Annotated in this window: 49 protein-coding genes and 3 tRNA genes (1 of these 52 cut by a window edge); 20 read left to right on the forward strand and 32 right to left on the reverse strand. The window is 37.1% G+C overall.

Annotated features, from left to right (window positions below):
- The first annotated feature begins 826 nt into the window (after nucleotides 1–826).
- Entirely contained in the window at nucleotides 827–1,690 is an 864-nt protein-coding gene (locus tag ACKTS5_RS15185) for an RluA family pseudouridine synthase (protein ID WP_408044745.1), read from the forward strand.
- Nucleotides 1,691–2,305: 615 nt separating this feature from the next.
- Nucleotides 2,306–2,731 (forward strand): hypothetical protein, encoded by a 426-nt coding sequence (locus tag ACKTS5_RS15190; protein WP_408044746.1) that lies wholly within the window; start codon nucleotides 2,306–2,308, stop codon nucleotides 2,729–2,731.
- Nucleotides 2,732–2,846: 115 nt separating this feature from the next.
- Here the strand turns inward: ACKTS5_RS15190 and add are convergent, their stop codons facing one another.
- Together add and ACKTS5_RS15200 are read right to left on the reverse strand one after the other, a co-directional pair.
- On the reverse strand, nucleotides 2,847–3,833 hold the full coding sequence (gene add, locus ACKTS5_RS15195) for an adenosine deaminase (RefSeq protein ID WP_408044747.1): 987 nt from the start codon (nucleotides 3,831–3,833) through the stop codon (nucleotides 2,847–2,849).
- A gap of 97 nt (nucleotides 3,834–3,930) precedes the next feature.
- A complete protein-coding gene (locus ACKTS5_RS15200) occupies nucleotides 3,931–4,191 on the reverse strand; it encodes a hypothetical protein (RefSeq protein ID WP_408044748.1) in 261 nt (86 codons plus the stop codon).
- 69 nt (nucleotides 4,192–4,260) lie between these two features.
- Between ACKTS5_RS15200 and ACKTS5_RS15205 the strand changes: the two genes are divergently transcribed.
- Nucleotides 4,261–4,908, forward strand: coding sequence for a Crp/Fnr family transcriptional regulator (locus ACKTS5_RS15205; RefSeq protein WP_408044749.1), 648 nt, complete (start codon nucleotides 4,261–4,263; stop codon nucleotides 4,906–4,908).
- Between the two features lie 354 nt (nucleotides 4,909–5,262).
- Here the strand turns inward: ACKTS5_RS15205 and ACKTS5_RS15210 are convergent, their stop codons facing one another.
- The 17 genes from ACKTS5_RS15210 to ACKTS5_RS15290 all read right to left on the reverse strand — a co-directional run bounded on the left by ACKTS5_RS15210 (nucleotide 5,263) and on the right by ACKTS5_RS15290 (nucleotide 24,661).
- On the reverse strand, nucleotides 5,263–6,228 hold the full coding sequence (locus tag ACKTS5_RS15210; protein ID WP_408044750.1) for an NmrA/HSCARG family protein: 966 nt from the start codon (nucleotides 6,226–6,228) through the stop codon (nucleotides 5,263–5,265).
- Between the two features lie 15 nt (nucleotides 6,229–6,243).
- Entirely contained in the window at nucleotides 6,244–6,654 is a 411-nt protein-coding gene (locus ACKTS5_RS15215) for a hypothetical protein (protein ID WP_408044751.1), read from the reverse strand.
- A complete protein-coding gene (locus tag ACKTS5_RS15220) occupies nucleotides 6,654–7,151 on the reverse strand; it encodes a VOC family protein (protein ID WP_408044752.1) in 498 nt (165 codons plus the stop codon). Before ACKTS5_RS15220 ends, ACKTS5_RS15215 begins: the two co-directional genes overlap by 1 nt.
- Before the next feature lie 17 nt (nucleotides 7,152–7,168).
- On the reverse strand, nucleotides 7,169–8,260 hold the full coding sequence (locus tag ACKTS5_RS15225; RefSeq protein ID WP_408044753.1) for an alkene reductase: 1,092 nt from the start codon (nucleotides 8,258–8,260) through the stop codon (nucleotides 7,169–7,171).
- Nucleotides 8,261–8,367: 107 nt separating this feature from the next.
- On the reverse strand, nucleotides 8,368–9,282 hold the full coding sequence (locus tag ACKTS5_RS15230; protein WP_408044754.1) for a helix-turn-helix domain-containing protein: 915 nt from the start codon (nucleotides 9,280–9,282) through the stop codon (nucleotides 8,368–8,370).
- A 499-nt stretch (nucleotides 9,283–9,781) separates the two neighbouring features.
- A complete protein-coding gene (locus tag ACKTS5_RS15235) occupies nucleotides 9,782–10,651 on the reverse strand; it encodes an alpha/beta fold hydrolase (RefSeq protein ID WP_408044755.1) in 870 nt (289 codons plus the stop codon).
- A 292-nt stretch (nucleotides 10,652–10,943) separates the two neighbouring features.
- On the reverse strand, nucleotides 10,944–11,648 hold the full coding sequence (locus tag ACKTS5_RS15240; protein WP_408044756.1) for an SDR family oxidoreductase: 705 nt from the start codon (nucleotides 11,646–11,648) through the stop codon (nucleotides 10,944–10,946).
- Nucleotides 11,649–11,662: 14 nt separating this feature from the next.
- Entirely contained in the window at nucleotides 11,663–11,953 is a 291-nt protein-coding gene (locus ACKTS5_RS15245) for a putative quinol monooxygenase (RefSeq protein ID WP_408044757.1), read from the reverse strand.
- A gap of 103 nt (nucleotides 11,954–12,056) precedes the next feature.
- A complete protein-coding gene (locus tag ACKTS5_RS15250) occupies nucleotides 12,057–13,715 on the reverse strand; it encodes an ankyrin repeat domain-containing protein (RefSeq protein WP_408044758.1) in 1,659 nt (552 codons plus the stop codon).
- A 381-nt stretch (nucleotides 13,716–14,096) separates the two neighbouring features.
- Entirely contained in the window at nucleotides 14,097–14,525 is a 429-nt protein-coding gene (locus ACKTS5_RS15255) for a MarR family winged helix-turn-helix transcriptional regulator (RefSeq protein ID WP_408044759.1), read from the reverse strand.
- Nucleotides 14,526–14,654: 129 nt separating this feature from the next.
- A complete protein-coding gene (locus tag ACKTS5_RS15260) occupies nucleotides 14,655–15,554 on the reverse strand; it encodes a helix-turn-helix domain-containing protein (RefSeq protein ID WP_408044760.1) in 900 nt (299 codons plus the stop codon).
- A gap of 116 nt (nucleotides 15,555–15,670) precedes the next feature.
- A complete protein-coding gene (locus ACKTS5_RS15265) occupies nucleotides 15,671–17,131 on the reverse strand; it encodes an efflux transporter outer membrane subunit (RefSeq protein WP_408044761.1) in 1,461 nt (486 codons plus the stop codon).
- Between the two features lie 78 nt (nucleotides 17,132–17,209).
- Nucleotides 17,210–20,350: an efflux RND transporter permease subunit gene (locus ACKTS5_RS15270; protein WP_408044762.1), complete on the reverse strand. Its 3,141-nt coding sequence runs from the start codon at nucleotides 20,348–20,350 to the stop codon at nucleotides 17,210–17,212.
- An 84-nt stretch (nucleotides 20,351–20,434) separates the two neighbouring features.
- Entirely contained in the window at nucleotides 20,435–21,613 is a 1,179-nt protein-coding gene (locus tag ACKTS5_RS15275; protein WP_408044763.1) for an efflux RND transporter periplasmic adaptor subunit, read from the reverse strand.
- A 487-nt stretch (nucleotides 21,614–22,100) separates the two neighbouring features.
- Nucleotides 22,101–22,613, reverse strand: a complete 513-nt coding sequence (locus ACKTS5_RS15280; protein ID WP_408044764.1) for a hypothetical protein — start codon at nucleotides 22,611–22,613, stop codon at nucleotides 22,101–22,103.
- A gap of 1,418 nt (nucleotides 22,614–24,031) precedes the next feature.
- Nucleotides 24,032–24,289 (reverse strand): DUF4145 domain-containing protein, encoded by a 258-nt coding sequence (locus tag ACKTS5_RS15285; protein ID WP_408044765.1) that lies wholly within the window; start codon nucleotides 24,287–24,289, stop codon nucleotides 24,032–24,034.
- 144 nt (nucleotides 24,290–24,433) lie between these two features.
- Nucleotides 24,434–24,661 carry a hypothetical protein gene (locus ACKTS5_RS15290; protein ID WP_408044766.1) on the reverse strand — a complete coding sequence of 76 codons (228 nt, stop codon included), beginning with the start codon at nucleotides 24,659–24,661 and terminating at the stop codon, nucleotides 24,434–24,436.
- A 190-nt stretch (nucleotides 24,662–24,851) separates the two neighbouring features.
- Here ACKTS5_RS15290 and ACKTS5_RS15295 point away from each other — a divergent pair, with 190 nt between their 5' ends.
- Together ACKTS5_RS15295 and ACKTS5_RS15300 are read left to right on the forward strand one after the other, a co-directional pair.
- Nucleotides 24,852–26,996: a hypothetical protein gene (locus tag ACKTS5_RS15295; RefSeq protein WP_408044767.1), complete on the forward strand. Its 2,145-nt coding sequence runs from the start codon at nucleotides 24,852–24,854 to the stop codon at nucleotides 26,994–26,996.
- A gap of 10 nt (nucleotides 26,997–27,006) precedes the next feature.
- A complete protein-coding gene (locus ACKTS5_RS15300) occupies nucleotides 27,007–27,348 on the forward strand; it encodes a hypothetical protein (protein WP_408044768.1) in 342 nt (113 codons plus the stop codon).
- A 799-nt stretch (nucleotides 27,349–28,147) separates the two neighbouring features.
- Here ACKTS5_RS15300 and ACKTS5_RS15305 read toward each other — a convergent pair.
- From ACKTS5_RS15305 to ACKTS5_RS15320, 4 genes are all read right to left on the reverse strand, one after another.
- A tRNA-Arg gene (locus tag ACKTS5_RS15305) sits at nucleotides 28,148–28,221 on the reverse strand.
- Between the two features lie 6 nt (nucleotides 28,222–28,227).
- Nucleotides 28,228–28,302 (reverse strand) — tRNA-Pro (locus ACKTS5_RS15310).
- Nucleotides 28,303–28,325: 23 nt separating this feature from the next.
- A tRNA-Ser gene (locus ACKTS5_RS15315) sits at nucleotides 28,326–28,408 on the reverse strand.
- A gap of 101 nt (nucleotides 28,409–28,509) precedes the next feature.
- A complete protein-coding gene (locus ACKTS5_RS15320) occupies nucleotides 28,510–30,573 on the reverse strand; it encodes an HD family phosphohydrolase (protein ID WP_408044769.1) in 2,064 nt (687 codons plus the stop codon).
- Between the two features lie 106 nt (nucleotides 30,574–30,679).
- On the opposite strand from ACKTS5_RS15320, the gene ACKTS5_RS15325 reads away from it, so the two are divergent.
- Both ACKTS5_RS15325 and ACKTS5_RS15330 read left to right on the forward strand, forming a co-directional pair.
- Entirely contained in the window at nucleotides 30,680–31,855 is a 1,176-nt protein-coding gene (locus ACKTS5_RS15325) for an acetyl-CoA C-acyltransferase (RefSeq protein WP_408044770.1), read from the forward strand.
- A 21-nt stretch (nucleotides 31,856–31,876) separates the two neighbouring features.
- Complete coding sequence (locus tag ACKTS5_RS15330; RefSeq protein WP_408044771.1) at nucleotides 31,877–32,644, forward strand: C40 family peptidase; 768 nt, start codon at nucleotides 31,877–31,879, stop codon at nucleotides 32,642–32,644.
- A gap of 73 nt (nucleotides 32,645–32,717) precedes the next feature.
- Here ACKTS5_RS15330 and ACKTS5_RS15335 read toward each other — a convergent pair whose 3' ends face one another.
- Nucleotides 32,718–35,270, reverse strand: a complete 2,553-nt coding sequence (locus ACKTS5_RS15335; RefSeq protein WP_408044772.1) for an ATP-dependent Clp protease ATP-binding subunit — start codon at nucleotides 35,268–35,270, stop codon at nucleotides 32,718–32,720.
- Between the two features lie 320 nt (nucleotides 35,271–35,590).
- On the opposite strand from ACKTS5_RS15335, the gene gyrA reads away from it, so the two are divergent.
- Together gyrA and ACKTS5_RS15345 are read left to right on the forward strand one after the other, a co-directional pair.
- Nucleotides 35,591–38,110, forward strand: a complete 2,520-nt coding sequence (gene gyrA / locus ACKTS5_RS15340) for a DNA gyrase subunit A (protein WP_408044773.1) — start codon at nucleotides 35,591–35,593, stop codon at nucleotides 38,108–38,110.
- Nucleotides 38,111–38,123: 13 nt separating this feature from the next.
- Nucleotides 38,124–39,368 carry a tetratricopeptide repeat protein gene (locus ACKTS5_RS15345; RefSeq protein WP_408044774.1) on the forward strand — a complete coding sequence of 415 codons (1,245 nt, stop codon included), beginning with the start codon at nucleotides 38,124–38,126 and terminating at the stop codon, nucleotides 39,366–39,368.
- 113 nt (nucleotides 39,369–39,481) lie between these two features.
- Here the strand turns inward: ACKTS5_RS15345 and folE are convergent, their stop codons facing one another.
- The 7 genes from folE to ACKTS5_RS15380 all read right to left on the reverse strand — a co-directional run bounded on the left by folE (nucleotide 39,482) and on the right by ACKTS5_RS15380 (nucleotide 47,696).
- Nucleotides 39,482–40,150, reverse strand: a complete 669-nt coding sequence (folE, locus tag ACKTS5_RS15350; protein ID WP_408044775.1) for a GTP cyclohydrolase I FolE — start codon at nucleotides 40,148–40,150, stop codon at nucleotides 39,482–39,484.
- A gap of 64 nt (nucleotides 40,151–40,214) precedes the next feature.
- A complete protein-coding gene (gene hisS, locus ACKTS5_RS15355; RefSeq protein WP_408044776.1) occupies nucleotides 40,215–41,579 on the reverse strand; it encodes a histidine--tRNA ligase in 1,365 nt (454 codons plus the stop codon).
- A gap of 144 nt (nucleotides 41,580–41,723) precedes the next feature.
- A complete protein-coding gene (locus ACKTS5_RS15360) occupies nucleotides 41,724–42,665 on the reverse strand; it encodes a YihY/virulence factor BrkB family protein (protein ID WP_408044777.1) in 942 nt (313 codons plus the stop codon).
- A gap of 18 nt (nucleotides 42,666–42,683) precedes the next feature.
- Nucleotides 42,684–43,253, reverse strand: a complete 570-nt coding sequence (locus ACKTS5_RS15365; protein WP_408044778.1) for a pentapeptide repeat-containing protein — start codon at nucleotides 43,251–43,253, stop codon at nucleotides 42,684–42,686.
- A gap of 9 nt (nucleotides 43,254–43,262) precedes the next feature.
- Nucleotides 43,263–45,368 carry a M3 family metallopeptidase gene (locus ACKTS5_RS15370; RefSeq protein WP_408044779.1) on the reverse strand — a complete coding sequence of 702 codons (2,106 nt, stop codon included), beginning with the start codon at nucleotides 45,366–45,368 and terminating at the stop codon, nucleotides 43,263–43,265.
- Nucleotides 45,369–45,380: 12 nt separating this feature from the next.
- A complete protein-coding gene (gene nadC, locus ACKTS5_RS15375) occupies nucleotides 45,381–46,241 on the reverse strand; it encodes a carboxylating nicotinate-nucleotide diphosphorylase (RefSeq protein ID WP_408044780.1) in 861 nt (286 codons plus the stop codon).
- 72 nt (nucleotides 46,242–46,313) lie between these two features.
- Nucleotides 46,314–47,696, reverse strand: a complete 1,383-nt coding sequence (locus ACKTS5_RS15380) for a glycoside hydrolase family 71/99-like protein (protein ID WP_408044781.1) — start codon at nucleotides 47,694–47,696, stop codon at nucleotides 46,314–46,316.
- 103 nt (nucleotides 47,697–47,799) lie between these two features.
- Between ACKTS5_RS15380 and rlmH the strand changes: the two genes are divergently transcribed.
- The 11 genes from rlmH (at nucleotide 47,800) to ACKTS5_RS15435 (ending at nucleotide 56,447) form a co-directional block, all read left to right on the forward strand.
- Nucleotides 47,800–48,273 (forward strand): 23S rRNA (pseudouridine(1915)-N(3))-methyltransferase RlmH, encoded by a 474-nt coding sequence (gene rlmH / locus ACKTS5_RS15385; RefSeq protein WP_408044782.1) that lies wholly within the window; start codon nucleotides 47,800–47,802, stop codon nucleotides 48,271–48,273.
- A gap of 17 nt (nucleotides 48,274–48,290) precedes the next feature.
- Nucleotides 48,291–48,866, forward strand: a complete 576-nt coding sequence (locus tag ACKTS5_RS15390; protein WP_408044783.1) for a non-canonical purine NTP diphosphatase — start codon at nucleotides 48,291–48,293, stop codon at nucleotides 48,864–48,866.
- A gap of 61 nt (nucleotides 48,867–48,927) precedes the next feature.
- Nucleotides 48,928–49,902, forward strand: a complete 975-nt coding sequence (locus tag ACKTS5_RS15395) for a FecCD family ABC transporter permease (protein ID WP_408045230.1) — start codon at nucleotides 48,928–48,930, stop codon at nucleotides 49,900–49,902.
- 65 nt (nucleotides 49,903–49,967) lie between these two features.
- Nucleotides 49,968–50,756: an ABC transporter ATP-binding protein gene (locus ACKTS5_RS15400; protein ID WP_408044784.1), complete on the forward strand. Its 789-nt coding sequence runs from the start codon at nucleotides 49,968–49,970 to the stop codon at nucleotides 50,754–50,756.
- 65 nt (nucleotides 50,757–50,821) lie between these two features.
- Complete coding sequence (locus ACKTS5_RS15405) at nucleotides 50,822–51,856, forward strand: M28 family metallopeptidase (protein WP_408044785.1); 1,035 nt, start codon at nucleotides 50,822–50,824, stop codon at nucleotides 51,854–51,856.
- A 192-nt stretch (nucleotides 51,857–52,048) separates the two neighbouring features.
- The gene (locus tag ACKTS5_RS15410) at nucleotides 52,049–52,702 is read left to right on the forward strand and encodes a hypothetical protein (protein ID WP_408044786.1); all 654 of its coding nucleotides are present in this window, start codon (nucleotides 52,049–52,051) and stop codon (nucleotides 52,700–52,702) included.
- A 103-nt stretch (nucleotides 52,703–52,805) separates the two neighbouring features.
- A complete protein-coding gene (locus ACKTS5_RS15415) occupies nucleotides 52,806–53,687 on the forward strand; it encodes a zinc-dependent peptidase (RefSeq protein ID WP_408044787.1) in 882 nt (293 codons plus the stop codon).
- A 74-nt stretch (nucleotides 53,688–53,761) separates the two neighbouring features.
- Nucleotides 53,762–54,406, forward strand: coding sequence for an SGNH/GDSL hydrolase family protein (locus ACKTS5_RS15420; protein ID WP_408044788.1), 645 nt, complete (start codon nucleotides 53,762–53,764; stop codon nucleotides 54,404–54,406).
- Between the two features lie 189 nt (nucleotides 54,407–54,595).
- Nucleotides 54,596–55,477, forward strand: coding sequence for a hypothetical protein (locus tag ACKTS5_RS15425; RefSeq protein WP_408044789.1), 882 nt, complete (start codon nucleotides 54,596–54,598; stop codon nucleotides 55,475–55,477).
- A gap of 157 nt (nucleotides 55,478–55,634) precedes the next feature.
- Complete coding sequence (locus ACKTS5_RS15430) at nucleotides 55,635–56,090, forward strand: hypothetical protein (RefSeq protein WP_408044790.1); 456 nt, start codon at nucleotides 55,635–55,637, stop codon at nucleotides 56,088–56,090.
- A gap of 24 nt (nucleotides 56,091–56,114) precedes the next feature.
- Nucleotides 56,115–56,447, forward strand: a complete 333-nt coding sequence (locus tag ACKTS5_RS15435; RefSeq protein WP_408044791.1) for a hypothetical protein — start codon at nucleotides 56,115–56,117, stop codon at nucleotides 56,445–56,447.
- A 32-nt stretch (nucleotides 56,448–56,479) separates the two neighbouring features.
- Here ACKTS5_RS15435 and ACKTS5_RS15440 read toward each other — a convergent pair whose 3' ends face one another.
- Nucleotides 56,480–57,671, reverse strand: the 3' portion of a protein-coding gene (locus ACKTS5_RS15440; protein WP_408044792.1) for an ABC-F family ATP-binding cassette domain-containing protein. The gene runs 440 nt beyond the window's last position; only the last 1,192 of its 1,632 coding nucleotides appear in the window; the start codon falls outside the window, past its right edge; the stop codon is at nucleotides 56,480–56,482.

Below are 57,671 nucleotides of genomic sequence, written 5' to 3' on the forward strand. Positions count from 1 at the left end.
AACCTGAGAAAAGTCAGGCATGTATATTCTTTTGATAAACTATATCTATTCTTGAAAACTACTATTACAAATTCATGGGCACCAGTACCAAGCAATTGTCATTTTTCATCTCAATAGAGTAGCTTCAACAAAAAATCGGATATGAATATTCTTTTGACAACTTGTGCCCTTGAATAAAAAGCCAACCCAAGAAAAGACAAGAATGTATATTATTATGACAGCCTATGTCCCTGAATAAAAGGCTAACCTGAGAAAAGTCAGGCATGTATATTCTTTTGATAAACTATATCTATTCTTGAAAACTACTATTACAAATTCATGGGCACCAGTACCAAGTAATTGTTATTTTTTCATCTTAATAGAGTAGTTTCAACAAAAAATTGGGAATGAATATTCTTTTGACATGTCATACCCTTTATTGAACGATTAACACGAAAAAAGATGAAATGTAAGTTCTTTTAATAAACTCTATCAAAACTTAAATCTATTATTACAAAATGACTGACATTGATAACAATCCATTATGCTCCATCATCTTAAAAAAGTAGTTTCAACAAAAAATCGGGAATGTATATTCTTTTGATATGTCTTTCCCTTTATTAAACGATTAACACATAAAGAGCCAGAAATGTATATTCTTTTGATACCTAATACTCCTAAATGTATAGCCTTTTAATAAACTGTCACAATTCAAAACTTTAGTGTCCCCAAATTAATAGTTCCCCGCTCCCCAAAAAAACGAAATACAGAATCCAACAATAAAACACTATTCTATTCCTGCGATTGCTTAATTTTGAGCACATTTTAATAATTATACAAATCGCCCTTGATACAGATTGCTTCACATACCTCGTCCACTCAAAACTCTCCTGTGCGAATTCAAGAATATGCCGTTGGAATTTTTGATACACTCCCTACTAAATCAGCTTTGAAAAAAGCTATTAAAAAAGGACTGGTATATGTCAATGGAATCAAAGCAAATACAGGAACCTATATTTATGGAAATGAAACCATCAGTTTGTACGCTTTGACGCCTACATCCAAGCCTTCAAAAACTTTCGACCTAGCATTGGAAGTTCTTTTTGAGGACGAATACTTAGCCGTTATCAACAAACCCGCAGGAATTGTAGTGAGCGGAAATTCCTTCGCAACCATCAACAATGCCTTACCGCAAAACTTAGAAAAAAGTACACTTACTGACGCCACTGTTCCCAGACCCGTGCATCGTTTAGACTATCCGACCAGTGGGGTGCTCTTAATTGGTAAAACAACCTCAAGTATCATTCAATTAAATGCTTTATTTGAAAAAAAGAACATTCAAAAAACCTATCATGCCATCGCCATTGGCAGCTTAAATAAGCAAGGAAGTTTTGAAGCCCCTATAGATTCGAAAAATGCTACTACTCAATACCAGGTACTTCAACATGTGGCCTCTCAAAAATTTAATCGATTAAACCTGGTGGAACTTCGTCCGAGTACAGGGAGAAAACATCAATTACGAAAACATCTCTTTGCCAACAAGACTCCTATTCTGGGGGATAAAACCTATTTCTTAGACGGGTTACTATTAAATGGAAATGGACTCTATTTGCATGCCTCCACGCTTGAATTCACCCATCCCTTTACCTCCAAACCAATCAAAATAACAGCAAAACTCCCTAAAAAATTTACTCGGATATTTCCACTGTAAATGAAAAACACAGAGTCTTGCTTCCTTAAAAAACAACAACCTAACATATAGAATTGAATTTAGAGAAGAACCAATGATTTTAAATGAATATCTCAGCCTCAGTGATGAAATCATTCTTCAAAAATATTTTGCGCTGTATAAAGTTACTTTTAACAGTAATTTAAAAATAATACAGCTTAAACAATTTAGTTTTTTCAATAACAAAATTGATGCAGAAATTCGAAAGGTCCTAAAAATTACTAAATTGAATAATAACGAAAAAGGGAAAAAAAAACAGGGTTCCAGAAAATACCAAAATGTTGATTGGCATATTTTACTATAAAGCCCAAGAAAATAATTCGAGTTTTATTTCCAACTTTTATCTTTAACGTCTAGGATAAACTTTAAAATGAGTTCAAATCAACAGTCAACCGCATAAGCCGAAAAAAACGAAAACAGGTATAAAAATTCAGGTAACCATGAGTGTATTAAAAATTTTAATCGTCGTAGTTACCATATCCTACTTCTCTCAAAAGAAAGCAGAATATGTCTATATTATTCTAAATCAAGAAGACGAGAATTATTTTTTATTTTGAAATGGCAAAAAAGTCAAAGACTTAAAAAAATTAAAACGGAATGAAAAACTCAGAAAAATATTTGACACAAAAAATACGATTATGTGTATTAGTAGTATCCTATTTTATATGTACTAATACATTAGTAGCCCAGGAAACAACTAAAGACCTTACAAAAGTATCCTCGATCCTTTTCAAAAAATTAAAAGAATCACCCAAAGGAATCGACTATGTACTTTACAACAAAGACAAATCATACAAACTAATTTCTTATGTTGAAAAATGCAGTATTATAACACTTCCATTGGATAAAATAGAGGCCTCATCTAATTTGATTGCAAAAGGTAAAGACCTTTATTTCATTGCTAAAACAGTAAAATTCATCAACAAAAATGATGGGTTTGCTCTAATAAAAAGGCATAAAGGCCTCTACTATTCATTCTTTTTATCTAATACGGAACCAGTTGCGCCAACACCTAAAAATTAGAACTTAAATCATGAGTGACACAACGAAAACATCGAGAATAATTTCAGTAATAATAAATTTTAATTCAGTTTTTTACAACTCCCTAAATTTAACAACTACAATTCCAATTGCTATCTTATTTTTGATAAGCCTCAATAAGTTTTGATTTTATTTCTGCCTTAATCTCATTCGAGGTAAAAGCGTGATCTATTGCTTCCATATTACATTTAAAAAAATGCATTTTGGTCCAACCAAACTTATCTTTTAAAATAGTGTATTCATTTTCAAGCGTTGTATTAGAAATTGTACGAGCATCAGTATTAACACTTATTGAAAGTCCTTCGTTGTATACTTCGTTTATTTTATGATCTTCAAGCCTATCATATACATTGGTTTGGATATTACTAGTTGGACAAACTTCTAAATGAATATTCTTCTCTTTTAAAAAATTGACTAGATTTTTATCTTCGTAACTTCTAACTCCATGTCCTATTCTTTTTGGATACAAATTGGTTAGAGTTTCCCATACACTTTCTGGGCCCTTTGCTTCTCCTGCATGTGCTGTGCAGGAAATATTTTTTCTTTTTGCTCGTTGAAATGCAGTAACATGATTAGCTATAGGAAAACCTGCTTCATCTGCTGCTATATCAAAACCTACGACATTGGTCCCTTTAAATTGCTCTACCAATTTAATTGTACGCATACTTTGTTCTTCTGAAAAATGCCTGAGTGTACAAAGGATAAGGCCTGCTTTAACTCCAGATGTTTCCATACCGATTGTCATAGCATCATTAACTGTTTCAACTACTTCTTCTGGTGTTAAACCTTTATCTAAATGAATCAATGGTGCAAATCTAATTTCTGCATAAATCACGTTATCTTTTTTTAATTGATCAAAAAGATCTAATGTTACAAGCTTTAGTTGCTCCTTAGTCTGCATTAATTTTACTCCGCTGATAGCTCTTTCAATATAATCTGCTAAATCTGTACATTTTGGAGGAGCTATAAATGAAGCTTTATAAACGTTTTCCGTAATGTTCGGGGCTATTTTTTTGACGATATCATAACTCAAAGAACAATCTAAATGCAGATGTAATTCTATTTTTGGTAGCGTATTGCTCATATTGGTTCGGTTTTTATTTGATTGACAAGACATTATTATAAAAAGAATAGCCAAAACCTTGTAATCTCTTAATAATAAACTCATTAAAACTATTACTCTAGTACAAAATAAGGTTAAGTACATTTATAAATTTCTCTCTTGATACTGATTGAATTAACGATTCACTAGGTGACTGCTGACGTAAGTTGTTGTTGTTATCAATAACTATTTGTCGGTATGTGGTTACGCTACTACTATCAATAGATCCCCTACAAGAACCCTCGCGTAAATTCTGTGCTTTTTTTTTATCTTTCCTTGCTGGTAATAATGCAACAGCTCCATCTGAAGTCGCATCAACATCAAATATAGAATTCATCATCTTATATTTTTTTAATTAATTTGTAGTCAATATAAGACACTGTCAAGGACAATTGTCCAAGTTTAAAGAATGATAAAAACGAATATTACTTTACTTAATTATATCGAGAAACTTTACACTACCGGGAAATATGGTCTTGGGATAAGAAAAGAAAAATTTTCAAGAAATGAGGTGCTACTGTACAAAGACGATTCCTTAAAAAGAATTTACGTCATTATTCAAGGGTTGACGAAATGTTTTATCACGGAAGAAAATGGAAAAGATTATCTATTAGAATTTTTAGGAAAAGGAGAACTTGTTGGCGAAATCGAATTTTTGATTAAAGAAGACAATTTATCATCTGTAGAAACACTATCTACTGTTGAAGCTTTTAGTATTGATAGCGTATTATTCGAGAAATTAATTCAAACTGATCGTGAATTCGTCAATATTATTTTAAAAGAACTGGCTACTCGAATCTTCAGAACCGCAAAGAGAGCCTCGTTTCAGCAAATTTATCCTCTCAAGTACTCAATAATAAAAATAATCCTAGCATTAAATCTTACCGATGAACGTATATCGAAGCAAGACTTAGCAAGCTATCTAGGAATCTCAATTAGGGTATTAAACAGAATTCTAAAAGAATTGATTAATGATAATTTAATAACCTTCGAGAAAGGCGTTATAAAGGTTAAAAGTCAAAATACACTCGAAAATTATATACTGTCTCTTCATTAATTATTCCGTTCGAGCAAAAAAATTAGTTCAAAATTCATCCCTTTTAAAGTTTGATTATTAATTTCATTAAACAATTACTATTCCTGGAAACGTTCCCGGTTTACACCTGAAGTCCTACAAAGCTCACGGTGGTTTTTTATCTTCTTTTCTTATTAGAGATAGATGGATATGTATTAAATTCATTCCTTTATTCTAGTGAATAATCAATTAAATATAAAACAGTTAAACGAGCTAGTTTTTCCAATGGAAAAGGAATAAAGAAATGATAATAGTTCCTATTATTTTTAACCGTTTTATATGTCCACCGTAAGGATATTCTTAGCCTACTCTATGGTGGATTAACTTGATACATTTTTATTCTGCTAATTTCTTTTGAATTAGCCTTTGTTCTCCTTTCCATTGTGTTTTTTTCAACCATGAATCAAAACTCAACAACTCAGGATGTAACTTTTTTAAGGAATCAAAATTTCTTTTCATCCCTATTTCTCTATGAAACTTAAAATGATTCAAAGCATCATGAGCAGGTCCTCCTAGTTTTAAAAATTCTTCATCTGAAATAGGTTCGTACACTGATTTTATACCTGTAACACTTTCAAACTTTTGAGCAATTTCATTGCCAGATACGGTATCAGAACCAATAACTAGAGTTTTTCCTCCGTATTGGGACCTACGGTTTAAAATATAATTAGTAAACCATCCAATATCATCCAAAGCTACCATAGAAAACTTCCCATATTCCCCCAATGGAAGCTTAAATACGATTTCATCTTTTCCTTTGTAAACTCTTTTTTGAGGAACAAAGAAAGACATCAAATTTTCAAAATAAGGAAGTGTTCTGAGCACTGTAACACTGGTAGAATAAAATCCTTTTAGTTGCTTGAAATGGTCTAATGAACGCTGCCAGTTTATCTCTTGTTCTACTATCGCTTTAGAATCAAAATGAGTAACTGGGATTTCTCCATTAGATAAGGTCATGCAGTTTTCTAACGAAGAAAATACAACATGCGCGATATTCTTTTCTTTAGAAATTTCTAAAATCCTATGCATTTGTATTCTTTCGTTTTCTGGATTGTTCACATTAGTCCAAAAATCGGTATTACAAAAAACTGCATCTACACCATCAATAGCACGTTTTAAATCGTCTACATTATCTGTATTCCCTTGAAAAAGTTCTAAGTTTCCATGCGCTAAAAGTGCTTGTGCTAAAGGTGAGTTTTCATTTCTTGTAAACGCTCTAACAGACCAACTTTTTTTATCTAAATTGGCAATTATGTATCTCCCCATTGCCCCTGTTGCGCCAAATACTACTATTTTTTTCATGACTGTTTTAATTTTCTAATTTGATAGGGTCTCTCCAAACCATTTAAAATATGTATTATCAGCTACTCTATTCACCAACAACATCTTCCCTTCTTTGTTTATTACAGCTTCGTCACCAAAATGGCCTTCTCGAACCTCTCCTGTCTTTTTGCTTTTAACTCGAAGATATTCATGATAAAAAATATGTCCTGAATGCACTTCGACTATATGGTTCGCTTCAGCTTTTAAAAACCTTACTTTACTAAAAATAAAGCTCCATGTTTCTTCTTTGCACAAATCTGCAGCTCCTTCTCTTACTTCATCGTTGACGATATACGAAAGTCCGCTATGAAATAGACGTGCCATACGCAGAGCATCAGCATTTATTAATCCTTGTGCATATTCGTATAAAAACTGTTTACCAATAGAATTTTCTGTGATATTCATTACTCTTTTGTTGCTTTTATCTCCTGTAAAAATTGAATCATGTTCCCTTCTGGGTCTTTAATAAAGAAAAATTTCACTCCTAGTTCTTTATTTTGATATTCCCAATCAACAGCAACACTCTTGTTTATTAATTCTCGCTTTACCTTTTCTAAGTTTGCTGTTATAAAACAAAACTGTGTTTGTCCCCAAACTCCAGTATGCCTTTGAGGTGCTTTAGGATTTGTAATTTTCGGCACTGCCTCATAATCTTTAATCAGCTCCACTCGATAACCGTTTAATTCTAGAAATATTAAGTAAGTGTTAAATTCAGGGTACTTTTTTTCTTTTAGCTTTTTAAACCCTAATTTACTCTGATACCAATCTGTCATTTTCTCAATACTCGCTACAGAAAAAGTAATTGAATAAGGTTTTATTTTTGATAATTCTGAATTGCCTTGAGAAAACGATGTATTAATCGTAATGAAGAGAAAAAGCAGTATGTATAAGTATTTTGACATTTGTCCGATAGAATTTTCTAATTGTAATTTGAGTAACTTGTATACCCCTCAGCACCTCCACCGTAAAATGTTTGAGCCTTATCAGCACTAACTTCAGTTAATGGATGGTTGTATTTCATTCGCTTTACTAAATCTGGATTGACAATAAATGGTCTGCCAAAAGCTACCATATCAGCATATTTCTTTTCTATAAGTTTATTAGCAATCTCTTTTGTTAATTGTCCACATATCATAATTGGATTCTGATAGACTTCTTTTACTTTTTCTCTAAATGAAGTTGCTACTGGTCTAAATGTAGCTACATTTTCCGACAAGTGAACAAATACTAAATTATGTCGATTGAGTTCTTTTAATAAGGCTATAGTTGTTTCGGGCATTTGAGAATCAAGCTCCGGAGCTTCTGATACAAAAGGAGACAATCGAATTGCAACTTTATCCGCTCCTATAGCTTCAATTACATCTTCTACTGTTTCAATTGTAAAACGAATTCTGTTTTTAATACTACCTCCGTAATCATCTGTTCTTTGGTTCACATCCGTTCGCATAAATTGGTCGAACAAATAACCGTGAGCCCCATGAATTTCTACCCCATCAAAACCTGCTTCCACAGCATTTTTTGCTGCTTGAACAAAATCCTGTTTAGTGCGTTCTATGTCTTCTAAAGTCATAGCTTTGGGGATGTCTGTTTCAACCATACCTAGGGTTCCATCTTGTAAAGGACCATAAACCTTATCGGATATCTTTACAGCAGAAGGGGCCAAAGGCACAGTTCCTTTTGTTGTACCTTTAGTTGCTCTTCTACCTACATGCCATAGCTGAATGAAAATCTTCCCTTTGTTTTCATGAACAGCTTGTGTTACTTTTTTCCAACCTGCAATTTGCTCCTCTGTATAAATTCCTGGTGTCATACTATACCCTCTAGCTTCTTTAGAAACGGGAACACCTTCGGTAATTATAAGTCCAGCACTTGCTCTTTGAGAATAGTATAAAGGGGCTAACTCTGTAATGACATCATTCTCATTAGACCTAGCTCTAGTCATGGGAGCCATAACTATTCTATTGCTAAGTTTTAACCCATTAAAAGAAAAGGGACGAAATATAGGATCCATAATCGTATAAGTTTTTTAATTATCTGCTCTATTATCATGAGCAAAATTAACTGACTTATGATTGTCTAAATCTTTGATTTCAAATTGAAAATATCAGATTTCAAAGACTACTTATTTTTCCTGTAGGTAATTGGAGTACTACCAGTATGCTTTTTAAAAAAAGCACCAAAATGACTTGGAGAATCAAAATGCAGTTGATAGGCAATTTCTTTAACACTTTTAGCTGTTTGTAACAGTTCTGCTTTTGCTAATTTAAGAATATGAGTATGTATCGTATTTAAAGCTGTCTGCCCTGTAATCGACTTAACTACTGCGTTTAAATGGTTGGGATGAATATTTAAAATACTTGCATAATACGATGGTGAATGAAAGTTCACTTGACCAACTATTTTAGTATCTGGATAAAAACTTTCTTTTATATGCTTTTGAAATTGCGATAATAATTTCAAATCTGTTCTATGAATGCGTTCATTGATTCTATCAACCTCTATTTTTTTATTGAATAATCGTTTAATTTGATTCAGTAATTGTAATACATATACTTGAATAAAATCAAACTTATCTTTATTGTCACTGGTATACTCTTCTTTAATTTTTTTATACAAGGCCATGACCTCTGGTAAATCGTTCTTGCCAATCTTGATAGGAATGGATTCGTCTATTTTTAAAAATGAATAATCGTCTAATAACCTATCAAAATGAAAGGAAGACGCTATAAAATCCTGAGAGAAAATAATATAAAAACCCGACCAATCTTGAGAATGATCCCATGATATAATTTGAAAAGGACTATTGAAGAAAATCGTGATTCCATCAGGAAGGTCTGGGTTGTGCCCTAGAAGAGTTTCCCCCTTGCCTTCAATTTTAACAGCGATAAAATAGAATTCATGACGAAATGGTTCCATTTTTGAAAACACAATCCCCATATTTTCTTCAAAACTTTTTACATCAAATTGAGAATGTTTGGGTACTGACAAACCAATGGCTTTGTAGTAATCCGAAATTGTTTTAAAATGCTGCAATGTTTAGTAAATTGATTAGCTCTAATTAATCTTCTTAAAAAATAGTCTTTTTTTAACAAACCACATCTTAGGATTCCGTTATAACAGTTATTCTTCTGAAAGTTTTAACACAAAACTTACTTCCCTAAAATTTCATTCCTTTCCTCTTCTTACTCCATTTCTTATAACCTTTCTCAAAAAACAGTGTTCCATTTTTAACAACTCTGTAATCTTTAATTTTTGTTTCTTGCTTGCCCCTACTTTGCTATAAGATTTTAGTAATTTATCACCTACTCTTCTATTGACTAAATAGGAGTATTGTGCATCTCTATCGCTGTAATAGACGTGGTTATTATATTAAAACAGTTAGAAATTAAGGCTGTTTCCATAATAAACTCAGCATGGGATATTTTGAAACTATTCATACCGATTCTATCTTCACGCTAAACCGAAAGTACAAGCAGAGTGTCCATCGCCAACTAAAGATATTGAAGTACAAAGCATTCCTTCTAGGTAGCTCCTATCCAATTCTTTCCGTAATTAACTGTACGTAATCCTTTGTTCTTTCTAACTCCGGAAAATGTCCACAGTCATTAAATTCAATAATCTCGCAGTTGTGAATATGCGTCTTAATAGAATTCTTATCCGTTTTACGGTGTGTAAAATCTGCACCTCCCCAAACCAACGTCGTGGGAACTTCATTTAAATACAATTCGGTATGCCTGTCTTTTTTTAGTTCTTGAACTAAAGATGATAAACAAAAGCACCCTCCTTTATGGATAGACGTTTGTGCTATCTCGGTAAAATTAAATCGAGAAGTACTAGATTTAGGCAAGGCATATTGGTACCAGATTCCAGCAAATTTCTTTGCGTATATTGCATTGGCCACCTGACCTATCAAAGGCCTTTTTATTAAACTAGGAATAGATTTTTCGGTCCATGTTAATAATCCTTCAGCAGAGGGAGTTTGGGATAAAAAAATATGACGGAAACGTTCGGGATTATTCATCGCTGCTTTCATGGCATAATAACCATTAGAACATGAAAATAGTAAGGATACTCTTTCAAGCTCTAAAATATCCATTATTTGATTCAATAAATTTGCACCACTCTCAAAGGAATAATCGTATTTACTATTGGGAAATGAAAAACCCAACCCCGGGTATTCAAAACAAATAACTCTGTAATTCTTTGCTAAATTTTGAATTAATGTCGCTTGATGTTCAATGACATTAGGTCCGTCTGGGACATTGATAATAATGGGAAGATTTCCCTTAGTATCAAATACTCTAATTTTGCCATAATCTGTATCCAAATAGCAAAATCCTTCTCCAAATTTAGGAGGTGTTTTCCATTTGTATCTCAAATTGTCGATACTAGTTCCCGTCATACTTTTTTGTAAATTAAATTGAATTATTAATCGATTATTACTATTTGACTTTTAGGTACCGTAAACGCCATGCCTAAAATATTACCTCCAGTTTCATAGATCTCTATACCATTGATTGACCTCCACATGAAACAAGTCTACACAATTTACATTTCCAACCTGAACTCCTCCTACTTTTGTATTTTCTTCTGTAAAAAATTTTCTTATCTGTTCCCTATTTACCTTAAACAATCAACACTTCTAGTACGAGTATCGATACCAACACTACAAAGGCTTTTTCAACACCTTACAGTTAAAAAGGTATTTCTTCTCTATTTCTAAAAAACTTTCCTGTGGGATCTCCATTTTCAAATAAAGCTACCCATACGATTGTATCTGCTCCTTCTTCCGGACTTTTAGTCGCACTATCTCCTCCCATGGCAGTTCGTACCCAACCTGGGCACACTGAATTTACCAAAATATTATAGGGTTGCAATCGATTAGCCAATTGCAGCGTTAAACCATTTAATGCTAACTTAGATAAACTGTAACCAGGTGTTCCTCCTGTCTGTGAACTCAATGATCCCGCTCCACTACTCACGTTTACAACACTGGCACTGGTTGCTCTTTTTAATAAGGGTAATAAGTTTTGCGTTAGTTGCCAAGGGGCTAAAAAATTAGTTTCTAATGTTTCTCTAACTTCTATTAAGTCAGCATCTTCAACAGTCTGCCAAGTATCATAATTTATACCAGCATTGTTTACCAAAATATCCAACTTTCCATAAGTCGATTCAAGAAAATGGTAACAATCCTGAATATTCTTTGGATCGTTTACGTCTAATTGACAATAGACAACATTTCCAAAAGCGGAAAGTTTATGTACCGCTGCTTTTCCTGTTACCTCCGATCTACTTGTAGCAATCACGGTATGTCCCTTTTGCAGCAAACCTTTGGCTATGGCAAAGCCAATACCTCTATTCGCTCCTGTTACTAAGGCTATCTTACAATTTGATTTCATAAACTATATCAAATTTAGTATCGTTGAACTTCATAAACTTTCATTGCTGTCTCTTGAACAAACCAAGGTTCAATTTTTTTAAAAAAAGCAATCATATGTGCTGTTTGTATATGATTTTCTTGTGCTTCTTTGGATTCCCAACGCTCAAAAAGAAACAAATCATTCTGATTCCTAGTGCTTTGATGCAGTTCGTACTCCAAACAGCCTTCTTCTCTATGTACTTCATCAACTATTTCATGAAAAGCATTAATAAAGTCTTGCTTGTGTTCTTGGATTGGTCTTGCTTTTACAGTAAGTATAATCATAAGTATTAGTTAACGGAGTTCTTTGCTATATACCTAACAATCTCTTGATAGTTATAACGCTTTGCCAAATCTAAAGGTGTATCACCCTCGTAGGTTTTTAAATCTAGTCTAGACCGGCATCGATTAATAGTTTGGCAGCCTCAGTATTCCCGTGCCAAATAGCATCGTGTAAGGGTGTATATCCATTGTTCAACCCTTGATCATTGATGTATTTTTGAGCATCTTTATGAGCAACCAACATCTTCATAATTTCTGCATTCCCCATGTATCCAGCTTTATGAAAGGCAATCGCATTCATTAAATATCCTCGTTGCCCAATAGCTGCTCCTGCCTCTAGTAATACCTTTACGGTTTCTGGATAGTTATTACGTGCAGCTACTAATAATGGGGAATGTTTATCGTTACCGCTACCAACAATGTACGATTCGGTATTTACTGACTCACCTGAGGCAATCAGTGCCTTGATCTTTTCAGATTTTTCGTGATCAGATAATTTATTGTCTATGACTACTTGATAGACTTTTTGATTTTCAATCTTCTCCTTTAGTTGTTTTTCGTATGCATCAAAAATAGCAGTAAGTACTGCATAACGCTGTTTTTCCTCCTCCGTTTGGTTTTGGTCAAATCCGCCTATGACATCTCTTGCCATTCTACCTCCAAAAGGTGATTTTGCATAGATATTGATGTCTTTGGCCTTTAATAACTCTTTGATGTTTTCTGCTTTAGAATACCAAGCTGCCACCATTAATGGCGTATGTCCTGCATGTGGTGTATGTAGATTGACAAAAGCACCGTTATCGATTAAAATTTTAATCATTTTCGGATTATCTAACTGAGCGGCTATATGTAAAGGCGCATTTCCCATTCGTTTATCTAACTGATTGATATCAGCTCCATTTTTAATCAGTTCAAGTACTTTTGCTTCATCATTTTCTATTATAGCCTGATGCAAATCAGGTAATTCATTCACCAGCTCTAAGTTTTTAAGCTCTTGTAAAATGGCCTTTCCTACTCCATGTGCAGATTGCGGATTTTGACCTGTTACTACTCTTTGGTCAACGGTGACATGAGCTTGCCAAGGAGCTGAAAATTCAAATTTCGCACCTCTTTCCTTCAAAGCATCCTCTAGAAGATAAGGCACAACTTTATCCAATTTTACTAAACGCTCCTCCTCATTGGTAAAGCCATTTATTTTTTTATCCTGTATTAAATACTTCCCATTACTTAATTTGATATTTAATAACCCAGAAGGCCCATGACAAACGGCACTCACTACTCCGTTATTTTCATAAATTTTAGCTGCGATTTTTGCTAATTCTTGATTTTCTTTAAAATCCCACATAGTACCGTGTCCTCCAGCGTAATGGATGGCAACATAGTCTTCCGGATGTACTTCCTCGGGCTTCAAAGTATTTTCAATTTTTTTTCGATATATCTTATCTTCCCAAAGTTTTTTATTTATAGGATCTTTTAAATCGAATCCGTCAACTGGTGGATTTCCTCCTTTAGGAGAAACAAAATCTATTTCATATCCTGCCTCTGTTAAAACCTCCCAAGGATGACTCACTTCACTTAAATAAAACCCTGTTTTTTCTCCAGTATTTCCTTTTTCTTTATGACTTGTAAGTACGAATAGTATTTTCTGTTTGCCCATCCCAACTTTGACCAACTTCTTTTCAAAAACTTTTACTGAATTTAAGTTTTTAAAACTAAATAGTACCAGTGACAATAACACAACAGTTATAATTTTAGGTGTTTTCATTATATATATTTTATACTTCTTTTACTAAATATTTATGGATTTTTAGACCTCCTTCGTCTGTAACTTTCATTTCCCAGTTTTCTTTTACATGCCTATAATTCGTTTCATTGGTATAGGTTTCTTAATTTTTGTACATACCATACTACAATCATATATAGCGAGTTAAACAATTTACTTTCAATAAATACCCAAATACTCAAATACTCAAATACTCAAATACTCAAATAAGCACAAAAGATCTCTGACTTGAAATTGGTTATATCCTAAACCTGCATAAGCGTCTGCCGGACCTCCAACATTAGTATTGCTTTCATCCCTAAAACAATTAGTTGTACATACAATTTTAAGTTTTAAAAAAAACAACTTTTTATCGTTGTTTACTTATTTTAATATCTCGTTGGCTTTATGAATATCCGCTGTTAATTGTACGGCAAAATCTTTCCCCAATACTTTACAATACTTCCCAAACAAATCAGATAAAGCCTCATTGAGCTTTTCTTTTAATTTCACTCCTTCTTCCGTTGGAAATACAAATACATTTCTGCCTTGTTGTTGACGTTCAACATAACGCATCACGATGAGTTTATCTATTAATCGCGTCATTGTTGATGCCTTTACATTCATTTTCTTACTCAACTCATTCTGTCCCATTCCCGGATCATTGATAAGTAAAAGCATTAAATGTGCATATGATGGCGATAACCCTGTAATTCTAAAGGACTCTTCTGCCATCGCACTAATATGCCTTGACAATGAGTTCACTGTAAAATAAAGACAACATTCTTGAAAGGTATTTTTCGATTCGCTCATCTACATCCTTTTTGAGTACAAATCTACATCTTATTAGTTGTACATACAAATTTCATAAGATATTTGAAGACGCTATTTCGTTAGTAGAGCGGCTAACATCAATAAACGAACTCACTTAAATTATCGAAATCACATATGTTTTTCTCTGTACTGTTTCGGTGTTTCATTCGTATATTTTTTAAAAAAACGCGTAAAATGAGTAGGTTCTTGAAAATTTAATCGATAGGAAATTTCACTTATGTTGTATTCCGAATACAGAAGTAGGTTTTTACTTTCCAAGAAAATTCGTTCATGAATAATCTCTTTAGCTGTTTTCCCTGACACTTCCTTTACAATAGTTGTCAAGTAATTAGGTGTAACATTTAGCGCTATTGCATAATTGCTAACCACTCGTGTCCCTAAATACATTTTGTCTACCAATTGCTGAAATTGTTTCACCAAAATTTGTCCTCTCGACAAGTTGCCTTCCTTCGTTTTGTAACGTTCAAAAATCGCTTTACAATTGTATAACATCGCCACCAACATTGCTTGCAACATTTTCTCTTGATAAGGATGTTCTGTATTGTAAATAGTAAGCATGCGTTCCATGTCAATTTCTAGAGATATTCTCTCTTCATCTGTCATTAAAAAAACACTGTTTTCAGAAAGTTTAAAAAAAGGAAATTCTTTAATTAGATTTTTTTGTAAGTATTCAGGTAAAAACTCTAATTGAAATTGTATGTGGTGCCCTTTGTTTTTGACATCTCTAATCCAAGAAAAAACCTGACCAGGTACCACAAACCACAAAGGACTATCCTGTAAGGTTATTGAATCGGTATTTAAGTTAATTTTACTTTGAGCGCCTATGTTTTTTAAAATGCCTACCTGATAAAACCCTTGACGGTAAGGTGGCATGCATTTTACACTCGAGGGCTCTAATGATTCAATGGTAAATATATCAAACCCGTCAATATGACTTCTGTGATCAAAGCCTGTCGCTGCATGTAATTCATTACTTGTGGCATACACTGGTATTCTTCTTTCTGACATAATTTAAACTAGAATTTACTATTTACGAACAACAACGGCCTGATAATACTGAAAAACGCTAGCATCGTTATCAAACAGTAACTCTAGTGGGACTAGAGTCACTGCTTGTTTAGGACTTACCTTCTCGTTTGATCCGTATGTTTGAGACGTTCAAATTTTTGCGCACTAACTTCTTCACTGATAATCTCCCAACCCCCTCCTAAACTTTTATAAATGGCTATTAAAGAGGTTGCCGTGAGCATTTCACTAGTAGCGAGCTCATGTTCTATCTGTAACAAGATACGATCTGCGTTTAAATAATCAATAAAACTGTCTAAGCCTGCTTTGTATCTTTCACGGGCAAATTTAGCTGATTGAGCACTTGCTGCCGCAGAACTGCGAAGAAACTCTCTTTGCTTGAGTTGTTGTTGGTAATTATTCATAGCGGTTCTAATTTCTTCCAAGGCTGTTAATACAGTCTTTTTATACTGTTGTAGTGCCGCTAACGTCAGTGCATCATCGCGATTAATTTGCTTCTTAACACGCCCTAGGTTAAACGCAGCCCAATGAATATTTGGCATAATACTCCAAGTAAAAGATTCTTGTTTACCAAAATTAGAGAAATCTACTGCTGAAAAGCCTATACTCCCATTAAAACTAATTTGAGGGTACAACGTCGCTACTGAGATATTATATTTAGCTATTTGTTGTTGCAATTTGGCTTCAGCGATTCTGATATCAGGTCTTCTGCGCAGTAATTCAGTTATCCTTCCTGTTAGCACTGTCTTTGGCAAATTGGGCAAATTCTTTTTCGATGTAAGCAGCGCTCCTAAATTCCCAGGCTCCTCTCCTATAAGTATACTAAGACGATTTTCTATGGCTGCTATTTTTGCCTTTAGTATTGGAAGGCTACTTTTTGTCTTTTCCAATTGCGCCTTTGCTCTAGTAGTGTCTAGATTACTACTTCTTCCTACTTGAAACAGTTGTTCTGTAAGTTCGTAAGTTGCTATTTGGTCTTTCAAATTACGTCGTGCTATATCCAATTGGTGTTGGGTTCCTCTCAAGGCGATGTAATTTCTTGCTACTTCAGCAAAAATACTGACGTATACTCTTTGCATATCTGCCAACGCTACTTTCTGAATAGCATATGCTTGTTGCACTTTAGCAGAAACCCCTCCAAAAAAATCGAGCTCCCATGCCGCATCAAAACTCGCATTATACGTATTGAAAGTCGGGTTCACCCCTTGGACAAATACATTTTCACCCAATCGAGTGCGAGTATAGTTGCCATTGGTTGTGAGTGTTGGGTATTGATCAAACTTAGTTCCTTTGAGCAAAGCTCTTGCAGCAAATAAATTTGCCGTTGCTGTATTAATATCTAGGTTATTGATTCTTGCTTTTTGGATAAGCGTATTCAACGTAGTATCATTAAATGCTTCCCACCATGTTGTAATTGGGGCGCTCGGTTTAAATAGTTCATCGCTTTTTAGATAGTTTTTATCTACCGGGATGGCTATTTTTTTCTTAAAATCTCTTTTGGTTATTCCACATGAAAACAGCAACAACGAGAGATTTATGAGTAAAATTATTTTTTTCATTATGAGTATATTAACTACTTCTATATGACAAGTATCAAAATAGAAAGATCTATTAATTTAATATGTTAAGTAAATGCTTTAGCTACGTCGTCTTTTCTTCGCGGTTAATTTTCTTCCTAAGTAATAGAATACGGGAGTTAAAAACAGTCCAAACAAGGTGACTCCTAGCATACCACTAAACACGGAAATCCCTAATGAAACCCGCATTTCAGCCCCAGCTCCTGTAGCTATTGCCAACGGTACCACGCCGAGTATAAAGGCTAATGCAGTCATTAGAATTGGACGTAATCGCAAACGAGCAGCTTCAATAACAGCTGTTTTTAAGCTAGTTCCCTGATCTTCTAATTGCTTCGCGAATTCCACAATTAGAATTGCATTTTTACTCGCTAAACCTACCAGCACGACAAGTCCAATTTGGACTAAAATATTATTGTCCAACCCAGCCATATCAACTCCTATCATCGCAGAAAGTAATACCATTGGAACTATAAAAATAACAGCCAGTGGAAGGATCAAACTTTCAAATTGTGCAGCGAGTAATAAGAATACAAAAACAACAGCCAGTAAAAAGGCTATAAAAGCAGTATTTCCAGCTTGTTTTTGTTGATAAGCCATTTCTGTCCATTCAAAAGATATTCCTTGTGGTAAAATTTCATTCGCTAACGCTTCCATTTTGTTCAATGCTTCACTGGTACTATACCCAGGTGTAATATCTCCCACTAACGAAGCTGCAGGATATAGATTAAATCTGGGGATTCTAGCAGGTCCAGCGATATTTTTTTGGGTGCTTATGGTTCCTAGGGGTACCATTTCTCCTTGATTGTTTCGAACTCTAATTCTCGAAATATCATCTGGTGTTAACCTGTTAGGTGCATCTGCCTGTGCTGTAACTCTATAGGTTCTTCCGAGGTAATTAAACTCATTGACAAAAGCAGATCCTAAATATACTCCTAACGATTCGAATACTTGATTAACAGGAACCCCCAATTGTTGGGCTTTGGTACGATCAATATCTAAATATAATTGCGGGGTTTGGTTGTCAAAAAACGTAAATACATTGTTCAGTGCTGGATCTTCATTGGCTGCAGCCGCCAATTTGTAGGTAGCAGCTATCAAAGCATCTGTTCCTAAGTTGGCTCTGTCTTGTACCATCATTCTAAACCCTCCAGCATTCCCAATTCCTGCAACTGATGGCGGTGGAATAACCACTATAAATGCATCGTCTATTTGAGCCATTTTACTGCGTAGTGTGTTCATCAATTCGTGATAATCGATGTTCTTTTTTTCCCGAACACCAAAGTCTTCTAAAGTCACAAAAATAGCAGCTGCATTAGATGCATTGGTAAAAGAGGCAGCATCAAAACCAGTAAAAGAAATGGCTGTCTCTACACCATCAACCTCTAGCATGATATCTAAAGCCTCATTGATTACCTCATCAGTTCTACTCAAAGATGATCCTGGAGGTAATTGGATGGCTGTGATAAAATACTGCTGATCCATTGCAGGAACAAACCCTGTAGGAACTTTATTAAATTGAATTCCTGTTAGTGCTATTAGCCCTCCATACACCAACATCACAAGGACGCTAGTTCTCAATAACTTACGAACACTATTCCCGTACCTAGAAGCCAGTGTATCCATAAATTTGTTAAACACATTGCCAATGAAGGTAAAAGGTTTTAAGTAAAATGCCGTTTTCTTATTTGTGGGATCCTCATGCCTCATCAAAAGTGCTGCCATCGCAGGACTCAAGGTTAAGGATACAAATACAGAAATGGCCGTTGCTACTGCAATAGTCAATCCGAATTGTTTATAAAACTGTCCAGAAATTCCATCTAAAAATGTAGTTGGTATAAATACCGCTATTAATACTAAGCCTATTGCCACTAAAGCTCCCCCTACTTCATCCATCGTTTTTTTTGCAGCGTCTTGCGGAGAAAGTCCTTCCTTAAGATAACGCTCCATATTTTCTACTACTACAATAGCATCATCTACCACAATACCTATCGCAAGCACCAATCCAAAAAGTGTTAAATTATTCAATGAAAATCCAATGGCCTGCATAACCGCAAATGTCCCTATCAAAGATACAGGAATGGCCAAAATAGGAATAATCGCCGCTCTCCATGATTGTAAAAACAATAGAATTACAAATACCACTAATAAGATAGCTTCAAAGATAGTATGATATACTTCATCAACAGATTTTTGCACAAATTCTGTAGGATTATAGGCTATTTTATACGCAAGATCTTCTGGGAAGTACTGCGAAAGTTCAGCCATTTTTTCTTTGATTTTAGCAGAAGTTTCCAGTGCATTTCCCCCGGGTTGTTGGAAAATAGGCATTGCAATTGCAGGGTTCTTGCCCAGATAACCCTTCGTGGCATAATTTTGAGCTCCTAGCGCTACACGTCCTATATCTTTTACACGAACGATACGACCATCTCCATTGGTTTTTACGATAATATTTTCAAACTCTTCAGGCTGTACTAGTTTTCCTTGTGTTTGAATGTTCACCTCAAAAGCAGTTTGAGAACCAGACGGCAACTGGTTAAGAGTACCACTTGCTACCTGCGCGTTTTGGCTACGGAGTGCCGCCACAACTTCTCCTGCAGTCATGCCAATATTGGCAATTTTATCGGGATCGAGCCAGATACGCATTGCGTATTCGGAAGCACCAAAAATTCGTATTTCTCCCACTCCCTTTATTCTAGATAATTGATCTTTGAGTTGTAGCGTTACATAATTGGCTATAAAGATCTGATCATAAGTTTTGTTTGGAGAGTACATATTGACCACCATTAGAATATCAGGTGCTATTTTTTTCGTAGTTACTCCTAGTCTTCGTACCGATTCTGGTAGTCGAGGCTCAGCAAGCGCTACTCGGTTTTGAACTTGAACCTGAGCCTTGTCTAAATCTGTTCCTAACTCAAAAGTGACCTGAATAGTTACTACCCCATCAGCAGAAGATTGCGAGGTCATATACAGCATATTCTCGACACCATTAATTTCTTGTTCTAAAGGAGTCGCTACAGTTTCCGATAAGGTTTTAGCACTAGCTCCAGGATATGCCGCAACGATTTCTACCGTAGGTGGAGCAACTTCTGGGAACTGCGATACTGGAAGCGAAATATAAGCTAAACTACCTACAATGACTACTAAGATACTTAGTACTGCTGCAAATATGGGTCTCTTTATAAAAATGTGACTTATTTTCATGATTGTTTACTTTATTTTAGGCATCAGAATGCCTGTCTCCGTAGCTATACAGAGATGACTTTATAATTACTATTTGATGTTTAGTTATTCGGTAAGAGAAGAGGCTGTTGGAGCAATCGTCATTCCCGGGCGAATTTTTTGAATATTATTGATAATTAATACATCGTTTGGAGATAAACCCTTTCTAATAATACGAAGTCCATTACTGTGCAAAGGTCCTAATTCAACATTTACTGATTTCACTTTATTTTCTTTGGTTACGACATACACAAAACGAACAGATTGATTTGTTCCAATAACCTCATCGGGAATCATAATTGCCTCGTGTTCATCACTCACTTCAATTTTAGCTTTGCCAAACATTCCGGGTTCTAGCAAGTAATCGTCATTTTCTAAAATTGCTCTTCCTTCAATAGTTCCTGTATTCCTATCAATTTGATTGTCTATAAAGTCCATTTCCCCTTTGTGTTGATAGCTAGTTTCATCTTGTAGTTTAATCAGAACCGGTTGTTCTACAGTACGCATAGCAGTAGTTTTGCCGTTTTTTGATCGACGGGTATACTTTAAAAAATCTGCTTCACTTTCGGAAAAATAAAAGTATATGGGATTTGTTGTTACAATAGTTGTTAATAGTGTCGCATTGGCGGTTCCTCCATTAATTAAATTTCCTCTGTTTACAAAATCTCGACCGACGCGTCCTTTAATAGGGGCTTTGACTTTGGTAAATTCAAGATTTAGCTCCGCAGCCGCAACGGTGGCTTCGGCTAATTGAACATTTGCCTTTGCAGCAGCTAAGGCTTGAGCCCTACGGTCATACTCTTCCAGTGACACCGCCCCAGACTCCTTTAAAGACTGTACTCTATTAAAATTATCTTGTGCTTGTTTTTGTACGGTAAGAATTTGCTCGTATCTCGCCATAGCCTTACGCAATTCAATTTTAAATGAACGTTGATCAATAATAAAGAGCACGTCTCCTTTATTTACAATTTGACCATCTTTAAAATTAACCTTTTCTATATAACCATTTACTCTAGCACGAACCGCTACCTGATTGCTTGCTTCAAACCTTCCTGTGTATTCATCCCATTCCTTGATTTTTTCAAATAGAGGTTTTGCCGTTTTAACGGCCATTGGTTTTTGATGTACACTTGGACTTTTTTCCTCTTTTTTATTAGTAAAAGCTAGTGAAATAGCAGTTAATATTGCGATTACAGTAGCTGTCAAAATTATGAATCTACCTTTTATTGCTGTTCTTTTCATCATTATCGTTTTCTACTTAATAAGTATCTTTAAATTATTTAGACTGCAAAATTATTGTCTCCCTCTCAAGTACAACTAACCATAATCTTCAATAAAATGACCAAAATCTACGATTTATTAAGAAATGATCATAAAACACAATTTTCAAATTTTCATTACTATATGTCTTAAAGCGCGAAAAGGCTTCTCAAAATCCTCCTCGCCAACAAGACTCCTATTCTGGGAGATAAAACCTATTTTTTAGATGGGTTACTATTAAATGGAAATGGACTCTATTTGAATGCCTCCACGCTTGAATTCATCCACTCCTTTACCTCCAAACCAATCAAAATAACAGCTAAACTCCCTAAAAATTTTATACGGATATTCCACTGTAAATGAAAAAACACAGAGTCTTGCTTCCTTAAAAAAAAACAAAAGCCCTACCCTATTCGGTAAAGCTTTTGATTTTTATAAGATTGGGGCACTCAAATAATCGTCCCCTTATTTATTAGGCTATATCTCCGTAATTACAATTGTTCATAGTAGATTGAGTAGCCAAATCGGCAGTGGTAAAAGAACTTTGTCCGGTGTCTGTGTCGTACGAATAGTACCCGTATACATAACAATTGGTAGCATTGTCAAAAACGTATCCTGGCCATGTAATGACCAGTCCTTGTACAGGAGGAGTATCCACACCTCCAGTATGAATAACGACCTGTACTTCCTCTTTGGTCTTAGCATCTTTGGCAAGTACCATCTTTAATGTTGGGGAGCTACTCTCTAAAGGTGCTTCAAAATTATACTTGATCAAATGTTTATCGGAATACTCCAGTTCTCCATCTTCCGTAACAGGTCCGAATTCCAGTTCAACAGTGACAATGCCTCTCGGTGTTTTCTTGTTCTTCTTGTTAACTAGGCTCACAGCAGGTTCATTTGCCTTGGCTTCTGTTGGCAATTGCTCAGCAGTACAACCTATCAGCAAAGTCACCAATACAAGAGCTCCTAAGTGTAAAGTTTTCATGATTCTTTTTTTGGTTAATAACGGCAAACTAACATAAACTACTAATTTCCAATACATCAGCTTTCCGAAACAACGCTTTCAGCTTCCTAAGTGCTTTTTTAGGAACATCATAACACCTCAATAACCCGCTACTTTGCTTAATAAGAGAAATTCCCACAACTTAGGCATCATAAACCATAAGTATCCCCTTCGATACACCTAAAAAGGTACTCTTATTACATTTCATTTTGCTTTGATCCCTAAACATCATACCTTCCAAAAAAAGTTGTTATATGATAATTTATAGCCTATCCCTTTAACATAGGAAACTATAGGATGGGCTGGTTTGGGTAGATTAGAAAATAACCAAGGTACTATTGCTTGGGAAATTTTACTTCAACTGAAAAAGAAGGAATTACAAATACCTAATACTAATATTTTTTAGAATAATTATTCTAGAAAAATACAACGATCAGATTTTGAAATATAATGTTGATTGACCCCATATAGAAACAAGAAGATTTAAGTCATATTAATTCCATTTAGAAACAGTAACAAAAATGCTCAAGCTGACCTAGCTGATTGTAGATCTAACCAATAGAAAGTATGAATAAAAGAATAATTTATATACCACTAATATTATATCTATTCACAGACATTTTTGGAGGATACGCCAAAGAAAACTTTTTTTGGGTTAAATTAACCTTATTCATTTCAATCGTTATTATTGGACTCTATTTTAAAATCTCAAGTAGAGAAAAATAACGTGTATATAACAAGGTATATAAAAATTTGATCTCCTCCCGTATTTAGGAATTTTCCTCCAATAAAATACGCAGAAATCAATTATTTAAGGAGTAGTTCCTAAAGAATTAAAAACAATTGTAATTTTGAGAAAATTCTACAGTTAAGCAGTTCTAACTTGGGGAAGCTTACAATTATATCAAAGAACATTTTCCATTTTTTAGGTATTGGAGAACCTGCAGTTATTAAAATTTATATTTTTGACCATAATAATTTTATGCCATGTATCTAACATTAACTTTTGTATTGACTATTTGTATAATCATTTCAGTATTTCAGCTCTGCTTATACTATTACATTAACTTCCCTAGCTTTTCTAATTTCAAGCGAAACAAACCATATATCAATAATTTGTTAATACTGTTCATTGTCTTAACATTTTATAATTTCATTTTACCAAAATTCTTTTATCCTAAACCAAAACCAGGTTTTACTTATTGTGGGCCTAGTGCAATCGATTTCCATTTAATATTTTTGAAATTTGGTTTGATAAGCTCGTTAACTACCCATTTTACTTGGAGAATAATAACTAAATATTTTCTTAATCGTTTAGTTTGACTACAGTATTAAAGTTCTTTAAAATTGTCTTTGAAGTATTTTTATTAACTAACCATATATCATTATGATTTTTCGGGTTACGAGCAATCATATCTCCATTTTTTGGTTTTCATTTCAGGTTTTCCGACTTCTTTAAGCTTAATATCTAACTCTTTTCGTCGTCTTTCTAATTTTATTGGTTGAATAAATGTAAAGTCAAATAAAGCTTCAATAACCTCAATTAACCATTCAGCTTCACCATGTTCTACAGGAACTATTTCTCCTGTATTTTTATTTTTAGTAGGGTGAGCAGCAATGTTTCCAATATTTCTAACAGCGTCAACAGCATCAGTCAAATGTGTTGCAACTCCATCTAAGTCAATGAATTTTTAAATTTCTTGAGCAAGACTTCTTTCATTAATATTAAGTTCCTCTATTAAGATGTTGTGTAATAACCGTCTGCTTAGAAGGCATTTTCAAAACAAAAAAAACACTGAAAATCAACAACATACACATAAACACAATTTTAATGTCGTTTCAGGTAGCTCAGGATAGATTAACCACATTCCATCACAATAAATGACCAATGTTAAATCTTCTATTCCCTTGATTTCACTTTTGCGAGTAGCTGTACCGCCAGCTTTAAATAAACTTAATACTTCCTTTTCATCTTCTACATCCACAATAGAAGTTATACTTTGTTTCAGTAAACTTAAATACTTATACATATGTTTATACTCATTGGTTTCTATTTCAAAAGATTTGCAAACTTCTACTAAAGATTCTTTTTTGTCTTTAAATACTATTTTTTAATCATATTACAGTTTAAGAATCTATTAATTATAACATTTTACAGTTTTATTTTGTTTTTTTGTATTTTGTTTTATATTTGTACAACATTTTACAAAAAAATAAGTTATGACAGCATTTAAAACACTGAATGAACTTAATGAGTTCAATAAAAAGGGTTTTGAGCCGGTATTTGGGCTGAAAAAGATAGAGCATCCTGAAAGCCCATTCAAAGAAGGCTCTTTTGACAATCTAAAATTCAATGCACGACCACATGAAGTTTTTAAATTAGATTGGAAAACATTTAATAGTATTGATTTTGCGGATAAATTCTTGCCTTACATCAAAAATTATTACAAAGAAAAAGGAATGCGGATGTATGACGGTGCTGAGTTATTTAATGGATTAAAAAAGACAGAAAGAAAATTATTCACTTTTGATGACCATGAATATTTAATTAGCCTCATTAATTACACATATCCAAAAGGTGTATTAGCACAAGAAAGAAAAGACCGTGTAAAAGTTTCCGATAATGAAGTATTAACTTTCATTGAAGTTGATGAAAACGAAACTATTGATGTATCCTTTAAATTTGGAAAAAGATTCAAAAATTATTTGAACCAATCTTTAGAAAATAACGATACAAAGGTATCTATAGAGTCGTTAGAACAGAAAATCTACCGGACGGATAAAAAGATATTTCAAAATTTTTTTAATCAGGAATTAGTTCATGACAGTGTGATGCGTTATGTGCTTATTACTTTGGGAGTTAAAAAAGAAGCAACCGAATTAGCGGAATTCAATGCGCTCTTCTCTAAAAAAGTAACTTCTTTTATGGAAGATTTTACAATTGCAGACAAATACAAACCATATGTATTTATTGAAAAATCGCAAAGGGATGTACAATTAAAGACTGACAACACGATTAATGCAGGGGTAAAAGTAGCTCCTAAACCCAATGAAATTTATATTTGGTTAGTACATAAGGATAGTTCTTTTATTCTCATACAATTTGGGACTAATGTAGCTAAAGATCTAAAGAAAAGAGAGATTACTCAAGAATATCTTGAAGACCTAATAAGTAACCTAATAAAAGTAGAACTAGAAAACCAAAGTTTTAGTAAAGGAAAAATTGATGCTGCTACAAACAAAGGCTTAGGGAGAGCTATGACTTCCCTATATATTTTAGAAGACTTAAAAAACAATAGTGAAAACAAAGAGGTATTTAAAGTAAACCCAGCATTATATTTAGGTTTAAAAGCTACAAAATTCGCTGTTGATTTACTAGATTCTTTCAGGTTTGAAGAATACAATTGGAATCCAAGGATTGAAAATTATCAACCGCTTATTGAGGGAGATACCCTCTTGAATGCACAATTTTGTGGGCTAATCAATGGTATGATTGACCAAGTAAAAGCAGTTCCCCAATTAGCTGCGTTTCTAGCTAAAATGCAATCTCCCCAAGAACTTGAAAAGTTTGTAAAAGCCATAAAGAAAATGTTAGATGAAGGTATTTTTACTACCTTATTACAAAGTTCGACTAAAGAATATCAAAAAGCATTACAAGAAGGTAATGTAGAACGATTATATTATAATTTAGCACATGATATTATTGCAATAATATCGCTATTCTTATTGGTATATCAAATAGCTTTAGGAGTATCTAACCTTATTAATTTTATAGGAAAAAGTGTTACTTTTATTAAACGTTTTGGTAGAAAAGGATTAAATAAACTTAAAAAACTAAATAAAAAGCAGTTAAAAGAGGTTTTTGATGATTTAGACGACCCTAAACATTTGAGAGTAAAACTAAAAACTGTTAAAATGAAATCCAATTATATTGGTGAAGAAACAGGAATTAACAGTTGGTGTGCGCCGAGTAAAGTTAAATACTTTGATGAATTTGAGAGAATTAAGTATAAGTTAACTATTAAAGACGGTAAATTATTTGATAATAAGGGAGTGCTGTTTGATACATCTAAAGCAGGAACAATACATAGTGGAAAAGGTAGAGTTATGTTTGTTATGGATGAAAATGGAATTATTTATGCTTCTAAATTTCAAATCAGAGGGAAATTACATCATTCTAGTTTTCTAGCTGGTAAACCTGTAGCTAGTGCTGGAGAATTAAAGGTTGTTAATGGAATAATAAAAGAAATATCTAGGAAAAGTGGTCACTACAAACCTAGTAAAGCAATAAACAAACAAATTATAAAAGTTCTCAAAACATCTGGTGTTGAGACGAAAAGTATAAAAATAATTAATGGATTTTAATTAAAAAATTATGGATAAATTAAAAAGAAATTTGATGACTCAAATCTGGGAGCTATATGATTTAGACTCTTTAGAAGATGCTGTATTTAATAATGATTCTGCTGAATACTTGAAAGATGCTTATGATTTACAAGAAAGAAAAAACATGTATGATTCCTTAAAATGGGCTGAGAAAAACCCTAGTTTCAAATTTGAGAGTATTATGGAAAATGCTCCTGTTATTGGTAAACTGAAATTCACAAATGAAGAAGTTTATGAGTATCTGATGCTATTCAAAACCTTTATGGAAAAGGAAGAATATAAACTTCTTTTAGAAGATAGAGAGTTAAAAAAGCCTGAAGATTATATTTAAAAGATGTTACAAAGCGAGTTAATAGCAATAGTAGAATAATAAAAAAATAGGGTATTCTCCATATTTACAAGAAGCGCATGGGATTTTATTCTGTGGAATAGATGATAAGTACGGTGAACCTATTTTAGGTTCTGTATCTCAGGTAACAATCCCATGCAAGATAATTAAACATATGTATTTTAATGAACAAATACCTGTTTACAATGATTTTGAAAGTACTGAAGATTTAAATGTTTTTATTCAAGAAAAAGATTAAAGGTACTTCAATAACAAATCTAGAATTGCTAAAGTATGAACTAAACAATATTGGATATAGAACATTTCTAAAACAGGAAAAGGGCATTTCTTATCCTAAAAGAGGTTATTCAGGTGAAGATCCAATAAAAAGCTTAACTATAGATATTAAAGCTTTAGTTGAAGAGGAAAAATTCATTTTCATTGATCGAGAAAAACAAATTTCTTGCAAAAAACATTTGATAATATAGTAGATACGATAAAGTATATTGAGCAAATATATCCTATTCAAAAAAAGAGATTCGAATGAATCTCTTTTTTATAATTTACCTTCATCTGAAAAACTATAATATCCAGAGACTGTAATGACCTCCTCCTATATAATCGAACAGCATAGAATTAGATAATTTAGAGTAAAAAAATGTAGATTTCTTTCTCTACAAATGAATTCGGATTTGTAAGTAACCGCAACGTTTTGGTATGATCCATACTGTTAATTACTACAGAAGCTTATCCAAATACTCAGAAAACAAAAAAGCCTTACTAAAACTAGTAAGGCTTATTGTGATCGCGACAGGATTCGAACCTGTGACCGTCTGCTTAGAAGGCAGATGCTCTATCCAGCTGAGCTACGCGACCATTGTGTCGGGGTGGCAGGATTCGAACCTGCGACCTCCTGCTCCCAAAGCAGGCGCGATGACCGGGCTACGCTACACCCCGATTGGGTCATCTACAATTGTTTGCGGAGAGACCGGGATTCGAACCCGGGCAACGAAAAACGTTGACAGCTTAGCAGGCTGCTGCATTACCACTCTGCCACCTCTCCTTAATTCTTAATTTTCGTTTCCGATTATTGAATTAAAAATTGCGAGTGCAAATATATAACGGATTAACGTATCTGCCAAATTTTTTTGACGTTTTTTTTCGCTAATCTGGATACTCAACACGTAAGTGGTAGATATTCATTAACTTATTCTTTATAATTTTTTTTATTTTTTCTATCTCCCGAAACGTGATATCCGAATTTATGAACTGATTGTCGCTTTTTTGCTTGTCAACTATCTTGTCAATCAATTCGTCGATTTGCTGTGCCGTTGGCTGTTTTAAACTTTTCGATGCCGCCTCCGCAGCATCACACATCATCAAAATCGCCGTTTCTTTCGAAAAAGGTATCGGACCCTGGTATTGGAATTTTTTGATGTCTACCTCCGTGTTAGGGTTGTTTTCCAATTCCTGCTTGTAAAAGTAATAAGTCACATTCGTTCCGTGATGCGTGCGTATAAAGTCAATAATCCGATCCGGTAAGTTGTTTTTCTTGGCAATCTCAATGCCCTTGATCACGTGATCCAGAATGATACGCGCACTGTCTTTCGGCGATAAGTCGTTGTGGGGGTTAACACCCGTTGCTTGGTTTTCCGTAAAGTACATCGGATTAACCATCTTTCCAATATCGTGATACAACGCGCCCGTGCGCACCAACATCGAGTTCGCCCCTATTTCATTCGCAGCCGCCTCTGCTAAATTAGCAACCTGCATCGAGTGCTGAAAAGTTCCCGGTGCCTTCTCATTCAATTCCCTTAAGAGTTTGGAGTTCGTATTGGACAGTTCCAACAAAGTCACATCCGAAACCAACCCAAATAGCTTTTCGTAAAAATAGATAAAGAAAACCGCTAAAAACGACAACAGGCCATTCGCAGCAAACAGTCCGAAGTACAACCAGTTTATTTGATCGGCATTTCCCTCCTTGATAATCGAAAAGGCAAAATAGGTAACCATGTAAATCAGTGTAATCTGACCTATCGAGATAAATAAGTTAGCGCGTTTATATAATTCTGACACCGTTAAAATGGTCACGATCCCCGCAATAATATGCAAGTAAATAAATTCAAAACTGTTCGGAACGATAAACCCGAGTAGCAGCACCGTCAAAACATGCGTAAATAAACCCAAACGAGCATCGAAAAAGGCTTTGAGTACTATGGGTAGGATACTGAGCGGAACGACGTACAAATAGGCTGAATTGGTCTTAACCACCATCGTCTGAACTAAAATCATGACGAATACGTTGAAAAAGATAAAAGTCACTTTGTTGTTGTCGTTGTAAATAGACAAACGGTAACGCTGTAAAAATAACAATAACATGAGCAATGCCAGGGAAACGAGTATGGTATAGCCAAATACAATCCAGTTGTAGTTCGATTTGGACCAAATGGTCGACTGTGACGCCTGCTTATACGATTCCAGCACGCTCAAACGCCTCCCTTCGACGATGTCTCCTTTGAGGATAATCAATTCTCCCTTGGCTACCCTACCCTTGGTATACGAAATCTCGTCTAAGGTCGCTTCTAACTCTTTCTGGGTGAATTTTTCATCGAACCGCACATTAGGACGTGCAATATTGGCCAAACTGGCAAGCAACAATTGCTGATGTCCTAGCGACAAATCTTGAATTTTTTGATGTATGGTAGGGAGTATCTTTTCCGATCGCATTAGCTTGGAGGCCAGCACCTCTTCTGCAGAATTTCCTTTTCGTATTACTATGAGATCGTTTAGGTTTTGCAGGTGATTTTCTACGGTTTCGTTATCGACAAATCCGTATTGATAAATCAAACGTAAAATGGCATTTGCGCGCTTTTCTAAAGCTACCTTTTGACGTATGCGCAACGAGTCGGACAAGGTCCATTGTGTCACCTGATTTTTTAAGGCACTCAGAATTTCTTTGGGAATCTCTTGGTCGTAAACGAAGTACTTTTTAGCCTCGCTCGTCAGCTGTGCTTTCTCTGCTTGTATCTCTGCCTCGGTTTTGTAAATCGCAAAATCAAACGGGGCTATCAGATTGTCGTATTGCCAGGGTTTTCCCGAAACCACATCGTATTTAAACTTCCCTCCTTTCGGAAAAAGATACACTATCGCCACCGCCGTAAATAAGAACAATAGTACTTTGTATACAATTGCATTGTTTTTGTATAACCTATTGATAATTCGATTCATTCTTTTTGATTAAAACGTAAAGATAACCTTTCTATATTATTTGAGTACTTGGCATAAAATAGTTATTTTCGCAAGACTTAATTTAACGCAAATATACATTCAAGATATGAAAGAAGTAGTAATCGCATCAGTGGCAAGAACCCCTATCGGGAGCTTTCTAGGTACCTTATCTTCAGTACCTGCGCCAAAACTTGGAGCTGTAGCTATCAAAGGAGCTTTGGCCAAAATAAACTTAGCACCAGAGCAGGTGGATGAAGTTTTTATGGGAAATGTGGTTTCTGCTGGATTAGGACAAGCACCGGCACGTCAGGCAGCAATTTTTGCTGGAATTCCTGAAACGGTACCTTGTACAACAGTAAACAAAGTATGTTCTTCAGGAATGAAGTCTATTATGTTAGCTGCACAGAGTATTGCCCTTGGTGATGCCGATGTAGTCGTTGCTGGAGGTATGGAAAACATGAGTATGATTCCACACTACCAACACGCTAGAAAAGGAGCTAAATTCGGTCCTGTTACCTTAGAAGACGGGATGCAAAAAGACGGATTAGTAGATGCTTATCAAAAAGTAGCCATGGGTGTTTGCGCCGATGATTGTGCTACGGAATACGAAATTTCAAGAGAAGATCAAGATGCCTTCGCAGTAGAATCATACACGCGATCAGCGAAAGCTTGGAGCGAAGGAAAATTCGCTGACGAAGTAGTCCCTGTAGAAGTACCTCAGCGTCGTGGTGAACCGTTAGTTTTCGCAGAAGACGAAGAGTACAAGAATGTAAAAATGGATAAAATCCCAGCGTTACGTGCTGCTTTTACCAAAGAAGGTACTGTAACTGCTGCCAATGCTTCTACGATTAACGACGGTGGTGCTGCCCTAGTGCTTATGTCTGCTGAAAAAGCTGCTGAGCTCGGAATTACTCCGCTTGCAAAAATCAGAGGATATGCAGATGCTGCTCAAGAGCCAAAATGGTTTACTACTGCACCGGCAAAAGCTTTACCTAAAGCCTTAGCTAAAGCAGGAGTAGCGATGGAAGAAGTAGATTATTTCGAGTTAAACGAAGCTTTTTCTGTAGTTGGCTTAGCGAATATGAAAATCTTAGGACTGACTGCTGACAAAGTAAATGTAAACGGTGGAGCGGTTTCTTTAGGACACCCATTAGGAGTTTCTGGAGCGCGTATCGTGATTGCTTTGACCTCTATTTTAGCGCAAAACAACGCAAAAATTGGAGCTGCCGGAATTTGTAACGGTGGTGGTGGTGCAAGTGCAATGGTGATTGAAAGAATCTAACAACTTGTAAAACTCGTGTCGATGTTCGGAATTTGTAACCTAAGTATTGTTCCCCTACGCTTAGAACCTTCAGACCTGTCTGAAATGGTGAATCAAGTGCTCTTTGGTGAGCATTTCACCGTGTTAGAGCAAGGAAAAAAATGGAGCAAAATAAAATTAGCTTTTGATGGTTATGAAGGCTATATTGACAATAAACAGTACCGTGAAATTGCGGAAACTGATTTTAGAGAACTCGAAGAATCTGCCAAGCATTACGCCGGCGATTTGATCGATTTTATCACGGATAATTCCAATCGTTTAACGACGATTCCACTCGGAGCTCACCTGCCTTTTTTTAAGGACAACAGCATCCAAATCAATCAGCAACGCTATACCTACGAAGGGAAGTTTAACGCAGGTCCATTGCCAAAAAGCGATATCGTAAGAATCGCGTATATGTTTTTAAACGTCCCTTATTTATGGGGTGGAAAATCACCTTTTGGTATCGACTGTTCTGGATTTACCCAAACGGTGTACAAGTTGTGTGGTTACGATTTGCTGCGCGATGCGAAACAACAAGCAACGCAAGGTGAAGTACTGAGCTTTATCGAAGAAAGCGAACCCGGAGACCTCGCCTTTTTTGATAACAAAGACGGCGTAATTACCCACGTCGGAATTATCATGAACGATTACAATATTATCCACGCCCATGGAAAGGTGCGTATCGATAAGCTGGATCACAGTGGTATTTACAATGTAGACACCCAACAACACACACACAAACTGCGCGTGATTAAGCGCTTTTTATAAGTCGTGTTTTGTCAACTTACAACATAAAAAAAAATGGATTGCTGAGGCAATCCATTTTTTTGTTAACTATTTTCTATTCTTCATCAATTTCCGTTCGTGTCTCTTCAGGTTTTTCACCTTTTTCGATACTGATACGCAATCGTTTGGTCTCTGAGTCTAAGTCCATAAAAATAGCGTCTCCTTCTGTTAATTTCGAATTGACGATTTCCTCTGCCAAGGCATCTTCAATATACTTTTGAATCGCTCTTTTTAACGGACGTGCTCCGTACTGCTTGTCGTATCCTTTGTCTGCGATATAGTCTTTAGCTGCATCGCTTAACGTTAACTGGTATCCTAAGTCACCAATACGTTGGAGTAACTTATTCAACTCGATATCGATAATCTTGTGAATGTCTTCACGCTCAAGTGCGTTAAAGATGATCACGTCGTCAATACGGTTCAAGAATTCAGGTGCAAACGACTTTTTTAAAGCCCCTTCGATGATGCTCTTCGCATGTGCGTCTTCTTGTTCTTTCTTCGAAGTCGTTCCGAATCCAACACCGCCTCCGAAATCTTTTAACTTACGTACCCCGATATTCGAAGTCATAATGATAATCGTATTTCTAAAGTCGATCTTTCTTCCTAAACTATCAGTGATATGTCCGTCGTCTAAAATTTGCAACAACATGTTGAACACGTCGGGATGCGCCTTCTCAATCTCGTCTAACAACACTACTGAATACGGCTTTCTTCGAACTTTTTCTGTCAACTGGCCACCTTCTTCATATCCTACGTATCCCGGAGGTGCTCCAATTAAACGAGAAATGGCAAATTTCTCCATGTACTCACTCATATCAATGCGAATCAACGATTCTTCCGAATCAAACAATTCACGAGAGAGTACCTTCGCCAATTGGGTTTTACCTACCCCTGTTGATCCGAGGAATATAAATGAACCAATCGGTTTGTTAGGATCTTTTAACCCTACTCTATTTCGTTGAATGGCCTTTACTACTTTGGTCACTGCTTCGTCTTGCCCAATTACCTTTCCTTTGATCATGTTAGGCAATTCAGCCAAACGGCTGCTCTCCGCTTCTGCAACGCGATTTACAGGGATTCCTGTCATCATCGATACTACCTCAGCCACGTTTTCTTCCGTAACTGTTTCTCGGTGAAGCTTTGAATCCTCTTCCCATTGCGCCTGCGCTGACTCCAAGGCCATTTCTAAATTCTTTTCGTCATCGCGTAACTTCGCTGCCTCTTCGTACTTCTGTCCACTTACAGCTTTGGTTTTGCGATCTCTAATTTCTTCTAGTTTTGCTTCCAGCTCTAATATTTGCTGTGGCACTACGATATTTGTAATGTGAATACGCGATCCCGCCTCGTCCAAAGCGTCGATTGCCTTGTCCGGAAGGTAACGATCGGTCATGTAGCGATTGGTCAACTTCACACAGGCCTCGATAGCTTCATCTGTAAAGTTTACGTGGTGATGCGACTCGTACTTTCCTTTGATGTTGTGTAAAATCTGTACCGTTTCTTCCACAGTAGTCGGATCTACGATTACCTTTTGGAACCTGCGCTCTAAAGCTCCGTCCTTTTCGATATTCGTACGGTATTCATCTAAGGTGGTAGCACCGATACATTGAATTTCACCTCTTGCTAAGGCCGGCTTCAACATATTCGAAGCATCGAGTGAGCCCGTAGCTCCTCCGGCACCGACTATGGTGTGAATTTCGTCGATAAACAAAATAATGTCATCGTTCTTTTCGAGTTCGTTCATCAGGGCTTTCATACGCTCTTCGAACTGTCCTCTGTACTTTGTTCCCGCCACCAAGCTCGCTAAGTCGAGCGATACGATGCGCTTGTCAAATAAAATTCTCGACACCTTGCGGTTCACAATTCGCAGGGCTAAGCCCTCCGCGATGGCAGACTTCCCCACTCCTGGTTCACCGATAAGCATCGGGTTGTTCTTTTTACGACGGCTTAAAATTTGAGAGACGCGCTCTATTTCCTTTAATCGTCCTACTACTGGGTCTAACTTCCCTGACTCTGCCAAAGCCGTTAAATCGCGTCCAAAATTATCTAAAACAGGAGTTTTAGACTTCTTTTGTTGTTTGCTTCGCGATGACTGTTGTCCAAACGGGTTGCTCTTCTCGTCTGCAAACTCGTCGTCTGAAGGCGTTTCCGCTATTGGTGATGAAAAATCGTCCACGTGTAATTCTTTATATAGTGCTTTCGCTTGTTCGTAATCGATATCGTACTTCTGTAACAGTTTTGTTGTCGGATCATTTTCATTGCGTAGGATACACAGCAACAAGTGTGCGGTATCGATAGCATTGCTCTGATACAACTTTGCTTCTAAGAAGGTTGTTTTAATCGCTTTCTCTGCTTGTCTCGTTAGGTGAAGACTCTTCTTTTGGTTGCTACCGATCGCTGGGGTCGAGGGATTTAACTTCTCCAATTTATTACGCACCAAATCGAGATCTACATCAAATGTAGTCAAGATTTCAATGGCTTTCCCATCTCCTTTTCGTATCAACCCTAAAAGTAAGTGCTCTGTACCGATGAAGTCATGCCCCAATCGCAGTGCCTCTTCTTTACTGAAGGTGATCACATCTCTAACTTGTGGTGAAAAATTATCGTCCATAAAATTGATTTGTCTATTTGTAAAGTTAGTGAGTTTTTTCTAATAAAGAAACAAAAAAAATGCCACAAAGACCAATTATGACAAGTTGACTTTCATAAAAAGTCGAGATATTCATAAAAAAATTTCAAACTACTGCGAAAATTGTTAATAACTCTAGTCAATTCACGAGTCCAAACTTTGTGTATGAATTCCCATTATTGTATCTTGCAATGTTTTAGAAAACACGTGCTTTTGGGAGCACTAGAAAAAGGGGTTTTATGGTACATAAAATTCATTTTTTTTTATAGAAAAACGAGTACTAATATTTTAAACAAAAATATATGGCAGATGGTGAAAAGTTGATTCCTATCAACATTGAAGAACAAATGAAATCAGCCTACATTGACTACTCAATGTCGGTGATCGTCTCGAGAGCCCTACCAGATGTACGCGACGGATTAAAGCCGGTACACCGTAGAGTTTTATTCGGAATGCATGAGTTAGGAATTAAAGCTACAGGAGCCTACAAGAAATCAGCGAGAGTCGTTGGAGAAGTACTGGGAAAGTATCACCCGCATGGTGACACCTCAGTATATGATTCAATGGTTCGTATGGCGCAAGATTGGAGTATGCGTTACATGATGATTGACGGGCAAGGAAACTTCGGTTCTGTGGATGGCGATAGCCCAGCAGCAATGCGTTATACGGAGGTTCGTATGCAAAAAATATCTGAAGAAATGTTATCAGATATCGAAAAGGACACTGTAGATCACAAATTAAACTTCGACGACACATTAAAAGAACCTACTGTATTACCTACGCGAATTCCTAACCTACTAGTAAACGGTGCCTCAGGGATTGCCGTAGGAATGGCGACCAACATGGCCCCTCACAATTTAACGGAGGTCATTAACGGTACAGTAGCCTACATAGATAATAGAGATATAGAGATTGATGAGTTAATGCAACACATCAAAGCTCCTGACTTCCCTACCGGAGGTATCATTTACGGATACGATGGGGTACGTGACGCTTTCCACACCGGAAGAGGACGTATTGTAATGCGCGCCAAAGCTTCTATTGAAGAAGTAAAAGGACGTGAATGTATCATCGTTACCGAAATCCCTTACCAGGTAAACAAAGCAGAAATGATTAAGAAAACTGCTGACTTGGTAAACGAAAAGAAATTAGAAGGTATCGCGAGTATCCGCGATGAATCAGATAGAAAAGGAATGCGCATCGTGTACGTGTTAAAGCGCGACGCCATCCCTAATATCGTTTTAAATAAGCTCTTTAAGTATACACAATTACAAACGTCGTTTAGCGTAAACAACATCGCCTTGGTAAACGGACGTCCAGAGCAGTTGAATTTAAAACAACTCATCCACCACTTCGTAGAACACCGTCACGAAGTGATCGTTCGCAGAACGCAGTACGAGCTGAACAAAGCTGAAGCACGTGCACACATCCTTGAAGGATTGATTATCGCTTCTGATAATATCGACGAAGTAATTGAACTCATCAAAGGATCGTCAAATGCTGACGAGGCTCGCGAAAAGCTCATCGAACGCTTTGAACTTACTGAAATTCAAGCCCGTGCTATTGTCGAAATGCGCTTGCGTCAGTTAACAGGACTAGAGCAAGATAAATTGCGCAATGAATACGATGAAATTATCAAAACCATTGCCGATTTAAAAGACATTTTAGCGAACGAGGAAAGACGCTACAACATCGTCAAAGAAGAGTTATTACTCATCAAAGACAAATACGGTGACGAACGTCGATCTGTAATCGAGTACGCTGGTGGAGACATGCGTATCGAAGACATGATTCCGAATTCAAAAGTAGTGGTAACCATCTCAAACGCTGGATATTTAAAACGTACCAACCTCGACGAGTACAAAGTGCAAAACAGAGGAGGACGCGGTCAGAAAGGAGCTACCACGCGTAACGCCGACTTCCTGGAACACTTATTTGTAGCTACCAACCACCAATACATGATGTTCTTTACCCAAAAAGGAAAAGTATTCTGGATGCGTGTATACGAAGTTCCTGAAGGAGGTAAAAACACCAAAGGACGCGCTATTCAGAACCTGATCAACATCGAACAAGACGACAAGGTAAAAGCTTTCTTAGTAACCGCCGACTTAAAAGACGAAGAGTACATCAATAACCACTACGTTATTATGGCTACCAAGAAAGGACGCGTTAAGAAAACTCCACTAGAGCAGTATTCTCGTCCTAGAGCAAACGGTATCAACGCCATTACTATTAAGGAAGACGACGAATTACTAGAAGCAAAATTAACCACTGGTGACAGCCAAGTGATGTTAGCATTAAAGTCTGGTAAGGCCATCCGTTTCGAAGAAGAAAAAACGCGCCCTATGGGTAGAACGGCTTCTGGAGTTCGCGGAATTAGCTTACAACACGACGAAGATGAAGTAATCGGAATGGTTTCTGTTAATGATATGGAGAGCAATATTCTCGTAGTTTCTGAAAAAGGATACGGAAAGCGTTCGAAGCTCGAAGACTACCGTATTACAAACCGTGGTGGTAAAGGAGTAAAAACGTTGAATATTTCTGAAAAAACAGGTAATTTAGTAGCCATCAAAAACGTGGATGACAGTAATGACCTGATGATTATCAACAAGTCTGGTTTGACAATCCGACTCGCTGTTGAGAATTTACGTGTGATGGGACGTGCAACGCAAGGAGTGCGCTTAATCAACATAAAAAACAACGACAGTATTGCTGCTGTTGCAAAAGTAATGCACGAAGAAGAAGAGGAAGAACAAGATGGTCAATTAGAAATTGGCATGGAAATTGAAAACTCTAATGACGAGAACCAAGAACAACAATAAATTTTAATTAAGAATGAAAAAACAAATTTTAGCACTTTCTTTAGGTGTAGCGTCTATGGCAACTTTTGCACAGAAGGCTGAGTTAAAGGCTGCGGAGAAAGCTATTAAGAAACAACAGTTCGCACAAGCTATTAGTTCAATTAACGCTGCTGAAAAGTTAATTGCTAATGCAGATGATAAATACAAAGCTAAGTTCTACTTCTTGAAAGGTAAAGCGTATGCAGCAAAGCAAGATTACGCTACCTCAGCAGCTGCTTTTAATAAGTTATTGGCTTTTGAGAAGGAGATTGACAGAGAGCGTTATACAAAAGATGCAGCTCCTTTATTAAACAAAATGATTCAGGACGTATCTAAAAAAGCAGTAAAAGTTTACAACGAAGGTAAAGACTACGATACCGCTGGTAAGTACTTTTACTTGACCTATCAGTTGAGCCCAAAAGATACTTCTTTTATGTACAACGCAGCAGTAGCCTACACGCAATCTAAAAACTACGAGAAAGCCTTAGGGTACTACAAGGAGTTAAAAGATATGGGCTATACCGGTATCGAAACGCAGTACATCGCTACCAACAAAGCGACAGGTAAAGTAGAGCCATTTAGCTCAAAAGCACAAAGAGATTTAATGGTGCGTTCTAAGCAGTACATCAAGCCTACTGTAAGAAAAACCAAATCGAAAGTAGCAAGTATGGCAAAGAGTGTTGCTTTGATCTTAAAAGAGCAAGGTAAAACTGAAGAAGCGATCAACGCAATGGCTGAAGCTCGTAAGCAAAATCCAAAAGATTTGAACTTAATCTTAAACGAAGCGCAATTATACATTGAGTTAGAGCGTATGGATAAGTTTGGTGAGTTGATGTCTGAAGCGATCTCTTTAGATCCTAACAACCCAATTTTGTACTATAACTTAGGTGTTGTAAACTACAACCAAGGACGTGTTGAGGACGCTAAAAAGTACTACGAAAAGGCGATCGAATTAAAGCCTGATTACTCAGATGCTTACATGAACTTAGCCGTTACTGTATTAGACAAAGACAAGAAAATTGTTGAAGAAATGAACAAAAACTTATCGAACTTTAAAAAGTACGATCAGTTAGCACTTCAACAAAAAGAAGTTTATAAGGAAGCCTTACCTTTCTTAGAAAAAGCGGATAGCTTAAACAGAAATATCGATACTGTAAAAACGTTAATGAACATTTACGAAGTATTAGAAATGTCTGACAAGGCTAAAGAATTCAGAGATTTATACAAATCAATGAGATAATATCACAAAAAAGCTGAGCAAATTGCTCAGCTTTTTTTAATTTTTACACATAAAAAAACAGTCTAAAAGTGGTTCTCTCAGACTGTTTTTTTTATGCTTTCGGTTGTACTACCTTAGTGAAAAGTCGTTTCCATTTGAAGGTAGCCTAAGAATTCTTTCTTGGTGTCCTTTTCTTTAAACTTCCCACCGAATTCAGCAGTAACCGTACTACTTTCGATGTCTTTCACTCCTCTAGAGTTTACACATAAGTGCTTCGCATCAATCACACAAGCAACATCTTCTGTCCCTAGTGCTTCTTGCATTGCCTGTACAATTTGCATCGTCAAACGCTCTTGTACCTGCGGGCGCTTCGCAAAGTACTCTACCAATCGATTCATTTTAGAAAGTCCAATTACTTTCCCATTAGAAATATACGCAACGTGCGCGCGTCCTACTATCGGTAACAAATGGTGCTCACAAGTAGAATACACTACGATATTCTTCTCCACCAACATCTCTCCGTAATTGTAATTATTCTCAAAAGTCGAAGCTTTTGGTTTGTTAGCAGGGTTTAACCCACTAAAAATCTCGTTTACGAAAGCCTTCGCTACACGCTTAGGAGTTCCTTGTAAACTGTCGTCCGTCAAATCCATTCCAAGAGTTTCTAAAATCTCTTTTACATTTTCTTGGATGCGTTCTATTTTTTCCTTGTCCGAAATATCAAAAGCATCGGCACGCAAAGGCGTTTTAGCAGATGTTCCGATGTGGTTTTCTCCTATTTCGTCAATTCTATCTTCGTTCATATTATTATTTAGTTCGAACATTTTTTTCAAAATTGATTTTGCAAAGATACAACAAACAGGTAAGTTAATTTATCAAATTCACTATTTCGTTTACAGTGAGCTCTTTTTGCTCCCCTCCTTGCATTTCTTTGATGGTAAATTTATCTTCTCGTACTTCGGTAACAACAAATTCTATGCCTCTATTGGTTACGTATTTCCATTGTTTCTTTTGTTGCTTGTTGCTCGTAGCTGTATCTGGGTACAATTCGGCATTGATTCCTGCAGTACGCAAAGTCTTTATCGCCTTTACTTTCGCTATATTCTCAGTCTCATCGAAGTTTAAGAACACCACTTTAGGTTTAGGCAATGCTACTTGCTCAAACAACCCGAGCTCCTCCATCACCAAATAAATTCGGTCAAGCCCAAAAGAGATACCCACACCCGACACGTCTTTTAGTCCGAAAATACCTGTCAAGTCGTCATAACGACCTCCACCTCCGATAGATCCCATTTTTACTTGCTCCGGAGCTGCTACTTCAAAAATAGCTCCGGTGTAATAGTTTAATCCTCTTGCTAAAGTAACATCTACGTCCAATTTCGCTGAAGTCAATCCGAGCTCTTCAATTGCCTGTACTATAAAACGCAATTCGCTTACACCAGCCATCCCTTCTTCCGAATCGGCCAACATTCCTTCTAGAGAGGTTAATTTATCAGCACTACTTCCTGAAAAATCAAATAGTGGTGCTACCTTTTCGATGGCTGTTTCAGAAATTCCCTTTGCGATCATCTCTTTTACAACCCCATCTTTTCCTATTTTGTCGAGCTTATCAAGTGCTACCGTAAAATCAATCAGCTTGTCTTTAGCGCCGATCACCTCAGCTATTCCCGCCAAAATTTTACGATTGTTCATCTTAATTGTCGTTCCTTCCAAGCCTAAAGCACTGAAAACAGTATCGTACAACTGTACAAAATCTACTTCTTGCCAAAGCGAAGTACTTCCTACCACATCGGCATCACATTGATAGAATTCTCTAAAGCGTCCTTTTTGCGGACGGTCTGCACGCCAAACAGGTTGGATTTGGTAACGTTTAAAAGGAAAAGTAATATCGTTCTGATGTTGCACTACATAACGAGCAAACGGCACTGTTAAATCGTAACGCAAGGCTTTTTCCGATATTTTCGCTGTCATTTTTTGACTGTCCTTAGCGGTATATAAATCGTCATTTACCTTGCTCAAGTAATCTCCCGAGTTCAAAATTTTAAAGATCAAACGATCTCCTTCCTCACCGTATTTCCCCATCAAGGTTTCTGACTTTTCAAAACTTGGCGTTTCAATAGGTTGAAAACCGAAATGCTCGAATGATTGCTTGATAATTGAAAATATATAATTCCTCTTCGCAACTTCCGTTGACGAAAAATCTCTCGTTCCCTTTGGAATACTTGGCTTCATAGTGTTCTGATTATCTGTGTTCAATTCTCGTACTCAATTTAGCACTCCTCGGTAACAGCGATTTAAGGAAAAATAGCTTCCTAGCCCTAGGCTGGTTTGACAACTGTTCAGCGCTGTGATAAATTGAGCCCACAAATATCAGAATTAATCAGCAGAATCGGAAAGTTTATTTGTATGTTTTAATCGGAAAATCGTAGCGTTCAGTTCGAAGCCTAACAATAAAATTATCGCGTTGAGCCACACAAAAAGCATCAAAATCAACAAGGTTCCAATCGACCCGTACAGTTGGTTGTACTTCGCAAACTCCACCACGTAAATCCCGAATAAATAAAAGGTGAACATCGACACAACAGTGGTCAATATTGCGCCTGGAGAAAAAAACCGCAAGTCTTTTCCCTGTTTCGTCCCATAGCGAAACAAGAGGGATACAATGGTAAAAATCATAATTAAAAACAGCAATCCTCTACCGTAGTAAAACAAATCTAAATCACTGGTATTGAACCACCCTTTCTCATTGATCTTAGCCAAGGCTATCTGATACAGCAAGACAAATACCACGGTGACTATCAAAAAGAAACTCATGAGTAGTGACACCCCTAGCGATATGATATAGGCTCGCAATATGTTTCTGTATTCTTGTACGTGATACGAATATTCAAATCCGCCAAAAATAGCGTTCACTCCATTGGTCATCAAAAAGATCGACGCTAAAAAACCAAAAGATAAAAGTCCACCGTACTGATTGTTTAATATATCGCGTAGCACTCCGTCTACGGCATCAAATGTTTTGGGAGGCAACACCTCTTGAATCAACGAAAAAAGTCCTTCCTGAAAACCGTCGATAGGAATGTAAGGTATGAGCGTAAGGATAAATAGCAAAAATGGAAATATCGCCATAAAAAAACTATAGGCAATCCCCCCTGCTCTCGTGGTCAACGCTCCTTTAACGATGCCCATGATATACATTTCGATCACGTCGTACAACGACATTCCTTCTAAACCAGGAATCTTAATCGTTTTTCCAAATTTCACCAAGATATTGATGATCGGTATTTTTTCTAATCTACTTTCAATAGGTTTGGTCATAGCTCCCGTATTTTAAACTCACTCGACGATAATTTGGTATTTGCGCAACAACCCTTCTAGTTGGTCTTTGGAAAATACCGCTCCCTTGACACGGTTTTTATCGAGGTCTAGGGACAGTCCTTGAGCTGTAACAAAATTAACTTTTTCTAGCTTGGATTCCTCAAAAACAGCTTGATTTAACAAACAATTTTCAAAGGTACTTGCCGTCAGATTTGCTCCTGTAAAATCAACGGCGACAAGTTCGCAGTTTTTAAACTCAAACCCTGCCATGGCAACTCGGTAAAAAGAACTGTAGTTCAACTGACAGTTTTCAAAATCAGCTTTGAATAAAAACGGATCTGCTTCGCTAAATTTGACACCGAGTACTTTACAGGCTGTAAAAGTTACCTCTTTAAAACTAACTCCTCGAACCTTGGTATTGCTCCAATTACAGTCTTCAAATTCACATTCCAAAAATTCTGAACTGTGAATGGCCAGGTCTGAAAAATCACAATGTACAAACCTACAAGCATCAAAGTCAGATTTACTGAGTGCTTCACTCGTAAATCTGACTTTGTGATATTCTTTTTGAGCGTAATACTCATTCATAGAACGCTGCTATTTTAATCCTCTGGCTTTTAACATCGGTGCCGCTTTCGGATCACGCCCTGCAAACTCTTTATACATGGTAGCGTAGTCCATAGTATTTCCTTTAGACAGCACTTGTTCACGGAATTTCTGTCCATTTTCACGTGTTAACAAGCCGTTGTTCTTAAACCAATCGTAGGCGTCATGACTCAACATTTCCGTCCACAAATACGAGTAATATCCTGCGGCATACCCGCCTGCAAAAACATGTGCAAAATACGTTGAGCGATAACGCGGAGGAATTTCTGCCAATTGCAATTTCATTTTTTCCAACGCTTCTTTTTCGAATTTAGCTACATCTGTAACAACCATATCAGTACCGATGGTATGCCAATTCATATCCAAGCTCGACGAACACAAGTTTTCTATGAGTGAATAGCCTTGATTAAAGGTCCCTGCATTTTTAATTTTCTCCAACAAGGCTGCCGGTATCACTTCCCCTGTTTCGTGGTGTAAGGCATAATTGTTTAAAATTTCCGGATGGGTAGCCCAATTCTCATTGAATTGAGAAGGAAATTCTACAAAATCACGAGCCACACTGGTTCCTGAAATCGATTCGTATTGTTGATTCCCAAACAAACCGTGTAAAGCGTGTCCGAATTCGTGGAAAGTAGTTTCTACATTGTCAAAACTTATCAACGCAGGCTCTCCAGCCACCGGTTTTTCGTAGTTACACACATTGAAAATGACCGGTTTTTGATTTCGTTGCTTCGATTGTTTTACAAAAGTACTCATCCAGGCGCCTCCTCGCTTGCTATCTCTCGCAAAAAAGTCACCGTAAAACAATCCTAGCTTACTACCGTCCTCTTCAAAAATCTCATAAACAACGACATCTGGGTGGTAAGTTGGAATATCGGTACGCTTTTTAAAGGTAATTCCGTATAACTTTGTCGCGGCATAAAAAACTCCTTTTTCAAGCACGTTGGTCAATTCAAAATACTGTTTTACCTCATCTTCATTTAAATTGTATTTTGACTTGCGAACCTTCTCTGCATAATGGTTCCAGTCGTAAGGAGCTAGGGTAAATTTCTTACCTTCCTTGTCGATTTCCGCTTGAATTTCTTTAATTTCTGCTCCTGCTTTTTCCAAAGCTCCAGGAATCAATCCAGCAAACATTTCGAATACCTTTGAAGGATTTGAAGCCATAGTTCCTTGTAGACTCCAACTCGCGAAATTATCAAAACCTAATAAGGCAGCTTTCTGCGCTCGCAAGGTCACCATTTTGGCAACGAGCGCACTGGTATCAAATTCCCCCTGGTCTGCACGGTGGATTGATTTATCAAACAGCTCTTTGCGAACGGCTCTATCTTCAAGCGTTTGTAATAAAGGTTGCTGTGTGGTATTGATCAATTGGATTTCATAAGCATCTCCTTTTTTGAGTGCCTTTATCTTTTCGTCTGACAAGCCAGCTAACTGTTCTTTTTGCTGGAGTGTAAGACCTCCTTTTTTACTAGCATCGAGTAATTTTTTACCAAAATCATTTGTTAAGCTCGCCAGTTCAGCATTGATTTCTTTAAGTTGCTTCTTTTTCTCTTCAGACAAATTAGCTCCGGCTTTTACAAAATTCTTGTAATACTCTTGTACCAAATGCTTTGATTCAGCATCCAACTCTAAGCTTTCCAATTGTTCGTAAACGGTTTTGATACGAGCAAACAAGGCTGTATTCAAATAAATCTCATCATTGTGCTCTGACATTTTTGGAGCCAATTCCTTTTGATTAGCACGGATGGTATCATTGGTATGCGCACCTGCCAGGGCATAAAATACCGAACTCACACGGTCCAAATCTCGATCACTCTCTTCCAATGCTAAGATGGTATTCTCAAAAGTAGCTGCTTCTTTGTTGGCTACTATAGCTGCTATTTTTTCTTGCTGTAAGGCCATTCCTTTAAGCATAGCAGGCATGAAATGTTCGTTTTTGATCTTCGTAAAATCCGGTGCTCCGTACGCTAAAGTACTTGGAACTAGTAATGGGTTTTCCGTGGCTATCATAGGAGTGGTATCTTTTGTGGTCTCTTTGGTTTGGCAAGCCATAAGTAATACGAGACCGGCAGTTAAGTTTAGGTATTTTTTCATGTATATAGTAGTTTAGTCAACAGCTTTTAAGCTCAAATCTAAATTGTAAACAGAATGTGTTAAAGCCCCTGAAGAAATAAAGTCCACACCGCATTCCGCATACGCGCGAATCGTAGTTTCATTGATTCCTCCTGATGATTCTGTCAAGCAAGTATCACCGATCATGGCCACTGCTTTTCGGGTATCTTCGTAGTTAAAATTATCGATAAGAATTCGGTATACACCCGGGTTTTGAAGTATTTCCTCGATTTCTTTTAAGTTACGCGCTTCCACAATAATTTTTATATCGAGGCCTTTTTCAGCAAGGTAGCGCTGTGTTTTTTGTATAGCTTGAGTAATACCTCCTGCAAAATCGATGTGATTATCTTTGATCATCACCATATCGTACAAAGCGAAACGATGGTTTTCACCACCTCCAATTTTCACTGCCCATTTCTCGAGGGCTCGGATGCCTGGAGTTGTTTTACGGGTATCGAGCACTTTCGTCTTGGTTCCTTCCAAAAGGTTTGCAAAGAACTTCGTTTTCGTCGCAATAGCACTCATGCGTTGCATCGCATTTAACACTAAGCGTTCTGCCTGTAAAATGGATTGTGATTTTCCGCTAACGTAGAAAACAATATCACCATGACTCACTGGACTACCGTCTTCAATCAAGGTTTCTACTTGTAAATCGCTATCGACATATGCAAATACTTGCTTCGCAAATTCCACTCCTGCAATAATCCCTTCATCCTTTACCAAAAGCTTTGCTTTTCCTTGAGCTTCCGCAGGAATACACGACAGTGATGTGTGATCTCCATCTCCGATATCCTCGCGGATTGCATTGGCAATAATTAATTCTAACTCTTTATTAAATTGTTCTTTTGAAATCATAGTTCGTATTCTTGATGTAAAAATAAGTTTTTCATCAAGAATTGTCTAATTATATCAAAAGATAGTTCACTTTTACAAAAATGTACCTCCGTTCCTTTCAATCGTAGCTACAATTAAATACTTGGCTCGTGACAAATTCCCTTTGATGGCCCTTTGATAAGCAAAATTCATCATTCGACGTACCGAACGATTATTGGGGAATTGCTTTTTCAAGGTGTAAATATAGTAGGCCACCATCAAATCTTCTTCATTATAAGGCACGTTGGTATAGTTTTGAAGATAGGTCAAATACAACATCCCATGCTCTAAGGTGGGCTCTATCTGGGTACCTTCTCCGAAGTCATTCCAAGTAGCAATTTGCAAAAAATCAACAGGTTGTGCTATAGAAGCCTGTAAAGAAGCGTCAAACGCGGTAATTCCGCCGTCTGCAATGGTCCATTCATCGGGTGACGGAGCCTTCCATCCTCCCTCCACATAATAGTCGTTGAAACGCGGATAGGCTACCCCTCCAACGACATTTGTCGAAAAGTCAATCACATAATTGTAATATCCGTTTAAGGTTAACAAGTGATCCTTGTCAATCCAAGCAAATTCACCCGATGCATTTTCTGCACCAATGGTTGCTCTGGAACCCCATAAACTCAAAAAATCAACAGGACTGTTGATAGCACTCAAAATCAAATCCCAATCCGCTTTGTCATCGATATAGGCCGGTCCAAACACCATAAACAAATTCTTATCTACACATTTATAATAATTGGGATGCGCAAAATACTGATTTTCAATATACGCCAAGTCATTCCTAGCTTGCTGTACCTGTAACGCTGTCAATCGTCGTTCCTGTTCCTTAATAACGCGATCTTCATACATCACACAGAACTGCAACGGTGTTTTTTCCAATTCCAAAATAAAGGACTCCACTCCTTGCTTGATTTGATCAAAATCTAGAATATCACGCATGCCATACCAATCAAAAATAACCCCTTCTACCCCGCTGAGCTGCATTAAGAGTAAATGATATTGTTGCAGGTCTTTATCTCTAGTAGCATACGGACCTATCAAAGGGTAATAATGAGAGGCTATTTGTCGTTTTCCTGAAGCATCAACAATATCTGGATTTCTATTCGTCATGGTCCAGTGTTGCCCCCAAGCACCATCGTGCTCTAAACTTCTAAACCAAGGCATATAATGCACAAAAAGTGGCTTCCCTTGTTTTGTGACTTTACGGAAAATACTAACTTCCGTGTTCCGTTCATCAAAGCGTTCTTCTTCTTGTATAATTTGTTCCCAATCAGCAAGTTTTATTTCCGAACTCCAAAGTTCATGAGGGGCTACTTTGTTAGCAGTTGTTTTTAACGGACTGCTGACAGGTTCAATTTCCACATCTTCTTGACAAGCTAAACAAAAGGAGACCAAGACTCCTACAATTAAAAAATTCACTTTTACTTTTTCCATAATACATTGTTTTACAACCACTTAAATCTACCAAAAAAAGTACCTAGACCACTCAGGTTAAATCCCTAATTTTATGGTAATTTTGCAGTCATAAGAACACGATATGAAGATTAAATTACTAGCCATAGGAAAAACAGACAGCAAGCAATTGGCACAATTGATTGAAGAATACCAAAAAAGGCTGCAGCATTATATCAAATTCGAACTAGAAATTATCCCGGACATCAAAAACGTAAAAAATTTACGAGAAGACCAACAAAAGGAAAAAGAGGGAGAACTCATTTTATCCAAACTGCAAAACTCCGATGTTCTCTGCTTGTTAGACGATAAAGGGAAACACTATACTTCCATAGAATTCGCTAATTTTTTACAGAAAAAAATGAATGCAGGAATCAAGCAGTTTGTTTTAGTCATAGGAGGTCCTTACGGATTTTCCGAAGCCGTTTACAAACGTGCCAATGGTAAGTTATCACTGTCAAAAATGACCTTTTCACATCAGATGATTCGCCTGTTTATCACCGAACAATTGTACCGCGGGTTTACCATTTTACGCAACGAACCTTATCATCACGAATAATATAAACCCTACTCATTATGAAACTCGTTTTCGCTACCAACAATCTTAACAAACTGGCTGAAGTACAACAAATGCTCCCTGACAGTATTGAATTAGTGTCACTAAAGGACATCGGTTGTTACGAAGATATTCCAGAGACAGCGACTACCTTGGAGGGCAACGCACAAATTAAAGCCAATCACATCACGGAAACCTACGGATACAACTGTTTTGCTGATGATACAGGTCTAGAGGTAGAAGCCTTAAACGGTGCCCCAGGGGTCTATTCTGCTCGTTATGCAGGAGAACCTAGTAATGCCGATAACAATATGGACAAACTACTCCATGCATTGAACAACGCTAGTACTAGAGCCGCACAATTCAGAACGGCTATTTGCCTCAATTTAAACGGAGAGCAATTCCTTTTTGAAGGTGTTTGTACCGGTGAAATACTTTCAGAACGCGAAGGAGCGAAAGGCTTTGGCTACGATCCTATTTTTAAACCCACAGGACATCCGCGTTCTTTTGCTAACATGACTGCGGCAGAAAAGAACGCCATCAGTCATCGAGGTTTAGCCATACAGAAATTGGTGAATTTTTTAAAAGCCTTGTAGTCTAGTGCTTACAAAAACAACATATCGATGGTATTTTTTGGTACTGGTCATCGCCTTACTGATGCTATTAATGCTAAATATCAGTATTGGGTCGGTCCGCATCCCGTTTGACGATATCTTCGCTGCCCTTACAGGACAAGAAGTCAGCAAGCGCAGTTGGGAAGTCATCATTTGGAACTACCGATTGCCCAAAGCCCTTACCGCTCTTATGGTAGGCTCCGGACTCGCCGTAAGCGGATTGCTGATGCAAACGCTTTTTAGAAATCCACTGGCAGGCCCATTTGTCCTGGGAATTTCATCAGGGGCTAGCCTTGGAGTAGCGCTCTTTATACTAGGATCTGGACTTTTCGGCGGGCTTTTTAGTACCCATATCTTTCAAAACAGCTCTTTAGCTATGGCAGCAAGTGCTGGTTCATTCCTCGTCTTATCAGGAGTCATTTTAGCAGCTAATAGAGTCCGCAATACCATGTCTATCTTAATTATCGGTTTGATGTTTGGCTCCCTTACCTCATCGATTATCAGCATCCTTACCTATTTTAGTGAAGCTACTGAAATTCAACAATACCAATTTTGGAGTTTTGGAAGTTTAGGAAACCTAAGTTGGAAAGAACTCGGTGTATTTTTTGGAATCTACAGCTTGGCAATGATAGGAACCTTCAGCGTTATCAAACCACTGAATAGCTTTTTACTCGGAGAGTACTATGCAAAGAGCCTCGGAATCAACATCAAAAAAAGCAGAAATATCATTTTACTAATAACCAGTTTGCTTACTGGAGTTATCACTGCTTTTGCTGGCCCTATTGCCTTCGTTGGGCTCGCAGTGCCGCATATTGCCAAACTGTTGTTCACGAGTTCTAACCACAAAGTGCTACTTCCAGCTGTGAGCATACTCGGTGCATTGGTATTACTTATTTGCGATACGATTGCCCAATTACCTAACAGTGCTTTTGTACTACCTATTAATGCAATTACTTCTCTTTTCGGTGCTCCCGTGGTTATATGGCTACTACTCCGAAAGAAAAAGATGTATGTCTAACTGCTAAATTCCATCAATTTACACGTACCTTCGCGGTATAATTACCCATAGCAAGAATGAATAAAATGTCAACAGCTGTCGTGAATGCCATAGACCTAACCATTGGTTACCGCTCTAAAAAGCAGGTACACAAGGTGGCTTCTGAACTCAATTTTTCGCTGGGCAGTGGACAATTTATTGTCTTGCTGGGAAAAAATGGAATTGGTAAATCTACCTTACTAAGAACGCTCTCTAAAGTGCAGGCTCCGCTGCAAGGGACGGTACAGCTCAAAGGAAAACCCCTCGAAGCCATTCACGATCAGGAGTTAGCTACGATGCTCAGTCTGGTACTGACAGAACGCCTTCCTCCCAGTCAACTCACAGTTTTTGAACTCGTTGCTCTTGGACGACAACCCTATACCAACTGGCTCGATAATTTAAACAACGAGCATTTAAAGAAAATTCTTTGGGCCTTAGAGAAGACCGAAATCTCGCAGCTAAAAAACAAACGATTTTACGAATTGAGTGATGGACAATTACAACGCGTTCTCATTGCGCGCGCGTTGGCGCAAGATACGGAGCTCATTATTCTCGATGAACCAACAGCTCATTTGGACATCCACCATACCTACAAAGTTTTTTCTCTGCTCAAAGACCTGGTAAAAACTACCAATAAAACCATACTTATCTCCACGCACGAAGTCAACCTAGCCATTCAATTAGCTGACAGTTGCTTACTCCTCACCGAAGGAGGACAGCTTCACAGTGGTACCGCCAAGCAACTCATTGAAACCAATGCCTTTGACAGTTTGTTCCCAAAAGACTTAATAAGTTTTAACAAAACATTAGAACAATTCGTTATAAAGAAAACCTAAATTTGACCAATTGTACCGCTGAGTACGTCAACAACTAATCAACCCAAAACATTAAAAAAGTATTAATGAGAAAATTACTGTATTTAGCAAGTACGGCTGCCTTAATTGCCTGTGGTTCTAGTAAGGAAACTACGGGAATAGAGCCGGACGCATCGGTAGACTACGCCGAGAAATTTGCTAAGAGTATTACCGCCAAAGATCTAGGTAAACACTTATTTGTGTATGCTTCTGACGAATTTGAAGGAAGAGATACCGGTGAGCCTGGACAAAAAAAAGCGGTCAATTACCTAAAAGATTTCTATAAGAGTCAAGGAATTGCATCTCCTTTAGGAGGTGACGATTATTTCCAGGAAGTTCCTTCTGAATATTTGAGTAATAACAGAAGAGGACGTAGCCTTAAAGACTCAGAAAACGTAGTGGCTTATATCAAGGGAACTGAAAAGCCAGATGAAATTGTCGTGATCTCAGCACATTTAGATCACGAAGGTGTTAAAAATGGAGAAATCTACAACGGAGCAGACGATGACGGTTCAGGAACTGTTGCCATCCTGGAAATTGCTGAAGCCTTTAAAAAAGCGGTGGAAGCAGGTAGAGGTCCTAAGCGTTCGATACTCTTTCTTCACGTTACTGGAGAAGAAAAAGGGCTACTCGGTTCAAAATACTACACAGAAAATCCAATATTTCCTTTAAAAAATACCGTTACCGATTTAAATATCGATATGATCGGTCGTGTTGATGATCGTCATAAAGGAAATCCTAATTACGTATATCTAATTGGCTCTGATAAATTGAGTACAGAACTCCACAACATTTCAGAAGCCATCAATACCAAGTACACAAAAATTGACTTGGATTATAAATACAACGACGAAAATGACCCGAACAGATTTTACTATCGCTCGGATCACTACAACTTTGCAAAACACAATATTCCTATTATTTTTTACTTTAACGGAACACATGCTGACTACCATCAGCCTTCAGATACGCCAGATAAAATCAACTATCAATTACTTGAAAACAGAACGCGTTTAGTATTCCATACAGCCTGGGAAGTAGCCAATCGCGACAAGCGTATCGTTGCTGATAAAGCAAAATAATAATAGCAATTGACTATTTAAATTAATCGTTTATAAAAAACTCACCTCATTGTAGGTGAGTTTTTTATTTTCAATAAATGTGTATATTTGCCCTGAAATTGCATTGCTATGGAAATACCTTCACCTTTTTGCTGAGGAAGTTATCCCTATTTGCTTTGCATGAAAATTGCAATCATCAACAACCTATACATTATGACAAGAAAAGAAGATTTGGCCTTGGAAGAAAATCAGGCTGCAGAGAACACCCCTATGGCAACTACGGATACAGCAACCGTTGAAAATCCAGCAGAGAGCGCTGAGGAAGTTACAACGAGGTCTACCTCAGCTAACGAAGAGGATGAACCTTTGAGTTTTGACGAGTTCCTTAACAAACTATCTCCACGTGTGGCAGATCAAATAAAAAGCGAGCAAAACTTTCTCAAAGCAGTTTTTTCAGGGGTACTCGCTGGACTTATCGGAGCAGCTATTTGGGCCGCAATTACCGTAACCACAGAATATCAAATTGGCTATATGGCCATCGCAGTAGGAGCCCTAGTAGGAATTAGCATGCGTTACACCGGAAAAGGACTTGGTCAACATTTCGGTATTGCTGGTGCAGTCATTGCGTTAATGAGCTGTTTATTAGGGAACGTATTTAGCATTTTAGGATTTGTAGCCAATCAGGAAAGCATCAGCTTTTTTAACGTACTGATGATGTTCAACTACGAACAGCTGATACCTATTATGAAAGAATCATTCAGTCCTATTGATTTGCTTTTCTACGGAATTGCAGCTTATGAAGGATATAAATTCGCTTTCCGTACTTTTTCACAAGAAGAAGTACAACAATTAAGTGAACGTTCTTAAAAAATCTACCCCTATAAGCTATTACTTGTAGGGGTATTTTATTTCCTGTATTTTCACAACCTACTTAACAGCAACCTCCCTATTTTAGGTTCTTTTTTAATTTATGCTCATCACCTCTACCATAGTCGTCGCCCTTATAAGTTTTTACTTCGTTCGAAGAAAGAAAGGAGCGAAAAACGAGCCATGGAAAACTCCAAACACAGACTTTCCTGACGAGTGGAAACAAATTTTAAGCAATCATGTCGCATTTTACAATGCACTAGGCAACGAGCAAAAAACCTTATTCGAATACAAAACACACGAGTTTTTATTGAACTGTGCTATTATTGGCGTAGATACTTCCGTAGACACTACGGATCGTCTTTTAGTGGCTTCCAGTGCCATCATCCCTATTTTTAACTTTCCAGAATGGCGCTATCCTAACATTCAAGAAGTTATTTTGTACCCCTGTAGTTTTAGCAAAGATTTTGAGCGCACTGGCGAAGGCAGAAACGTACTAGGTATGGTGGGAACTGGCTACCTAGAAGGAAAGATGATTTTGTCAAAAAAAGCACTGCATTTGGGCTTTGTCAACGAAACCGACAAACACAATACAGCAATTCACGAATTTGTGCACCTCATCGACAAACTCGACGGTAAAGTAGATGGTATTCCCGAAGTGCTCTTATGTAGGCAATATACCATTCCATGGATTGACTTGATGAACAAAAAAATGGATGAAATCTACCGCAACGACTCAGATATCAATCCTTATGGAGGCACCAACCAGGCGGAATTCTTTTCTGTGGTCAGCGAATACTTTTTCGAACGCCCCAAACTACTGGCCAAAAAACATCCAGCACTTTACCGAAAAATGGAACTGATATTTAAACAAGATATGGACGCTATGAACTTACACCTACCCAGTGAAACACAGGTTGGCCGTAACGATCCCTGTCCTTGTAATAGCGGAAAAAAGTTTAAAAAATGCTGTGGAAAAAATTAAACTTTTCCCGTTCATGATTATTTTGTAATTTAGAGTAATGATAAGCTCTACGAGCACTTATTTTTTCCTCTTTTATGAACAAGTTAATTACTTTCATACTGCTTTTAGTTCTGAACCTAAATGGATTCAGTCAGCAAAAACAGTCGCAACCCGCAACTAAAATCAATGTCTTATTTGTAGGGAACAGCCTGACCTATGAACACAAGCTACCAAAACTCGTAAAGAGGAAAGCGCGTTCGCAGGGGTACCGCATGGAAGTAACGTGCATTGCCTATCCCGATTTTTCCATTCGTGATCATTTGAATGGAGGAAAGATTCAACAACTTTTAAAGACAACTTCGTACGATTTCTTAGTCATTCAACAAGGACCTTCTTCTTCTCCATACGGAAAAGAAAGCCTTATAAAAGTAGGAGAAGAACTGCAAAAAATCTGTGCGACTACCAATACGACACTGTGTTATTATATGGTATGGCCTGCAAAAAATCAGCTGGATCGCTTAGACAATGTCATTGCCAATTACGAAGCAGCTGCAAAGCAAAACAAGGCTTTACTCATTCCTGTAGGGCGTTATTGGCGTGATTATATCCGTACGGAAAGCAATTACCTGCTCTACGGAAAAGATGGATTTCACCCATCGCTTAAAGGTGCTAAAATGAATGCAGAAATCATTGCTAACTACTTAGTAAAAGCCTTCCGAGAGCCCTCTCAAACGCGCTAACGGCGACAATTTCTGGCATCTAACTTTTTTTTAGTAAGTTTGTAACTGTATCCCTCATCCCCCCGATTTAAGACTCAATAAAATTTGAGCTTAAGCTAGTACCCGTTTAGCTACAGTTCTGGTTTTGAAGAGTCAATGTTATAAACACATTAAAAAATCTATCTCGTCGGAAGACGGGTACGCTAGCAAATGAAAAAATTAGTTCTTATCACTACCCTACTCACAATCAGTTATTCCTGTAGTTGGAAAGCACCGATTGGAAATTCACACAACAAATCACGAGAGCGGATTCAAAACAGAGAAAACGCCGTTCGGTACGATTTTAAAAACCTCAACTACAGTAAAAGCTTAGAGCTCTTTTCGAATAATGAGTTTATTTTTACTGAAACCCTAAATGGCTCCCTCGGGAACTCAACCGTCAAAGAGTATTTTGGCGACTATCATCAAGATAGCACCTCACTCCAATTATACCCGAAAGAAATTGCCATTAAAAAAATCCCTGAACATGCTAAAGAACATGTAAAAAGTACCTACTTCCCCTATGAAGAAGGTTCAAAAATAAATACCAACTACCTAAAGTTCGCCTGGAATCACAAAGAATACCTGTTATCAGAACAATTCAATACGCAATCGTATATCGATGAAAAAAATGACTTTCAACGTTTTGCAAACTTTGTAAATCAAGGTATAGAACCCGACGACAGCGGTGCTTATTTTACGCGAATTATACAAACCACTTCTCTAAATTCAGATAGTTTAGATTTAAAGCGAATTCCAGAAAAATGGCGTTCTTATTTTATTAAAACTCCCATACAAGCACGGGTTATAGAACACCGACAACACCCGTCTGAAAATCATCATTTAAATAAAAAAATGACCTGTTGGCACGTCACTATTGACAAAGGAACTGCCGATGGAGTACACCAAGGATTGGCATTTACGACACAATACGAAGAGGTTCAAATAAAAATTGACTCGCTCGACAGCGGTACGAGTTACGGGCATTTTAAAAGTATAAACACCAGTCCAACATATATAGAAATTGGAACGGAAATGAGAACTCAATGGTAATACCAAAAAGACCGACCTTCACGTCGGTCTTTTTTTGGCTATACAGTATTTACTACTTCTTAACCTAATGCTCATTTGTGATACGAATATTATTTGTAGCTTTAACCTTGTAAAAAATTGACCCCAATCAACGGGGTGGCTACTAAAAAAACTAACCATGCTAATTCAAAATCTTACGCGCCCTAGGCTCGGCGCCTTGCTTGCGCTATTCCTTATTTTACTGCAGAGCTGCACTACAGTCCGACTTATCAGTGATTACGATGAAATTACGGATAAAACGGTGACTCGTGTACAAGAAAAAGTCACCAAATACTTTGTCGTTCTCGACAGGACCATCGGAACACCAGCAGCTGCCTATGAAAACTTTGTAGAAACCTTTGACGACATCAAAGTAGATTTAAACACCTTAAAACTCAGAACGGCGGCACTCGATAAAAATCGCATTGTTGAAGACCAAATTAAAGAGCTCATTTCGATGGTTGACAACCTAGAAAAATTGCACAAAATAGGCTTCTTAAACGCGGCGCAAATACGCCCTCTTAAACAGCCCTTTGACAGTGCTTTCACCGCCATTATACGACTACAACTCGCTTTAAAAAGAGGAGAAAAATAAACAAACTACCAAACTACAACACCTATGAATTCAATTAATGTCAACGATGTACTACTCAAGATGATCGGAGCTGCCAAAGGCAAACTTCAAGAACACTGGGAAGCCGCTGCTCCCTTTGCGGAACAGCAGTTCAAATCACTAGCCGAAAATTTGGCACTCATCGTTAAACTACAACGCGAAGGCACCATTACTAAAGAACAAGCATCGTATTATCTAGAAATTCAAAAAAGCAGTGTACGCATCGTATTGCTCACCATTGAAGGGCTGGGGCTTTTAGCTGTCGAAGCAGCCATTAATGCTGCACTAGACATCGTCAAAACGGCCGTCAACACCGCCATTGGTTGGGATATCTTATAAAAAAAGCTAGGAAATATTTCCTAGCTTTCTATTTATAAATCAATTTCTTTTAGTGCTCGAATATTGTTGCGCTCTAAAAACGCATCAATGGTTTCGAAATGCTCAATTACTCGTTTGTCTTTAAACTCAAAAACTTTTTCACTCAACCCCTGCAAGAAGTCACGATCGTGCGATACTAAAATCAAGGTACCGTCATAATGCATCAAAGCCTCTTTAATCACGTCTTTGGAACGAATATCTAAGTGGTTAGTAGGCTCATCCAATATCAAAAGATTTACCGGTTCTAGCAATAACTTAACCATTGCCAAACGCGTTCGTTCTCCTCCTGAAAGAACCTTGACCTTTTTATCGATATCCTCTCCTCCGAACATAAAACGCCCTAATATCTTTTTGATCTGAGTTCTGATATCACCTTCCGCTACTTCGTCTACCGTTTGAAATACGGTTAACTCCGGATCCAACAACGACGCTTGGTTTTGTGCAAAATACCCCACTTTAGCGTTGTGTCCCAACTCGCAATGTCCTTCAAAATCAATTTCTCCCAAAATCGCTTTAATCATGGTCGATTTACCTTCACCATTACGTCCTACAAACGATACTTTCTCTCCTCTTGCTATGGAAAAACTAGCGTCTTCAAAGACGGTCAATTCCCCGTAACGCTTCGAGAGTTCTTCGACTTTAACCGGATAATCTCCAGACCTCGGCGACGGTGGAAAACGCAATTTTAACGACGAATTATCCACTTCATCTACTTCAATAGGCACCAATTTTTCGAGCATCCGCTCACGAGAAGCCACCTGGTTAGTTTTTGAGTAGGTCCCTTTAAAACGTTCAATAAACGATTTGGTTTCCGCTATAAACTTTTGCTGTTCCTCGTAGGCTTTTAACTGATGAGCTCTGCGTTCTTTTCTCAATTCTAAGTAATGCGTATAGTTGGCTTTGTAATCGTAAATGGTTCCCATACTCACCTCAATGGTTCTGTTGGTAATATTATCAACAAAAGCCTTATCATGAGAAATTACGACTACTGCTTTCGCCTTGTTTTTAAGAAACTGCTCCAACCAAATTACAGATTCAATATCTACGTGGTTAGTTGGCTCATCCAACAAAATTAAATCGGGTTTCTGCAATAAAATTTTTGCCAACTCGATACGCATTCTCCATCCCCCACTAAATTCAGAGGTCGGTCGGTCTAAATCGGTTTGCTTGAATCCCAGTCCTTTT

Origin of the sequence: Tenacibaculum litopenaei, assembly GCF_964514025.1 — a bacterium.
In the GTDB taxonomy this organism is placed as follows: Bacteria; Bacteroidota; Bacteroidia; order Flavobacteriales; family Flavobacteriaceae; genus Polaribacter; species Polaribacter litopenaei.

Excerpts from the sequence above, each read along its gene's own strand:
- ACKTS5_RS15225 (WP_408044753.1), bottom strand. The coding sequence starts at position 8,260 with ATGGATCCTATATTTCGTCCCTTTTCTTTTAATGGGTTAAAACTTAGC.
- ACKTS5_RS15430 (WP_408044790.1), top strand. The coding sequence starts at position 55,635 with ATGCTAATTCAAAATCTTACGCGCCCTAGGCTCGGCGCCTTGCTTGCG.
- ACKTS5_RS15390 (WP_408044783.1), top strand. The coding sequence starts at position 48,291 with ATGAAACTCGTTTTCGCTACCAACAATCTTAACAAACTGGCTGAAGTA.
- ACKTS5_RS15275 (WP_408044763.1), bottom strand. The coding sequence starts at position 21,613 with ATGATGAAAAGAACAGCAATAAAAGGTAGATTCATAATTTTGACAGCT.
- ACKTS5_RS15365 (WP_408044778.1), bottom strand. The coding sequence starts at position 43,253 with ATGAATGAGTATTACGCTCAAAAAGAATATCACAAAGTCAGATTTACG.
- ACKTS5_RS15215 (WP_408044751.1), bottom strand. The coding sequence starts at position 6,654 with ATGAATATCACAGAAAATTCTATTGGTAAACAGTTTTTATACGAATAT.
- ACKTS5_RS15325 (WP_408044770.1), top strand. The coding sequence starts at position 30,680 with ATGAAAGAAGTAGTAATCGCATCAGTGGCAAGAACCCCTATCGGGAGC.
- ACKTS5_RS15300 (WP_408044768.1), top strand. The coding sequence starts at position 27,007 with ATGGATAAATTAAAAAGAAATTTGATGACTCAAATCTGGGAGCTATAT.
- ACKTS5_RS15405 (WP_408044785.1), top strand. The coding sequence starts at position 50,822 with ATGAGAAAATTACTGTATTTAGCAAGTACGGCTGCCTTAATTGCCTGT.
- ACKTS5_RS15260 (WP_408044760.1), bottom strand. The coding sequence starts at position 15,554 with ATGTCAGAAAGAAGAATACCAGTGTATGCCACAAGTAATGAATTACAT.
- ACKTS5_RS15415 (WP_408044787.1), top strand. The coding sequence starts at position 52,806 with ATGCTCATCACCTCTACCATAGTCGTCGCCCTTATAAGTTTTTACTTC.
- ACKTS5_RS15330 (WP_408044771.1), top strand. The coding sequence starts at position 31,877 with ATGTTCGGAATTTGTAACCTAAGTATTGTTCCCCTACGCTTAGAACCT.
- ACKTS5_RS15255 (WP_408044759.1), bottom strand. The coding sequence starts at position 14,525 with ATGAGCGAATCGAAAAATACCTTTCAAGAATGTTGTCTTTATTTTACA.
- ACKTS5_RS15380 (WP_408044781.1), bottom strand. The coding sequence starts at position 47,696 with ATGGAAAAAGTAAAAGTGAATTTTTTAATTGTAGGAGTCTTGGTCTCC.
- hisS (WP_408044776.1), bottom strand. The coding sequence starts at position 41,579 with ATGAAGCCAAGTATTCCAAAGGGAACGAGAGATTTTTCGTCAACGGAA.
- ACKTS5_RS15190 (WP_408044746.1), top strand. The coding sequence starts at position 2,306 with ATGAAAAACTCAGAAAAATATTTGACACAAAAAATACGATTATGTGTA.
- ACKTS5_RS15320 (WP_408044769.1), bottom strand. The coding sequence starts at position 30,573 with ATGAATCGAATTATCAATAGGTTATACAAAAACAATGCAATTGTATAC.
- folE (WP_408044775.1), bottom strand. The coding sequence starts at position 40,150 with ATGAACGAAGATAGAATTGACGAAATAGGAGAAAACCACATCGGAACA.
- ACKTS5_RS15420 (WP_408044788.1), top strand. The coding sequence starts at position 53,762 with ATGAACAAGTTAATTACTTTCATACTGCTTTTAGTTCTGAACCTAAAT.
- ACKTS5_RS15210 (WP_408044750.1), bottom strand. The coding sequence starts at position 6,228 with ATGAAAAAAATAGTAGTATTTGGCGCAACAGGGGCAATGGGGAGATAC.
- ACKTS5_RS15370 (WP_408044779.1), bottom strand. The coding sequence starts at position 45,368 with ATGAAAAAATACCTAAACTTAACTGCCGGTCTCGTATTACTTATGGCT.
- gyrA (WP_408044773.1), top strand. The coding sequence starts at position 35,591 with ATGGCAGATGGTGAAAAGTTGATTCCTATCAACATTGAAGAACAAATG.
- ACKTS5_RS15270 (WP_408044762.1), bottom strand. The coding sequence starts at position 20,350 with ATGAAAATAAGTCACATTTTTATAAAGAGACCCATATTTGCAGCAGTA.
- ACKTS5_RS15245 (WP_408044757.1), bottom strand. The coding sequence starts at position 11,953 with ATGATTATACTTACTGTAAAAGCAAGACCAATCCAAGAACACAAGCAA.
- ACKTS5_RS15435 (WP_408044791.1), top strand. The coding sequence starts at position 56,115 with ATGAATTCAATTAATGTCAACGATGTACTACTCAAGATGATCGGAGCT.
- ACKTS5_RS15335 (WP_408044772.1), bottom strand. The coding sequence starts at position 35,270 with ATGGACGATAATTTTTCACCACAAGTTAGAGATGTGATCACCTTCAGT.
- ACKTS5_RS15345 (WP_408044774.1), top strand. The coding sequence starts at position 38,124 with ATGAAAAAACAAATTTTAGCACTTTCTTTAGGTGTAGCGTCTATGGCA.
- ACKTS5_RS15205 (WP_408044749.1), top strand. The coding sequence starts at position 4,261 with ATGATAAAAACGAATATTACTTTACTTAATTATATCGAGAAACTTTAC.
- ACKTS5_RS15410 (WP_408044786.1), top strand. The coding sequence starts at position 52,049 with ATGACAAGAAAAGAAGATTTGGCCTTGGAAGAAAATCAGGCTGCAGAG.
- ACKTS5_RS15425 (WP_408044789.1), top strand. The coding sequence starts at position 54,596 with ATGAAAAAATTAGTTCTTATCACTACCCTACTCACAATCAGTTATTCC.
- rlmH (WP_408044782.1), top strand. The coding sequence starts at position 47,800 with ATGAAGATTAAATTACTAGCCATAGGAAAAACAGACAGCAAGCAATTG.
- ACKTS5_RS15295 (WP_408044767.1), top strand. The coding sequence starts at position 24,852 with ATGACAGCATTTAAAACACTGAATGAACTTAATGAGTTCAATAAAAAG.
- ACKTS5_RS15290 (WP_408044766.1), bottom strand. The coding sequence starts at position 24,661 with ATGTATAAGTATTTAAGTTTACTGAAACAAAGTATAACTTCTATTGTG.
- ACKTS5_RS15250 (WP_408044758.1), bottom strand. The coding sequence starts at position 13,715 with ATGAAAACACCTAAAATTATAACTGTTGTGTTATTGTCACTGGTACTA.
- ACKTS5_RS15395 (WP_408045230.1), top strand. The coding sequence starts at position 48,928 with ATGCTATTAATGCTAAATATCAGTATTGGGTCGGTCCGCATCCCGTTT.
- nadC (WP_408044780.1), bottom strand. The coding sequence starts at position 46,241 with ATGATTTCAAAAGAACAATTTAATAAAGAGTTAGAATTAATTATTGCC.
- add (WP_408044747.1), bottom strand. The coding sequence starts at position 3,833 with ATGAGCAATACGCTACCAAAAATAGAATTACATCTGCATTTAGATTGT.
- ACKTS5_RS15200 (WP_408044748.1), bottom strand. The coding sequence starts at position 4,191 with ATGATGAATTCTATATTTGATGTTGATGCGACTTCAGATGGAGCTGTT.
- ACKTS5_RS15235 (WP_408044755.1), bottom strand. The coding sequence starts at position 10,651 with ATGACGGGAACTAGTATCGACAATTTGAGATACAAATGGAAAACACCT.
- ACKTS5_RS15360 (WP_408044777.1), bottom strand. The coding sequence starts at position 42,665 with ATGACCAAACCTATTGAAAGTAGATTAGAAAAAATACCGATCATCAAT.
- ACKTS5_RS15240 (WP_408044756.1), bottom strand. The coding sequence starts at position 11,648 with ATGAAATCAAATTGTAAGATAGCCTTAGTAACAGGAGCGAATAGAGGT.
- ACKTS5_RS15400 (WP_408044784.1), top strand. The coding sequence starts at position 49,968 with ATGTCAACAGCTGTCGTGAATGCCATAGACCTAACCATTGGTTACCGC.
- ACKTS5_RS15220 (WP_408044752.1), bottom strand. The coding sequence starts at position 7,151 with ATGTCAAAATACTTATACATACTGCTTTTTCTCTTCATTACGATTAAT.
- ACKTS5_RS15280 (WP_408044764.1), bottom strand. The coding sequence starts at position 22,613 with ATGAAAACTTTACACTTAGGAGCTCTTGTATTGGTGACTTTGCTGATA.
- ACKTS5_RS15265 (WP_408044761.1), bottom strand. The coding sequence starts at position 17,131 with ATGAAAAAAATAATTTTACTCATAAATCTCTCGTTGTTGCTGTTTTCA.